General features: G+C 73.2%; 47 protein-coding genes, 1 tRNA gene and 2 pseudogenes (2 of these 50 running past the window's edge). 17 read left to right on the top strand and 33 right to left on the bottom strand.

Annotated features, from left to right (window positions below):
• The 10 genes from ACFYPJ_RS19940 to ACFYPJ_RS19895 all read right to left on the bottom strand — a co-directional run.
• Positions 1-1,280, bottom strand: the 5' portion of a protein-coding gene (locus tag ACFYPJ_RS19940) for an ADP-ribosylglycohydrolase family protein (protein WP_389018555.1). The gene continues 151 nt to the left of window position 1, outside the view; the window shows 1,280 of its 1,431 coding nt (coding positions 1-1,280); its start codon is at positions 1,278-1,280; its stop codon lies off the left edge, out of view.
• Positions 1,277-2,425 (bottom strand): ADP-ribosylglycohydrolase family protein, encoded by a 1,149-nt coding sequence (locus tag ACFYPJ_RS19935; protein WP_389018552.1) that lies wholly within the window; start codon positions 2,423-2,425, stop codon positions 1,277-1,279. The genes ACFYPJ_RS19940 and ACFYPJ_RS19935 overlap by 4 nt, the downstream gene beginning before the upstream one ends.
• Complete coding sequence (locus ACFYPJ_RS19930; protein WP_389018550.1) at positions 2,422-3,747, bottom strand: ADP-ribosylglycohydrolase family protein; 1,326 nt, start codon at positions 3,745-3,747, stop codon at positions 2,422-2,424. Before ACFYPJ_RS19930 ends, ACFYPJ_RS19935 begins: the two co-directional genes overlap by 4 nt.
• Positions 3,744-4,856, bottom strand: a complete 1,113-nt coding sequence (locus ACFYPJ_RS19925; RefSeq protein WP_389018547.1) for an ADP-ribosylglycohydrolase family protein — start codon at positions 4,854-4,856, stop codon at positions 3,744-3,746. Before ACFYPJ_RS19925 ends, ACFYPJ_RS19930 begins: the two co-directional genes overlap by 4 nt.
• Positions 4,857-4,944: 88 nt before the next feature.
• Complete coding sequence (locus tag ACFYPJ_RS19920) at positions 4,945-6,252, bottom strand: ABC transporter substrate-binding protein (RefSeq protein WP_389018544.1); 1,308 nt, start codon at positions 6,250-6,252, stop codon at positions 4,945-4,947.
• Positions 6,252-7,049 (bottom strand): carbohydrate ABC transporter permease, encoded by a 798-nt coding sequence (locus ACFYPJ_RS19915; protein WP_389018721.1) that lies wholly within the window; start codon positions 7,047-7,049, stop codon positions 6,252-6,254. The genes ACFYPJ_RS19920 and ACFYPJ_RS19915 overlap by 1 nt, the downstream gene beginning before the upstream one ends.
• A 113-nt stretch (positions 7,050-7,162) precedes the next feature.
• Positions 7,163-8,038 carry a carbohydrate ABC transporter permease gene (locus ACFYPJ_RS19910; RefSeq protein WP_389018718.1) on the bottom strand — a complete coding sequence of 292 codons (876 nt, stop codon included), beginning with the start codon at positions 8,036-8,038 and terminating at the stop codon, positions 7,163-7,165.
• Positions 8,039-8,109: 71 nt separating this feature from the next.
• On the bottom strand, positions 8,110-9,231 hold the full coding sequence (locus ACFYPJ_RS19905; protein ID WP_389018541.1) for a LacI family DNA-binding transcriptional regulator: 1,122 nt from the start codon (positions 9,229-9,231) through the stop codon (positions 8,110-8,112).
• 437 nt (positions 9,232-9,668) lie between these two features.
• The gene (locus ACFYPJ_RS19900) at positions 9,669-10,175 is read right to left on the bottom strand and encodes a hypothetical protein (RefSeq protein ID WP_389018538.1); all 507 of its coding nucleotides are present in this window, start codon (positions 10,173-10,175) and stop codon (positions 9,669-9,671) included.
• 33 nt (positions 10,176-10,208) lie between these two features.
• A complete protein-coding gene (locus ACFYPJ_RS19895) occupies positions 10,209-13,820 on the bottom strand; it encodes a S8 family serine peptidase (protein ID WP_389018535.1) in 3,612 nt (1,203 codons plus the stop codon).
• Positions 13,821-14,002: 182 nt separating this feature from the next.
• On the opposite strand from ACFYPJ_RS19895, the gene ACFYPJ_RS19890 reads away from it, so the two are divergent.
• A complete protein-coding gene (locus tag ACFYPJ_RS19890; protein ID WP_389018532.1) occupies positions 14,003-14,995 on the top strand; it encodes a helix-turn-helix domain-containing protein in 993 nt (330 codons plus the stop codon).
• An 84-nt stretch (positions 14,996-15,079) separates the two neighbouring features.
• On the opposite strand, the gene ACFYPJ_RS19885 is transcribed toward ACFYPJ_RS19890, so the two are convergent.
• From ACFYPJ_RS19885 to fdh, 4 genes are all read right to left on the bottom strand, one after another.
• Positions 15,080-15,682: a nitroreductase family protein gene (locus ACFYPJ_RS19885; protein WP_389018529.1), complete on the bottom strand. Its 603-nt coding sequence runs from the start codon at positions 15,680-15,682 to the stop codon at positions 15,080-15,082.
• 338 nt (positions 15,683-16,020) lie between these two features.
• Positions 16,021-17,046: an NrfD/PsrC family molybdoenzyme membrane anchor subunit gene (gene nrfD / locus ACFYPJ_RS19880; protein ID WP_389018526.1), complete on the bottom strand. Its 1,026-nt coding sequence runs from the start codon at positions 17,044-17,046 to the stop codon at positions 16,021-16,023.
• Positions 17,043-18,062, bottom strand: a complete 1,020-nt coding sequence (locus tag ACFYPJ_RS19875; protein WP_389018525.1) for a 4Fe-4S dicluster domain-containing protein — start codon at positions 18,060-18,062, stop codon at positions 17,043-17,045. The genes nrfD and ACFYPJ_RS19875 overlap by 4 nt, the downstream gene beginning before the upstream one ends.
• The gene (gene fdh / locus ACFYPJ_RS19870; RefSeq protein ID WP_389018522.1) at positions 18,059-21,358 is read right to left on the bottom strand and encodes a formate dehydrogenase; all 3,300 of its coding nucleotides are present in this window, start codon (positions 21,356-21,358) and stop codon (positions 18,059-18,061) included. The genes ACFYPJ_RS19875 and fdh overlap by 4 nt, the downstream gene beginning before the upstream one ends.
• Before the next feature lie 216 nt (positions 21,359-21,574).
• On the opposite strand from fdh, the gene ACFYPJ_RS19865 reads away from it, so the two are divergent.
• The 8 genes and pseudogenes from ACFYPJ_RS19865 (at position 21,575) to ACFYPJ_RS19830 (ending at position 30,402) form a co-directional block, all read left to right on the top strand.
• Complete coding sequence (locus tag ACFYPJ_RS19865) at positions 21,575-22,144, top strand: TetR family transcriptional regulator C-terminal domain-containing protein (RefSeq protein ID WP_389018519.1); 570 nt, start codon at positions 21,575-21,577, stop codon at positions 22,142-22,144.
• Positions 22,145-22,343: 199 nt separating this feature from the next.
• Complete coding sequence (locus tag ACFYPJ_RS19860; protein ID WP_389018516.1) at positions 22,344-23,438, top strand: LacI family DNA-binding transcriptional regulator; 1,095 nt, start codon at positions 22,344-22,346, stop codon at positions 23,436-23,438.
• 77 nt (positions 23,439-23,515) lie between these two features.
• A complete protein-coding gene (locus ACFYPJ_RS19855) occupies positions 23,516-25,114 on the top strand; it encodes an FAD-dependent oxidoreductase (protein WP_389018513.1) in 1,599 nt (532 codons plus the stop codon).
• A gap of 71 nt (positions 25,115-25,185) precedes the next feature.
• On the top strand, positions 25,186-27,318 hold the full coding sequence (locus ACFYPJ_RS19850) for a hydantoinase/oxoprolinase family protein (RefSeq protein WP_389018510.1): 2,133 nt from the start codon (positions 25,186-25,188) through the stop codon (positions 27,316-27,318).
• Positions 27,315-27,863 carry a hypothetical protein gene (locus ACFYPJ_RS19845; protein WP_389018507.1) on the top strand — a complete coding sequence of 183 codons (549 nt, stop codon included), beginning with the start codon at positions 27,315-27,317 and terminating at the stop codon, positions 27,861-27,863. Before ACFYPJ_RS19850 ends, ACFYPJ_RS19845 begins: the two co-directional genes overlap by 4 nt.
• Before the next feature lie 3 nt (positions 27,864-27,866).
• The gene (locus tag ACFYPJ_RS19840) at positions 27,867-29,153 is read left to right on the top strand and encodes a TRAP transporter large permease subunit (RefSeq protein ID WP_389018506.1); all 1,287 of its coding nucleotides are present in this window, start codon (positions 27,867-27,869) and stop codon (positions 29,151-29,153) included.
• Positions 29,154-29,182: 29 nt separating this feature from the next.
• Positions 29,183-29,683: pseudogene (locus ACFYPJ_RS19835) on the top strand (twin-arginine translocation signal domain-containing protein); the annotation flags it as partial.
• 206 nt (positions 29,684-29,889) lie between these two features.
• Entirely contained in the window at positions 29,890-30,402 is a 513-nt protein-coding gene (locus ACFYPJ_RS19830) for a DUF1707 domain-containing protein (protein ID WP_389018503.1), read from the top strand.
• A gap of 54 nt (positions 30,403-30,456) precedes the next feature.
• Here ACFYPJ_RS19830 and selD read toward each other — a convergent pair whose 3' ends face one another.
• Positions 30,457-31,482, bottom strand: a complete 1,026-nt coding sequence (selD, locus tag ACFYPJ_RS19825; protein ID WP_389018501.1) for a selenide, water dikinase SelD — start codon at positions 31,480-31,482, stop codon at positions 30,457-30,459.
• A gap of 34 nt (positions 31,483-31,516) precedes the next feature.
• Between selD and ACFYPJ_RS19820 the strand changes: the two genes are divergently transcribed.
• Positions 31,517-31,610 (top strand) — tRNA-Sec (locus ACFYPJ_RS19820).
• Positions 31,611-31,644: 34 nt separating this feature from the next.
• On the opposite strand, the pseudogene ACFYPJ_RS19815 reads toward ACFYPJ_RS19820, so the two are convergent.
• The 3 genes and pseudogenes from ACFYPJ_RS19815 to ACFYPJ_RS19805 form a co-directional block, all read right to left on the bottom strand.
• Positions 31,645-33,393: pseudogene (locus ACFYPJ_RS19815) on the bottom strand (SelB C-terminal domain-containing protein); the annotation flags it as partial.
• 4 nt (positions 33,394-33,397) lie between these two features.
• Positions 33,398-34,780, bottom strand: coding sequence for an L-seryl-tRNA(Sec) selenium transferase (gene selA, locus ACFYPJ_RS19810; protein ID WP_389018498.1), 1,383 nt, complete (start codon positions 34,778-34,780; stop codon positions 33,398-33,400).
• 295 nt (positions 34,781-35,075) lie between these two features.
• Positions 35,076-35,372, bottom strand: coding sequence for a hypothetical protein (locus ACFYPJ_RS19805; RefSeq protein WP_389018495.1), 297 nt, complete (start codon positions 35,370-35,372; stop codon positions 35,076-35,078).
• Positions 35,373-35,788: 416 nt separating this feature from the next.
• Between ACFYPJ_RS19805 and ACFYPJ_RS19800 the strand changes: the two genes are divergently transcribed.
• From ACFYPJ_RS19800 to ACFYPJ_RS19790, 3 genes are all read left to right on the top strand, one after another.
• On the top strand, positions 35,789-36,091 hold the full coding sequence (locus ACFYPJ_RS19800; protein WP_389018492.1) for a hypothetical protein: 303 nt from the start codon (positions 35,789-35,791) through the stop codon (positions 36,089-36,091).
• A gap of 354 nt (positions 36,092-36,445) precedes the next feature.
• Positions 36,446-37,066 carry a hypothetical protein gene (locus tag ACFYPJ_RS19795; RefSeq protein WP_389018489.1) on the top strand — a complete coding sequence of 207 codons (621 nt, stop codon included), beginning with the start codon at positions 36,446-36,448 and terminating at the stop codon, positions 37,064-37,066.
• Positions 37,063-37,305 carry a hypothetical protein gene (locus ACFYPJ_RS19790; protein WP_389018486.1) on the top strand — a complete coding sequence of 81 codons (243 nt, stop codon included), beginning with the start codon at positions 37,063-37,065 and terminating at the stop codon, positions 37,303-37,305. Before ACFYPJ_RS19795 ends, ACFYPJ_RS19790 begins: the two co-directional genes overlap by 4 nt.
• Before the next feature lie 252 nt (positions 37,306-37,557).
• On the opposite strand, the gene ACFYPJ_RS19785 is transcribed toward ACFYPJ_RS19790, so the two are convergent.
• The 6 genes from ACFYPJ_RS19785 to ACFYPJ_RS19760 form a co-directional block, all read right to left on the bottom strand.
• On the bottom strand, positions 37,558-38,577 hold the full coding sequence (locus tag ACFYPJ_RS19785; RefSeq protein ID WP_389018483.1) for a sugar kinase: 1,020 nt from the start codon (positions 38,575-38,577) through the stop codon (positions 37,558-37,560).
• Positions 38,574-39,113, bottom strand: a complete 540-nt coding sequence (locus tag ACFYPJ_RS19780; RefSeq protein WP_389018480.1) for an SMP-30/gluconolactonase/LRE family protein — start codon at positions 39,111-39,113, stop codon at positions 38,574-38,576. Before ACFYPJ_RS19780 ends, ACFYPJ_RS19785 begins: the two co-directional genes overlap by 4 nt.
• The gene (locus tag ACFYPJ_RS19775; RefSeq protein ID WP_389018477.1) at positions 39,110-39,742 is read right to left on the bottom strand and encodes a bifunctional 4-hydroxy-2-oxoglutarate aldolase/2-dehydro-3-deoxy-phosphogluconate aldolase; all 633 of its coding nucleotides are present in this window, start codon (positions 39,740-39,742) and stop codon (positions 39,110-39,112) included. The genes ACFYPJ_RS19780 and ACFYPJ_RS19775 overlap by 4 nt, the downstream gene beginning before the upstream one ends.
• Positions 39,743-39,827: 85 nt before the next feature.
• Positions 39,828-40,973 (bottom strand): galactonate dehydratase, encoded by a 1,146-nt coding sequence (gene dgoD / locus ACFYPJ_RS19770; protein ID WP_389018475.1) that lies wholly within the window; start codon positions 40,971-40,973, stop codon positions 39,828-39,830.
• Positions 40,970-41,704, bottom strand: a complete 735-nt coding sequence (locus tag ACFYPJ_RS19765; protein WP_389018472.1) for a FadR/GntR family transcriptional regulator — start codon at positions 41,702-41,704, stop codon at positions 40,970-40,972. The genes dgoD and ACFYPJ_RS19765 overlap by 4 nt, the downstream gene beginning before the upstream one ends.
• 542 nt (positions 41,705-42,246) lie before the next feature.
• Complete coding sequence (locus ACFYPJ_RS19760; RefSeq protein WP_389018470.1) at positions 42,247-42,978, bottom strand: SDR family oxidoreductase; 732 nt, start codon at positions 42,976-42,978, stop codon at positions 42,247-42,249.
• A gap of 277 nt (positions 42,979-43,255) precedes the next feature.
• On the opposite strand from ACFYPJ_RS19760, the gene ACFYPJ_RS19755 reads away from it, so the two are divergent.
• The gene (locus ACFYPJ_RS19755; protein WP_389018467.1) at positions 43,256-44,221 is read left to right on the top strand and encodes an NAD(P)H-dependent flavin oxidoreductase; all 966 of its coding nucleotides are present in this window, start codon (positions 43,256-43,258) and stop codon (positions 44,219-44,221) included.
• Between the two features lie 99 nt (positions 44,222-44,320).
• Here the strand turns inward: ACFYPJ_RS19755 and ACFYPJ_RS19750 are convergent, their stop codons facing one another.
• Complete coding sequence (locus ACFYPJ_RS19750) at positions 44,321-45,454, bottom strand: MFS transporter (RefSeq protein ID WP_389018716.1); 1,134 nt, start codon at positions 45,452-45,454, stop codon at positions 44,321-44,323.
• Positions 45,455-45,492: 38 nt separating this feature from the next.
• On the bottom strand, positions 45,493-46,020 hold the full coding sequence (locus tag ACFYPJ_RS19745) for a Chromate resistance protein ChrB (protein WP_389018713.1): 528 nt from the start codon (positions 46,018-46,020) through the stop codon (positions 45,493-45,495).
• Positions 46,021-46,302: 282 nt separating this feature from the next.
• Between ACFYPJ_RS19745 and ACFYPJ_RS19740 the strand changes: the two genes are divergently transcribed.
• Positions 46,303-47,040, top strand: a complete 738-nt coding sequence (locus ACFYPJ_RS19740) for a DUF1275 family protein (protein ID WP_389018465.1) — start codon at positions 46,303-46,305, stop codon at positions 47,038-47,040.
• A 350-nt stretch (positions 47,041-47,390) separates the two neighbouring features.
• Here the strand turns inward: ACFYPJ_RS19740 and ACFYPJ_RS19735 are convergent, their stop codons facing one another.
• The 3 genes from ACFYPJ_RS19735 to ACFYPJ_RS19725 form a co-directional block, all read right to left on the bottom strand.
• On the bottom strand, positions 47,391-48,197 hold the full coding sequence (locus ACFYPJ_RS19735) for a family 1 encapsulin nanocompartment shell protein (RefSeq protein WP_389018462.1): 807 nt from the start codon (positions 48,195-48,197) through the stop codon (positions 47,391-47,393).
• A 19-nt stretch (positions 48,198-48,216) separates the two neighbouring features.
• A complete protein-coding gene (locus tag ACFYPJ_RS19730; protein WP_389018459.1) occupies positions 48,217-49,362 on the bottom strand; it encodes a Dyp-type peroxidase in 1,146 nt (381 codons plus the stop codon).
• A 372-nt stretch (positions 49,363-49,734) separates the two neighbouring features.
• Positions 49,735-50,649, bottom strand: coding sequence for a DMT family transporter (locus tag ACFYPJ_RS19725; RefSeq protein ID WP_389018456.1), 915 nt, complete (start codon positions 50,647-50,649; stop codon positions 49,735-49,737).
• A 344-nt stretch (positions 50,650-50,993) separates the two neighbouring features.
• On the opposite strand from ACFYPJ_RS19725, the gene ACFYPJ_RS19720 reads away from it, so the two are divergent.
• Positions 50,994-52,112, top strand: a complete 1,119-nt coding sequence (locus ACFYPJ_RS19720; RefSeq protein ID WP_389018454.1) for a galactosyldiacylglycerol synthase — start codon at positions 50,994-50,996, stop codon at positions 52,110-52,112.
• A gap of 136 nt (positions 52,113-52,248) precedes the next feature.
• Here ACFYPJ_RS19720 and ACFYPJ_RS19715 read toward each other — a convergent pair whose 3' ends face one another.
• Positions 52,249-52,365, bottom strand: a complete 117-nt coding sequence (locus ACFYPJ_RS19715; RefSeq protein ID WP_389018451.1) for a helix-turn-helix domain-containing protein — start codon at positions 52,363-52,365, stop codon at positions 52,249-52,251.
• Positions 52,366-52,676: 311 nt separating this feature from the next.
• Between ACFYPJ_RS19715 and ACFYPJ_RS19710 the strand changes: the two genes are divergently transcribed.
• Entirely contained in the window at positions 52,677-53,531 is an 855-nt protein-coding gene (locus ACFYPJ_RS19710; RefSeq protein ID WP_389018448.1) for an alpha/beta fold hydrolase, read from the top strand.
• A 281-nt stretch (positions 53,532-53,812) separates the two neighbouring features.
• On the opposite strand, the gene ACFYPJ_RS19705 is transcribed toward ACFYPJ_RS19710, so the two are convergent.
• From ACFYPJ_RS19705 to ACFYPJ_RS19695, 3 genes are all read right to left on the bottom strand, one after another.
• Positions 53,813-54,592: a polysaccharide deacetylase family protein gene (locus tag ACFYPJ_RS19705; protein WP_389018711.1), complete on the bottom strand. Its 780-nt coding sequence runs from the start codon at positions 54,590-54,592 to the stop codon at positions 53,813-53,815.
• Positions 54,593-54,632: 40 nt separating this feature from the next.
• On the bottom strand, positions 54,633-55,439 hold the full coding sequence (locus tag ACFYPJ_RS19700) for an SDR family NAD(P)-dependent oxidoreductase (RefSeq protein WP_389018444.1): 807 nt from the start codon (positions 55,437-55,439) through the stop codon (positions 54,633-54,635).
• Between the two features lie 300 nt (positions 55,440-55,739).
• Positions 55,740-56,497 carry the 3' portion of a SpoIIE family protein phosphatase gene (locus ACFYPJ_RS19695; RefSeq protein ID WP_389018441.1) on the bottom strand. It continues 1,762 nt past the right edge of the window, so 758 of the gene's 2,520 nt are visible here — the last part of the coding sequence; the start codon falls outside the window, past its right edge; the stop codon is at positions 55,740-55,742.

Raw genomic sequence — 56,497 nt, 5'->3', positions numbered from 1 at the left:
CCGGGCAGCACGCCGGGAGACCCCGTCAGCAGTCCGGCCACCGATCCGGCCGTGGCCCCGTTCGAGTCGGTGTCCCAGCCGCCCGAGACGACCCGGCAGATGGACCCGCTGAAGTCGCCGTCGGCGTGGGTGAGCGCGGCGGCCAGCAGCGCCACGTTGGGCAGGACGTGCACCCAGTGGTGGTCCCCGTAGGCACCGTGCAGGGTGTCGACGACTCCGGCGAACCCCTCGGGGGTGCCGGTGGGTTCGGCGCGGGCGCTGTCGATGCCGAACCGTACGGCGGCGGCGAGCCGGGAGCGCGCGGGCACCACGGACAGGCCGGCGGCGAGGCACTGGTGCACGTCCGCTCCGCCGCCCGCGGCCCGCGCGATGACGGCCGCGGCGAACATCGCGCCGTACACGCCGTTGCCGGTGTGGGTGAGGACGGCGTCCCGCCAGGCCTCGTCGGCGGCGGCCGACGGGTCGCCCGGGTGGGTCCAGCCGAAGACGTCCGCGCGGATCAGCGCGCCGATCCACTCCCGGAACGGATTGCGCGTCGTCGCCGTGCAGGGCGGTTCGATCCCGTCCAGGAGATTGCGGTAGGCGACGCGTTCGGCGGTGAACGTCCGGCCGGCCGGCAGCTCGTCGAGCCACAGCTGGGCGATGTCCGCCGTGGTGAAGCCGTGCCCGAACCGTTCCAGCGCGAGCAGGCCGAGCAAGGGGTAGTTCAGGTCGTCGTCCTCGGGCATCCCGTCGATGTTCTCGGCGAGCGAGGTGGGGCGGCTGCGCCGGTTCCACGGGTAGCGTGCGGCGACGTCAGGGGCGAGGCCCCGTTCGGTGAACCAGGTGCTCAGCGGCCAGTCACCGGTGGAACGGGCAATGGCACGGATGCCGTCGAGCGGCAGCTTCTCCACCGGTTTGCCGAGCAGGCAGCCGGCGGCCCGGCCGAGCCAGCCCGCCTCCAGCCGCAGCGCGACGTCCTCGGCGCCCGCGGCCTGGACGGCCGGAGCCCGGGCCGGCCCCGGTGCGGCGGCATGGATCGCCGCCAGGCCGGTCGGTTCGTCGGCGGCCGACGGGCGCTCCAGCGCGGCGAGTTCGTCCAGCAGGTCACCGGCGAGGGCCCGCAGCGCCGGGTCGCCGGGGCCCGGCGAGGCACCGGCCCGCTCGGGCGCGAGGTGGCCGCCCGCCGCCAGCCACCGCCGCCGTACGTCGAGCGCGTCGCGCCCGTCCTCGGCGGCCTGCCGCAGTTCGTGGCCGACGAGGTCCTCCGGCTGGACCCAGGTGAGGCGCAGCGCGGTCACCGTGCACCGGCCAGTTCGGTGAAGGCGGCCTCGTGGGTACGGCGGCGTTCGGTGTCCTTCGCGAACACCTCGCGGGTGACGGCGGCGAGTTCGGCGGCGGGGCCGTGCAGGTCGAGGCGACTGGCGCGGCTCACCTCGTCGCTCCACCGGGCCGGGACGGCCGTGCCGCCGCCCAGCGCGCCCGCGATGGCGCCGCTCATGGTGGCGATCGAGTCGCAGTCGCGGCCGTAGTTCACCGAGCCGAGCACCGCCGGCTCGAACGCGCCGCCCCCGACGAGCAGCATGCCGAGCGCCACCGGCAGTTCCTCGACGCTGTGCAGCCGCGAGGGGCGCCGGGCGCCGAGGGAGGGCTGCCGGTAGTGGGGGCCGACCGTGTCGAAGGGGGTGACGGCCTCCCGGAGCGGGGTGAGCGCGGCCTCCCAGTCGTCGTAACCGGCGGCCCGTTCGCAGACCGCTTCGATCGCGGCCCGCGTGCCGTCCTTGGCGAGCCGCAGTGCCTCGCCGATCACGCTCGACGGGGTCGCGCCCGGAATGAACGCGGCGGACACGGCCGCGGCGAACACCCCGGCGGCTTCCCGTCCGTAGGAGGACTGGTGCGGTGCGGCCACCTCAAGTGCCTCGCGGTAGGCGGCGTCCGGATGGCCCGCGTTGACGATGCCGACGGGTGCCATGTACATCGCGGCACCGCAGTTGACGATGTTCCCCACCCCCGCCTCGCGCGGGTCGACGTGCCCGTAGTGCAGGCGGGCGACGATCCACTTCTCGGCGAGGAAGATCCGCTGCAGCGGCAGCGCCTCGGCTTCCAGTTCGGGGATCCAGCGGGGGATGCCGATCAGGTCGGGCACCAGGTGGTCCGCCACGCTGTAGGCGTCGAGGTGGTCCCGCACGGTCGAGTAGACCCGTATCAGCGCGTGCGTCATCAGGGTGTCGTCGGTGACGTGCCCGTCGCCCTTGTGGTACGGCGCGATCGGCCGGGCCGTGCGCCAGTCGTCGCCGTGGAACGGGCCCACGATGCCCCGCACCCGGCCGCCGTGCCGCTCCGAGATCTGCTCCGGGGTCCAGCCCTCCACGGGGCCGCCCAGGGCGTCGCCTACCGCCGCTCCGACCAGGCAGCCGGTGACGCGGTCCTCAAGTGTGGGTTTCATCGGGCTTCAGGTCCTTCCGTGGCGGTGGGCGCGGGCTCGCGGGTGGCGAGCCGGGTGGCGAGGTCGGTGAGGTCGCAGCCGGCGAAGCGGGGCAGGGCGCAGCCGACGAGCGTCCCGCAGGTGTCACGCCAGGACGCGGGCAGCGCGGCGCCGCCGCCGATGGCCCCGGCGAGGGCTCCGGCGAGGGCGGGCGCGGAGTCGGCGACCCTGGAGAGGCAGGCGGCTGCCGGCACCGCCTCGTGCACGGCGCCGTCCGAGGCGAGGACGAGAGCGAGTGCGGTGGGCACCGTCTCGGCGGCGGCGATGCCGTAGCTGTAGACGTGGTCGATGATCTGGTGTTCCAGGAGCGGGATCAGGCCGAAGGCCCGGCCGGGCGTGTCCCGGTCGTAGCTGCGCACCAGCGACAGGGCGTGCGCCGCGTTGCGGGCGATCTCCGAGCCTTCCGGGAGTTGCTTGCGGGCGGCTTCGACGCACTCTTCGGCCGGGGCGCCCACGAGGGCGAGCGAGACGGCCGCCGCCATCGCGCGGGCGCCGTGCACGCCGTCGCCGTCCTGCGTGTAGTGGGCGTCGAACTCGGCGAGGTCGGCGGCGGCCGACGGGTCACCGGGGTGGACGACGGCCAGTACGCAGGCGCGGACACAGGCCGCGTCGTCGAAGAAGTGCGGGTTGTCGTGGCCGGTCGCCGGCGGGCGCAGGCCGGTGGCGAGATTGCCGAGACCGGCGCGCACGGAGATACGGGCGCGGAGGGTGATCACCGCGGATTCGACCTCGGGGGCACGGGCGGCGGCCGTGGAGATCTCCGACGCGAGTGCCGTCCACGCCAGGTCGACCGCGGAGCGCACCCGGCGGTCCGGGCTCAGGTCGCTGCGCTGCGTGGCGTGCGCGGCGATCACGGCCTGGGCGGTGAAGGCGGCCCATTCGGCGTCGTCGGACGGGCCGAGCCGCAGCGGCTGGGACGGCTGGTTGAGCGCGATCGGCACCGGCAGCGTGGTGGTGGCGTTCTGCTCGGCGAAGGTGTCGAGTTCACGGGTGAGGCGGCGGGTCCATTCCGGCATCCGGGCGGCCCGGTGGCGGGCAGCGGGCCAGCCGGCCGCGTCGCCCGCGGCGAGTCCGATCAGCATGCCTTCGACGCGGTCGCGTTCGGGCAGCCGGAAGTCGGCGTTCTCGGCCGTGCGGGGCGCGGCACCGGTGCCGGCGGTCCGGCGGGCCGGGTCCTGCGCGGTCGTGGCCGCGGCGGTCCGGGCGCCGCGCGCCTTCTGGCCGCGCGTGTTCTGGCCCCCCGAGCGGGGGTCCGGTACGGGTCGTCGGGCTCCCATGGTCATGACGCCACCCGCTCGGCATGGCCGGACGCCTCGGGGGGCGACAGCAGGTCCGCGATGTCGCGGACGTGGTATCCCGCCATCGGCGGCAGACAGCTGCCGCGCGCGGGACGGATCGCGGACGTCCAGCGCTCGGGGAGCGCCGCGTGGCCGCCGAGCGCGCCCGCGAGGGCGCCGGCGACGGCGGCCGTGGTGTCCGCGTCGCGGCCCATGTTGACCGCGCACAGCACGGCTTCCGTGAAGTCGCCGCAGGCCAGCGTGAACGCGCCGAACGCCAGCCCGACGGCCTCCGGTGCCAGGTCGGTCCAGGGATAACCGCCGATGACCACCGACGATCGCAGGGCGCGCTCCCGGTCCAGACGGGTCAGCGAGGTGTCCTCGCGGGCCAGCCGTGCCGCCGTCACCGCGCGGCGCAGCGAGCGGGCCGTCCAGGAGTCCTCGGGCACCACCGAGAGCGCCGCGTTGATCACGGCCGAGCAGTCCCCGCCGCCCATGGCGGACGCCACGCCCGCCGCGACGGCCTGACCTCCGTAGATGCCCTCGCCCTCGTGGCTGACGGTGCCGTCGACGGCGACGAGCAGTGCGGCTTCGGCGGGCCGGCCGGCCGCGAACACCCCGAACGGGGCCGCGCGCATGGCGAGGCCGTCGCTCCAGGCGTGCCGGTGCTGCGCCGTGATGGGGGCGGCGAGGCCCCTGCGCAGGTTCTCCAGCGTGCCGCGCTCGCTGAAGCCCGCTCCGCGGAACGGCCCCTCGTTGCGGTCGGCGATCCAGAAGTGCCAGGCGGCCTCGACGTCGGCGACGGTGAGCGCGGAGCCGTAGCGGGCGAGCAGCAGCCCGGACAGGATCGCGTACTCCGTGTCGTCCGTGCCCGCGGGGTCGGCCGTGACGAAGTCCTCGATACGGCCCCAGCGCTCCCTGATCTGGGAGGGCTTCATGTTCTCCGCGGGTGCTCCGAGGGCGTCGCCGATGGCGAGCCCGGTGAGCGCACCGCGGGCGCGGTCCCGCACGCTGCCCGGTTCCGGCGCCGGCAGCGGTGTGCCGCCGGGCGGCGGTGCCAGGGGCGGTCCGAGGCGGGATCCGGGCCGCGTGGGGGACGTGGGGGGTGCGCTCATGTCGTGCCGTTCTCGTTCGGTGGTGCTGTGCGGTGCGTGCGGTGTCGGTGGGTCCGGGCGGCCGGGTGCCGGGCCGGCCGCCCGTGGCTCACTCCCGGTAGCGGTCGAAGATGCGGTTGCCGTGGCGGACGAGCTGGTTGCGCAGGTCGTCGAGGCTGGAGCCGCCCTTGTAGTACTCCTGGAGCGCCGGCGTGGCGATCTTGTCCTTCCACTCGGGGTAGCCGCGGGACCCGAGCATGGGCGAGGCGGTCAGGTTGCGGGCCACGGCGACGCCGGTCGACCAGCCGTCCTTGGCGACGGTGATGGACGGGTCGGCGAGTGCGGCCTCGCCGGTGGGTACCATCCAGTCGCCGCGCGCCAGTTGGACGAGGTGCGCGTTCTGTGTCATGAAGGCGATGAACGCGACGGCGGTGTCGGGGTGCTTGCACGCCTTCGACACGGACAGGGTCTGCGGGCTGACGCCCTGGGCGTTGCTGCGCGGGCCGACGGGCATCGGCAGGGTCACCCAGTCGAAGCCGTCGGGGGCCTGCTGCGCCACCTGCTGCCGGTAGGAGAAGCCCAGCGGGAGCAGGGCGTAGCGGCCGGCGAAGAAGCCGGGCAGGGTGTCGCCGCCGCCCATGCCGAGCGCGGTCGGTGACGCCGTGCGGTCGATGTTGGCCTGGCGGTGGATGAGTTCGGGGAAGGCCGAGTCGGCGGCGTCGAAGCGGACTTCGGGCGTGCCGTCGTCGCGCCGGTAGAGGATCTTGCCGCCGTTGGACACCGACTGGTTCACCGTGGCGTTGACGGGCGCGTTCATCGCCCATGCCGTGCCGTACCGGGCGGCCGTGCCCTTGCCCGCGGTGGTGAGTTCCTTGGCGACGTCCTCGAACTCGGTCCAGGTCCAGGGCTTGTCGGCCGCCGGCAGGGTGATTCCGGCCCGGTCGAGGATGGTCCGGTTGGCGAGCAGCACCCAGGGTTCCTGGAGGAACGGCACGCCGTACAGTCCGCCGCCGAACTGTGTGGTGGACCAGGACGAGGCGGGGATGCGGGCCTTCAGGTCGGCGGGGACGAGGTCCGTCAGATCGGTGAGGTATCCGCCGTAGCCGAAGTCGGTGAGGTCGACGGCCTCGTCGTGGATGATGTCCGGGGCCGCGCCGCCCTCGAAGGAGGTCAGCAGCTGGTCGTGCACAGTGTCCCAGCTGCCCTGCACGTACCGGACCCGGGTGTCGGGATGGCTCTTGTTCCACTGGGCCACGAGCGCCTTGTTGGCGGCCACCGACTCGGCCTGCCAGGCGAGCGAGAGGAAGTCCAGCGTGCCGGATCCGTCGCCGGAGCTGCCGCAGCCGGTGAGCAGGGGTGAGGCGACGGCCGCCGCGGCGGTGGCGGCGGCGCCGCTCAGGAACGTACGACGGCGCATCAGCCCTTCACCGCCCCGGCCAGTACGCCGCCCACCAGACGCTTCTGGAGGAAGGCGAAGAACACCAGGCTCGGCAGGGTCGCGAGCACCGAGGCCGCGGCGAGCGGGCCGAGGTCGGCCGCGCCCTCCGCGCCGAGGAAGTGGGTGAGGATCACGGACATCGTCTGCTTCTCTGGGGACTTGAGCAGGACCAGGGCGAAGAAGAACTCGTTCCACGCGGTCACGAAGGAGAACATCAAGGTGGCCACCAGGCCGGGGGCCAGCAGCGGGAAGACCACGCTGCGCAGGATGCGCCACCGCCCGCCGCCGTCGATCGCCGCGGCCTCCTCCAGCGAGAGGGGGACCGCCTTGACGTACCCCTGGAGCATCCAGAGGGCGAACGGCAGGTTCCACACCACGTAGACGATGATGAGGCCGGGCAGCGAGTCGACCAGGTGCAGGTTCTTCAGCACCAGGAACAGCGGGATGATGACGAGCACGAACGGGAACATCTGGCTGACCAGCACCCAACCCGTGCCGAGGCGGCTGACCGTCGACCGGAACCGCACCAGCGCGTACGCGGCGGGTACCGCGATCGCCACCGAGATCACCGCGGTGACCACCGACACCAGCAGGCTGTTGAGCGCGGAGCGCAGCAGCGGCTGTTCGTCGATCGCCGAGCGGAAGTTGTCGAGCGTCGGGTGCCGGGGCAGCCAGCTGGGGTCGACAGAGCCGAGTTCCTGCGGGGACTTGAAGGCCGTCGACAGCAGCCACAGCAGGGGGAAGGCCAGGAAGATCACATAGCACAGCAGGGCCAGGTACTGCGCGGTGCGGCCGGCCGCACGCGCGCCGCCGCGCCGGGCGGAACGCCGCGGACGGGATGGTCCGGCCGGCTTCGCGGAGTCCGACCGCGTCGGGGCAACGGTGCCGCTCACTGGTCTGCCTCCTTGAGACGGTTGCGCAGGAAAACGGTCAGCAGGACGGCGATCACGGCGATCATCACGAGTCCCATCGCGGCGGCGTAGCCGAACTGCCCGTACTGGAACGCCTCCTGATAGGCGAACAGGGTCGGCAGCCGGGTCTTGCCGCCGGGGCCGCCGTTCGTGAGCACGTAGACCAGGCCGAAGGAGTTGAAGTTCCAGATGAAGTCGAGTGCGGTGATGGACAGCACCACCGGTTTCATCGCGGGCCAGGTCACGGCGGTGAACCTGCGCCAGAGGCCGGCTCCGTCGAGGGCGGCCGCCTCGTGCAGTTCGCCGGGCACGTTCTGCAGGCCCGCCAGCAGGACGACGGTGGTCTGCGGCATCTTGGCCCAGACGCCCACCACGATCACCGCGGGCAGCGCGAGGGTCAGGCTGGAGAGCCAGTCGGTGGTGCCGGAGGTCAGGTGGAGGTGGCGCAGGGTGCTGTTCAGGATGCCCGCGTCGGGGTTGTAGACGAGCCGCCACATGATGCCCACGACGACCTCGGGCATGGCCCACGGAACGAGCGCCAGGGTCCGGGTCAACCAGCGGAATCGCAGGTTCTGGTTGAGCAGCATGGCGAGGCCCAGCGAGAACAGGAACTGCAACGCCGTCACGCAGACCGCCCAGATCAGCCCGATCTTGAAGGAGTCCCAGAACAGCGAGTCGAGCCGGAGGTCCGCGAGGTTGCGCAGTCCGGTGAAGGACGTCGCACGGGTCACTCCGGACTGCGCGTCGGTGAACGCGAGCGCGATGCCGTACAGCAGCGGGCCGACGCTCAGCACGAGCACCGGGATCAGCGCGGGCAGCAGCAGGAACCAGGCGTCCCTGTCCAGGCCGAGCATCTTGCGCCGCGCGGCGGACCCCCGCGGGGGCACCCGGGTGCCGCGGGCGGGGCGGGTGGCGACCGGGGCGCTCACGGGCGGTTCCCCACGGGCACGCCGGGCAGGTGGGCGTCCTGTTCGCCGAGCGGTTCCCGGTCCGGCGACGCGGCGGCCGCTTGACCGGCCGCGCCGGCCCCGGTGGAAGAGGCGCGGACGACGAGCCGCGGGGCGACCGTCGTACAGCCGACGTCGGAACCCGCTGCCGGGGCACCGGCTTCGAGCCGGGCGACCAGCATCTCGGCGGCGAGCCTGCCGCGTTCGGCGGAACCGAGGTCGACGCTGGTCAGCGGCGGGTAGCCGGCCCGGGCCAGGTCGCTGTCGTCCATTCCGACGACGGCGAGGTCCGCGGGTATGGACAGGCCCCTGCTGTGTGCGGCGTGCACCACGCCGAGCGCCAGTTGGTCGTTGGCGCAGAAGACGCTGTCGATGCCGGCGCCCGCGTCGAGCAGCCGGTGCGCGGCCGCGGCGCCGGCCTCGACGGAGAAGTCGGTGGTGACCGTGAGGGCCGGGTCGGCCGCGAGGCCCGCCTGTGCGAGTGCCGTCCGGTAGCCCTGGGCGCGGTTGGCGCCCGGCACGGTGTCGGCGGGGCCGTTGACGAAGGCGATCCTGCGCCGGCCGAGCCCGATCAGGTGGCGCACCGCCAGCATCGCGCCGTGGACCGAATCGGCGCGCACGCTGTCCACAGTGGCCTCGGGCGGCACGGAGCCGATGACGACGACCGGTCCCGACGCCGACCGCAGCGCGTCGAGATGGGCGTCGGTGACCCGGATCGGGCAGATCAGGAGTCCGTCGCTGGTCCGGTCGGCGAGGCTGCGGATCACGTCGAGTTCGTCCTTGGCGACGGCGTCGGTCGAGTGCAGCAGCAGCCGGTATCCCAGCGGCTTCGTCACCTTCTGTATCTGCCGGACCATCGAGACGTAGGTGGGGTTGCCGATGTCCGGCATCGCGAACGTGAGCTGCCGCGACTTGCCTCCCTTGAGGGACCGGGCCACCCGGTTCGGCACGTACCCCAGTTCGGCCGCCGCCTTCTCGACCCGGCGTACGGTGTCGGGCCGACCGCCGAGACCGTTGAGCACGCGGGAGACGGAGGCTATTGACACCCCCGCCGCCAGCGCGATGGTCTCCACCGTCGGTGGTCCGCCCGAACTCGTCATGATCGCCCCTTTGCAGATCGACTGGCCACTCCGGCTGTAAACGTTTACGGCCCGGTCGGTTTTCTGGAAACGTTTACAGAGCGGTCTGCACAACCGCCGGGGAGTGGAAGGTGTTGTCACATCCTGCGGACGGCTCAACCCTGCGTCAATGAGATGTGAGATCTGCCGCATCTACTGACACGACCCTTGACGGAACACCGTTCGGCATGATTGCAGCCGACGGTGCCGTGGCGTCCGGACGGGCCGTATCCGCCTCGCCGTTCGCCGATCCGGGCGCTCCGCCGCCCGGTGCCGAGCCGCACGCCGGACGCCCCCGCGGCGGCCGTCCGGCCGGCGCGGGGGCGGTGGTGGCTCCTGCCGGGCGCCACGGGTGGCGGACGCCCGGCCGGAGGTTCGGGGCCGAGGCGGCGCCTCGGCAGGAGGGAGGCGGCGGTGCCTCAGTAGGAGAACTGCCGGATCTGCTCGTCGTAGGGTCCGTAGGTCCAGCCGGTGCGGGTCGCCGGGTCCAGTTGCAGGGACGCCGCCTGGCCGCCGTACAGGAGCGGACCTCCGTGGGTCGTCACGGTGTACCCGCTTTGGACGGCGCTCGTCTTCCTGGTGGCCAGATCGACGATCTGCAGCTGGCCCGTGGCGTTGTTGTCGGCCACGAATCCCGTCTGCGAGCCGAAGTACACGGTCCCTTCGGGCCGCGTGAACGAGACCACGGCGAGCTTGTTGGGCCCGTCGACCGCAAGTGCGCTCGGGGTGGCCCTGCGCAGCGTCACCGAGTCGCCCGAACTGCCGTCCGCCTGGTTCACGGTGCTGATCACGCCGGTGGGGGCGATCTTGGTGCTGAGCGCGGTGGCGGTGGCGTCGTACAGCGTGCCCGTCCCGTCCGTGGCCAGGCCGTGACCGCACGCGGGCAGCGGCCCGCCGGCGGAGACCGTCCCGTGGTCGAGGTCCACCCGTGCGACCGTCACCCCACCCAGGCACAGGAGCTACGTGGCCTGCTTGGCGAGGAACACCTCCCCGCTGGACCGGTCGATCGTCATCAGGGAGTACGAGCCGGGCCGCACTCCGTCCGGGTCGGCCTCAAGGAGCGTTCCGGCGCTGCCGTCGGACAGGTCGACGCTCTGCACGAGGTCGCTGTCGTCGGCGGCCGACCGCAGCAGCAGCGCGGCCCGGCCGTGTCCGGCGTCGACCTGCCCGGTGACGAACGTGTGGTCCGCCGCGCGCAGCGTGAACCGGCCGGCCGGGGAGTCGGTCGCCGTGTTCCAGGTTTCCACCTGCACATCGCCGTCCGAGGTGCTGCGGTGCGCGAGCAGGACGCGGCGGGAGCCCGGGGCGACGCCCAGGACCTCGTAGTCGGATCCGGTGCCGGTGTCCGAGGCGAGCACCGCCCCGTAGCCGCCGGTCTTCGTCGAGTAGTGCCGTACCTCGGTACCGCCGGCCGCCGTGCGCAGCGCCGCGATCGAGTCGTCGCCCGCGGCGGCGAAGCTCAGCACGGTGCTGCCGTCCGGGGCGAGCCCGTCGTCGACCTGGAGGGTCGAGAGCGGTGACGCCTGGCCGACGACATGGCCCAAGCCGTCGAGGGCGAGGATCCGCACCCCGTACGAGGCCGACGTGGCGGGGCCGAGGGCGAGGGCGTCGAGCCGCTCGGTGCCCTTCTTGCCGGACAGCGTGACCCGGGCGGTGGACGGGGTGTTCACACCGTCGCCGTCATAGGCCGTACCGTTGGCGTTCGTGAACGTGTTGAGCGAGTTGTAGAGGGTCGGCCCGGGCGCCGAGAACTCCGCGACCGCCGACTTCGCCCCCCGGATGCCGGTGACGTCGTGTGTCAGGCCGAACGAGGGTGCGCTGCGGGTCACTTCGGCGAAGTGACCGGCGACCCGGTCGCTGCCGGTCAGGACGGGCGCGGCGGGCCGGACGGCGGCCGAGCCGCCGTCGATGCGGATCGGGGCGAACTCCCCGTAGACCACCTTGGTCGGGTCGCCGCCGTAGCCCGACTGTGCGATGCCGATGCCGTAGAGTCCACCGCCGCCGGAAAAGGCGTCGGCCGGGGCGGTGATCGTGCCCTGCTGCGCGGTCAGCGCCTGGTGCCAGCCCGCGGTGAAGATCTGTCCGAGGACGGGGTTCCAGTGGCCGACGGTGGACACCACCAGCTGCGGGGCATCCGTCCGGGAGACGCCCGAGATGTCGTAGGAGACGGTGACGGCCTTGCCGGTCCGGGCCACGGCCGGGGCGTTCGGTGCGGTGGCCTCGACGTACGTACCGTCGCTGGGCCCCACGGTGATCGTGCGCTGGGCGTCGGCCCGTACCCGGCCGTCCGTCAGCACCCGGTAGGTGGCCTTGAGGGTGCGGTCGGTGGCGGAGACCTCCGGCAGGCCGGCCGCGTCGAGCAGTTGCTTCGGCGTGACCCGGATCGCGGGGGTGCCGGAGCGGAAGACGGTGGCTCCGACAGTGAGGGTGTACTGGGCCTTCGCGTCCTTGGGCAGGCCGGTGACGTCGCCGGCGAAGGTGACGGGTCCGACCAGGCCCTCCCCGGTGCCGCCCGAGGCGCTGTCGGCGAGGTCGATGCGGCCGGGGTCGGTGGTCTCCAGGAACGAGCCGCCGAGTGCCCCGCGGGTGACGCGGTGCGCCATCGACAGACGGACGAGGGAGGGTCCTGCGGTGTCGCCGAGCGCGGCCTCGGCAGCGGCGGTGACGTCGATCTGCGGACCGACGTGCAGCGGGCGGTCGATCTGCGGTGGCGTCGGCACAGCCCTGCCGGTCCGCTCCAGCAGCGAGCGCACCTGCGCGGGCGTCAGGTCGTGACCCGCGAGTCGCCCGGCCTGCAGGACGACCGCGGCGGCCGCGGCCACCTCCGGGGCGGACGCCGAGGTACCCCCGTTGAGCACGGGGGTGACGGCCTGCGGGCCCTGGCCCGTGGTGTGCTGGAAGGCGACGATGCCGTCGCTGGGCGCCGACAGGTCGATGCGGCTGCCGAAGCCCGACGAGAAGGTGCCGGATCCGCTGATCCGGGTCTCCGCGACGGTGGCCCCGGCGGACTGGGCGGAACCGGCGGGCGCGGCGAGGGTGTCGTCGAGGGTGGTGCCGCCCACCGCTATCGCGCCGGAGTCCGGCACCACGGTCGGGACGGTCGACTCGGCGTCGTCGTCGATGGACGTCGCGGCCGAGCCGTTCCCGGTGACCTCGGTGGGCGTGCTGCCGCCGTCGGGGCCGACGGAGGCCGGGGTGTAGAGGCGGGTGCCGTCGTTGGAGGAGATCGACACGACGACGTGGTACGTGTGCACGATCGCCGAGATGATCGACCGGATGTACGGGTCGTCCTCCAGGTAGCGGCCCGGGAAGCCGATCGAGTCGGTGCCGTAGCCGAGGCTGGCGGTGATGACGTCGGGCCGTGGCTTCTGCTGCGCGGCGGCCAGCAGGGCGACGGCGATCTGGTCCATCGTCGGCGTCTGCGGGACCACGAGCCGGTAGTCCGCGCCGGGCGCGATGCCCAGCAGGTCGGTGTAGCCGCTGCCGGTGCGGTCCGGGCGCTGCTGGTCGTGCGGCAGCGGCGCCATCACGCTGAAGTCCAGGAGGACTTCGTCGAGCAAGGGGTCCTGCTGCTTCGTGGAGGCGCTGCCGGACAGCGAGCCGTCCGCGGCCGCCACATAGGTCGGTATCAGCGGCATGGACGGCAGGTCCAGATAGCGCCGGCCGTTGCGCAGCACCGTGGTGGGGCCGAACGACGCGACGTAGGAGTCACCGGCGTCGGCCATCGACTGGTCGGTCAGGTCGCCGACGGAGACGTTGGTGATCACCTCGCCCTGGCCGGGTGTCTGCCCGTACTCCTTCTTCAGCAGCGAGAACGCCCCGGTCGCGTCGACGCCACCGGCGTTGAGCATGCCCTGCGCGGAGTCGGTCAGGGCGTAGTTGGCGGGCACCCCGTCCAGGTCGGCCGGTGCGGTGGAGCCGGACTCCGAGGAGGGACCTGACCGCGTGGCCCGGGAGGTGGCGGCTGCCGCGGCCTTGAGGTCGGCCGACGGCACCGGTTCGGCTACGGTGCTCATCGTGTTGACGTAGCGGTTGGGCTCGGCGTCGGCGACTCCCGGCGCGGCGGCGAGGCTGCGGGCGACGGCGGCGGAGTCCTTCTGCCGTGTCCGGACCACATAGGTGTGCGGCAGGTCGGCGGCCGACGCACCGGGTTCCACGCGGGCTGCGGACGTCAGCTGGTCCGTGGTGGCGCTGCCGGCCGAGGGGAGCAGCGGGTGCAGGGACGTGGCGCCCACCGCCCTGAGCTCGGCGTTCAGTCCCGGGTCGCTGGTCTGCGCGGCACGGGCGGCGACGCTGCTGCCGGACACCGGGTGCCCGGTCACGGATGTGCCCTCGTCCAGGGTGAGCAGTACCTGGCCGGGTACGACGCCCTGTTTCTGGGCCGGTGGCTCGGTCAGGGTGCTGCCGCCCACCGCGGCCTTGCCCGACGCGGATGGTGGTTCGCCGGTCCGCGGCGCGGACGGGACCGGGGACGCGGCGGTCGCCGGCACGGTGAGCGCGCCGGCGGTCAGGGCGGCTATGGCTGCGGCCGCCGCGGCGAGACGCCGGCCTCTGGGACGGGCATGGGACATGGCACCCCTTCGAAGGGAGACAAGTGCGTACAGGTCAGGGACGTTGTTCGGCCTGGCCCTGCCAAACCGCGCCCCTTCCAAGAAGGGGAAGATGTCAATCGGAACAGCAGTGGCACAAGGTGACAGTGGTGGCTGACTTCCGCCAGCTGGCGGTTGTCTGCCATGGACGGCGGTGGGAAGACGTGGCATTTGACGTGCTGGGACTGGCAGAGGAAACAGAGCGTGTCTACACCGCGCTGGTCGGCCTTCCGGGGTCCACGGCAGCGCAGTTGGCGGCCGCCTGCGAGCTGTCCGTCCCGGCCGCCGCGCGGCAGCTCGCCGGACTGGTCAGGGACGGCCTGGCGACCCGGGCGACCGGCCGTCCGCCGCGGTTCACCGTGGTGCCGCCCGATGTCGCCGTGACCGGGATGATCCGCCGGCGTGAGGAGCAGCTCGACGAAGCCCGGTCACAGGTGCACCGGCTGATGGAGGCGCACCGCGAGGCGTCCCGGATCAGCCGTCCCGACCTCGGGGTGGAACTCCTCACCGACCGCACGGACGTCAGCGACGCGGTGCAGCGGCTGACCACTCAGGCACAGCGGCAGGTGCGCGCGTTCGACCGGCCCCCGTACGTCGACCGGCCCGGGAGCAACCTCGCCGACCAGCTTCAGCAGCAGCGGCAGGGCATCTCCCACCGGGTGGTCTACGACCGGGCCGCGATCACCTGGCCGGGCCGCCTCGCCGGGGACATCCTGGCCAGCGTCCGGGCCGGGGAACAGGGCCGCGTGCGCAGCGAGTTGCCGCTGAAGATGGTGATCTGCGACAGCCGGGCCGCGATCGTCCCGTTCAGTTCCGCGCCGGGCGGCCAGTCCGCCGCGTATCTCGTGCAGCGCTCCCCCACGCTGACCGCCCTGGAGACACTGTTCGAGGTGGAGTGGGAGCGCGGTGTCCCGCTGCCCCTGGCGGACGGCGCCGCCGTTGCGGAGAGCCACGACGACGGCGCCGACGAACCCGACCAGGTGACCCGGTCGCTGCTGTCGCTGCTCGCGGCCGGCCTCACGGACGCCGCCATCGCCCGTGCCCAGGGCTGGAGCGAGCGCACCGCCCAGCGGCGTATCCACCGCCTGATGAGCCAGTTGGGCGCGGACACCCGGTTCCAGGCCGGTCTGACCGCGGCCCGCCGCGGCTGGCTGTGACACCCGGGTGAGCGTGCCGGGCCGGCCGCGGCGGCAACGGGTGCGGCCCTGGCGTTTGCCGGTCCCCCGCCCGCCGGAGCGGGTTCAGGTGTGCCGGCCCCAGTGCCCGCGGTGGACGACCTCGGCCGCGCCGCGGCGGCGTTCCTTCACCTGAGGAGCCTGTGCGGGGAGGTCGTCGGCGCGGTAGCCGACGGTGATCCCGCCGATGGGGTCGTACGCGTCGGGGATCCCGAACTCGGTGCGGAAGGGCTGCAGGTGCTCCGGCATGATGCCGAAGAAGCAGGCGCCGAGGCCCTCGTCGACCGCGGTCAGCAGCATGAGGAGCGCGGCCATGCCGGTGTCGATGTGCCAGTACGGCGCGGGCCAGCGGGATTCGGCGCGGTCCTGCCAGCCCTTGTCGGGCTCGGCGTAGCGTTCGAGATAGGCCGCCTTGTGGGCCAGGGGCACCACCACCAGCGGAGCGTCCTGCATGGTCGGGGTCCGTTCGACACGGGTGGGCACGAACGGCCAGAAGCGGGCGCGGTCGGCGGGATCGGTCAGGGCGAGGAACGCCCAGCCCTGCGAGAAACCGGCCGAGGGCGCTCGCAGCGCGGCGGCGAGGACCCGTTCGACGACCTCGGGGTCGAGCGGCCTGTCGGAATAGTGGCGGACCATGCGACGGCGTCGGATCACCTCGGAGAATTCCATGGGGGCAGATCCTGCCACGAACGCCCGGTGGGGCCACGGGGACCGGGGCGCTCCGTGTGCAGCCGGACCGTACGTCGGTGCGCGCGGCGTCGCAGCTCCGATCACGCTGAACACGCGGTCGCTGCTCATGGCCGTACGCCCGGGCGCGCGACGCCCCGGCGATCCCGTTGAACACGCGGTCGTCGAGGGGCGAGGCCCCGGCGTGCGGCCGGTGCAACGCGCTCACGGAGGTACGGTGCGCGGTCCCAGCGCCATGGCGGCAAGGCAGGCGGAGGCCGGCGCACCGTACGTCCCGGACGTTCCCGCAGGCGCCCGCGGTCGGGCGTGGACCAGCGAGGTCACGTGGCTCCCTGGTCCCGGCGCCGGGCGTCGAGGCGTTCACGTTGCGGCTTCACCACGTAGGCGGGGTCCTTCGCCGACGTCACACCCGCCTCGAAGGTGCCGAACCGCTGCAGGACGCTGCCCGCCATCAGCGCCAGTCCGCCCACGGCGGCGGCCGCACGGCTGCGGCGGGCCAGGGTGAGCGCGGTGACCGCCCCCGCCAGGGTCAGGCACTCGGAGGCTCTGCGCAGGCGGTGCGGCCGGCCGGTGGTGTACGCCTGGGTCACGAAGCCCGGGCGCCGGTCGATGAGCCGGGACGCGACGATCTCGGCCGCCGCGCCCGCCGCGCCGAGCCGCCGCGCCGGGCCCGCCTCCGCCACCGGAGCCAGCACCATGCCGAGGCCGGCCGCGCTGGCCGCCGCGGAGCCGGTGAACACGAACGGCAGCTCGCGGTGGGCCTCGTGCCAGGCGGGCACCGCGGTCTGCGAGAGCAGGGCCGCCGTGTACGAGGCGACTCCGGGGGCGAACAGGGCCGCGGAGAGACCGGCCGGGCGGGCGGCTCCTTGCAGCAGCCGGCCGGGCAGCGTGCCGCGCAGGGCGGCGGGGAGCAGCTCGGCCGTGGCCGCCAGCCCGCTGCCGGGACCGTAGGCGACGAGGATCCAGGTGCCGACGGACATGGGTGAACTGGGTTTGGCGACCCTCAGCATGTGGTGGAACCGCTCGGGCCGGCCGAGGTCGGCCACCAGCAGGTACATGCTGACCATCAGCGTGGCGAATCCGCCCACGCGGCCCGCCCGCCGCAGTTCCGGACGCCCCGTCAGGTCCGCACCGGCCGCAAGCAGCGCGGCACCGGCCGACAGGCCGCCGGTGAAGAGGTACGCGGGGATCTTCCACTCCCACACCGTCGGCTTGAGCACCGGACGCCCGTAGTACGAGCGGAACTCCGCCCGCGGCACCATGGACCGCTCGCGGCTCCCGTCGTCGTCCCGGCCCCGGCCGGTGCGATGCTGCCCGTCGCGCCGGATCTCCTCGTCCCCGCTCATCGCCGCCCCCCGCGCAGGAAGGCCGCGGCCGAGGCGGCCAGCAGCGCCGTCGCCGCCGCCCCCACGTGCTTCCACATCGACATCAGGTCGCGGGTCGGCACGATCGGGTCCGGTGGCAGCCCGTACACCTCGGGTTCGTCCAGCAGCAGGAAGAACGCGCCGTCGCCGCCGACTCCGTCGTCGGGGTCCCGTCCGTAGAGCTGGGCTTCGGGGACCCCGGCCTCGTGCAGGGCGGCCAGTCGCCGGTCGGCACGCTCGCGCAGTTCGTCGAGCGGACCGAACTGGATGGAGTCGGTCGGGCACGCCTGGGCGCACGCCGGTTCCAGGCCGCCGCGCAGCCGGTCGTAGCACAGGGTGCACTTCCAGGCCCGGCCGTCATCCGGCCGCCGGTCGATGACGCCGTAGGGGCAGCCGGACACGCAGTAGCCGCAGCCGTTGCAGATGTCGGGCTGAACCACCACGGAGCCGAACTCCGTGCGGAACAGGGCACCGGTGGGGCACACGTCGAGGCATCCGGCGTGGGTGCAGTGCTTGCACACGTCGGAGGACATCAGCCAGCGGAACTCGGTGCGGGCCTCCGCGCCCGTCCCGGTGCCGGGCAGGTCGAACGAGGGGAAGCCCAGGTCCACCGGGGCGGTGCCGAGGTCGGCGCCGCCGCGCTCGGTGTCTTGAAGGGCATCGGCCACGACCTCGGCCGTGCCCTCGGTGCTGGACGGGCCGACGGGCAGGTCGGCGAGGCCCGCGTCCTGCTCGCCGAGCGGGCGCTCCTGCTCGATGAAGGCGACGTGCCGCCACGAACTGGCGCCCAGCATCCCGGTGTTGTCGAAGGACATGCCCAGCAGGTCGATGCCGTCCTCCGGGACGCCGTTCCACTCCTTGCAGGCCACCTCGCACGCCTTGCAGCCGATGCACACGGAGGTGTCGGTGAAGAAGCCCATCCGCGGCGGGTGGTCGGGGTGCCCGGCGTTCCCGGCGGGGTCCGCGAGCGGCCCGTAGAAGCTGTTCTGAGACGTCATGACGGCTCCTGCGGCAGATCGAGATCGTCCGTTTCGGTGTGGGCGCGCTCGGCGCGGCCGCCGGCCGTCGCTATGCGAGTGCCGGTCGCCACGGTGATGCCCGCGCGTCTGCGGTAGTCCTCGACGTAGGCCAGCAGAGCCTGACCCCGCGGACGCCGCCCGGGCCGCACGTCGCAGGTCAGCACCTTGCTCTCCTGGATGAACACATTGGGGTCGGTCACCACGCCGATCAGGTCGTTGACCACGTCACCCTTGGTGAGGCCCGCCGTGCCCCAGTGGTACGGCATCCAGACCTGGTGGACGACCCGGCCGTCGACGCGCAGCGGCGCCATGCGGTCGGTGACGACGACGCGTGCGTCGACGGCCGTCCGGCTGGTGACGACATGGGCCCAGTCGAGGTGGCGCAGGCCGCGCTCCCGCGCCAGTTCGGGCGACACCTCGACGAACAGTTCGGGCTGGAGTTCCGCCAGGTACGGCAGTTGCCGGCTCATGGCGCCCGCCGTGTGGTGCTCGGTCAGCCGGGCCGTGGTGAACACATAGGGGAACACCTGGCCGTGCGCCTCCGGCGGCGCCGGGTTGGACGGGTTGTCGGGACGGCCGTAGACCTTGCGCACCGGGTTGCCCTGCTGTCCGTAGAGAAGGTTGCGCATGGGCGACTCGTGCGGCTCGTAGTGGGTGGGCAGCGGCCCGTCGGCGAGTCCGGCCGGGGCGTACAGCCATGCCTTGCCGTCGCGCATCATGATGAACGCGTCGCTGCCGCCCAGCGCGTCCGGGCCCGTCGCCCCGGCCGGCGGCCGGTAGTGCGGCGGTTTGGTCCGCTGGAAGTCCGGGGTGTCATGGCCGGTCCACTCGCCGGCCTCCTCGTCCCACCAGACCAGTTTCTTCCGCTCGCTCCAGGGCCGGCCGTCCGGGTCGGCGGAGGCCCGGTTGTACAGGACGCGGCGGTTGAGCGGCCAGGTCCAGCCCCACTCCGCGTCGTAGGGTCCGGTCTCGAAGCGGGAGGCGCGGCGGCGGGCCTGGTTGGTCTCGCCGGCGTAGACCCCGCTGTAGATCCAGCAGCCGCAGGCCGTACTGCCGTCGGCCTTGAGGTCGAGGTAGCTGTCGACGGTGCGGCCGGTGCGCAGGTCGATGCCGTTGACGTGGCGCAGCACGTCCGACGAGGAGGGCTCGTCGCCCTCGGTCTCGTAGTCCCAGGCCAGGTCGAGGACCGGACGGTCGCGTTCGTCGGTGGAGCCCGCGAGCCGCTCCTTCAGCCGCACACCGAGCCGGTGGAAGAACCACAGCTCGGACCTCTGGTCGCCGGAGGGTTGTACGGCCTGGTCCCGCCACTGGAGCATGCGCTGCGTCTGGGTGAAGGTGCCGGACTTCTCCACGTGCGACGCGGCAGGGAAGAAGAACACCTCCGTGCGGCAGCGCTCGGTGACGATCTCGCCGGTCTCGATCTCCGGCGCGTCCTTCCAGAAGGTCGCGCTCTCGATCATGGCGAGGTCGCGGACGACCAGCCAGTCGAGGTTGGCCATGCCCAGGCGCTGCAGACGGCCGTGGGCGGAGCCGACCGCGGGGTTCTGGCCGAGCAGGAAGTAGCCGAAGACCTTCCCGTCGTTCATGTCCATCACGGTGCGGTAGGTGCCGTGGTCGCCGTTGATCCGGGGCAGGTAGCCGAAGCAGTAGTCGTTCTCCGCCGTCGCGGCGTCGCCGAAGTATTCCTTGAGCAGGGAGACCATGTACGCCTCGGCGTCGCCCCAGAAGCCCTTCTCCTGCGGCCCGCGGACGGTGTCCAGGTAACCTGCCAGGTTCTCGTGCTCGACGGCCGGCATGGGCAGGTAGCCCGGCAGCAGGTTGAACAGGGTGGGGATGTCGGTGGAGCCCTGGATGCTGGCGTGGCCGCGCAGCGCGAAGATCCCGCCGCCCGGACGGCCGATGTTGCCCAGCAGGAGCTGGATGATCGACCCGGTCCGGATGTACTGGGCGCCCACGGAGTGCTGGGTCCAGCCGACGCTGTACACCAGCGCGGTGGTCCGCTCCCGGCCGGAGTGCTCCGTCCACGCCCGGCACACGTCCAGGAACAGTTCCTGCGGCACACCGCAGATCCGCTCCACCATCTCCGGCGTGTAGCGCGAGAAGTGGCGTTTGAGCACCTGGTACACGCACCGTGGATGCTGCAGGGTGGGGTCGGCCTCGATCTCGCCGCCGGCGGCCTCGACGTAGGGGCCCTTGGCTCCGTGCTGGTACGGCGCGGAGGTCTCCTTGGCATGCCGGCCAGGCCGCTGCCGTGCGGCGACGCTCGCGTACGACCAGCTCGACGCGTCGTAGGCGGCGGTGTGCGGGTCGTAGCCGCTGAACAGCCCGTCCAGGTCCTCGGTGTCCTGGAACCGCTCGTTCACCAGGAAGGGCGCGTTGGTGTACGCCTGCACGTACTCACGGAAGTCCAGGTCATGGGTGAGGATGTGGTTGATCACGCCGCCCAGGAACGCGATGTCGGTCCCGGCCCTGATGGTGACGTGCTGGTCGGCGTGGGCACTGGTGCGGGTGAAGCGCGGGTCGATGTGGAACACCTTGGCGCCGCGCGCCTTGGCCTCCATGACCCACTGGAACCCGACCGGATGGGCTTCGGCCATGTTCGAGCCCATGATGATGATGCAGTCGGAGTTGATCAGGTCCTGCTGGTAGTCCGTGGCACCGCCACGTCCGAACGAGGCTCCCAGACCGGGAACCGTGGCGGAGTGTCAAATACGGGCCTGGTTCTCGATCTGCAACGCACCGAGGGCGGTGAACAACTTCTTGATGAGGTAGTTCTCCTCGTTGTCCAGCGTGGCCCCGCCGAGACCGGCGAAGCCCATGGTGCGCCGCAGCTTCCTGCCGTCCGCGTCGGTGTCCTGCCAGCCCTTGCGGCGGGCGTCGAGCATCCGGTCGACGACCATGTCCAGGGCGGTCTCCAGGTCGAGCCGCTGCCACTGGGTGCCGTAGGGGGGCCGGTAGAGGACGTGCTGCTCGCGCTGCGGTCCCGTGACGAGTTGCTTGCTGGCGGAGCCTTTGGGACACAGACGGCCGCGGGAGATCGGGCTGTCGGGGTTGCCCTCGATCTGGACGACCTTCTCGTCCTTCACGTAGACGCGTTGGGCGCAGCCCACGGCGCAGTACGGGCACACGGAGTGCACTATCCGGTCCGCGGTCTCGGTACGGCCGACGAGGCCGGCGGAGCGGGACGACTCGGCCGCCTTGCCCCGGCCCAGTGGGTCCGTGCCGGTGAGCTGCCGGTACACCGGCCAGGAGTCGATCCACCGTTTCACGCCCATGCGCCAGCTCCTTCGCACGAGGATCTCCCTCACGACGCTACAAGCCGGAGAACCGACCGCAAGTCCTGGAGACGGGCGCGCCGAGCACGGGCAGCCACTGCCGTCGGCCCAGGTCCCGCGGAACCGTCTGACGTGGAACAACGTACCGGCGGTCGACTTGACAGAGTCAAGCCGACCGACCATATTGGCGGGTACGACAAGGAGGGGGTGTGGTATATGCCCAGGCCCAGCATGCGCAAGCATCTGATCGACGCCGCTTCTGATCGCTTCCACGAACACGGGTTCAACGGAACCGGCATCAAGGACATCGCCGACGCCGCCGGCACGCCGAAGGGTTCTTTCTACAACCACTTCGACAGCAAGGAATCCATGGCCATCGAGGTGATGCGCCGCTACGCCGACACCCGCGAGATGGCGATGCTCGCCGACACGTCGGTCCCGCCCGTCGAGCGCATGCGCGGGCACTTCGCCTACCTGGCGAGCGACCTGGCACAGTTCGGCTACACCCGGGGCTGCATGTTCGGGAACTTCGGATTGGAACTGTCCACACACAGCACGGCGATCCGGGAAGAAGTGGGGGGCCGGTTCGACCACTGGGAGTCACTTCTCGCCTCGGTGCTGGACGAAGCCCGAGCCGCCGGGACGCTGGCGAGCGAGGTGGACAGCGCCGTGCTGGCGCGTTTCCTGGTGAACGCCTGGGAAGGGGCTGCGATGCAGGCGAAGGTCGCTCGCAGCAGCGCACCGCTGGACGGCTTCTTCGTCGTACTGGATTCGCTGACCTCCTGACCGTCTGACCCCCTGACCGCCTGAACCGACCTCGGAGTTCCGTACTGCCCGCCTCTCCACCAGGAGGCGGGCAGTGCGCGGTTCCGGGCGCACATCTGCCTCGGCACGAGTCTTGACACGACGCCCGCGTCACCTCCACAGTGCAGTAATGCGTATTAGTAATGCGCATTACCAAGCGGTGAGTGAGGGAGCGCAAGGCGTGGAGCAACCGAGGAAGCGGGCCAAACCGGGACGGAACCCGGCGCCCGCGGGCCGTACGTCACGGCCACGGCAGGCAGAGGTGGCCCGGCTCGCCGGGGTGTCCCAGGCGACGGTGTCGCTGGTCCTGTCGGAGCGTGTCGACGGCAAGGCGGCCACGATCTCCGAAGAGACCCGCAAACGCGTCCTCGACGCGGCGCGCAGTCTCGGTTACGTGCCCGACCCGGCGGCCCGGCGGCTCGCCGCGGCCCGCAACAACCTGCTCGGTGTCTTCAGCTTCACCGCGACGTTCCCGACCGACGTGCAGCACTCCTACTACCCGTTCCTGGTGGGCGTGGAGCAGGAGGCGGCCGCCCGGGGCTACGACCTGGTGCTGTTCACGGGTTCGAGTCGCGGAGGCGCGGGCGCCGCGGGGCCGGACGCGCTGAGCCGGGTGCGGCTGGCCGACGGCTGTCTCTTCCTCGGACGGCATGTCCCGCGTGCCGAGCTGAAGCGGCTGGTCGCCGACGGATTCCCGGTGGTGCACCTGGGCCGTCGCGAGGAGTTGGAGGGACTGGCCTGGGTCGGCGCCGACTACGTCAGCGCCAGCCGCGACGTCGTGGCGCATCTCGCCGCACTGGGGCACCGGCGGATCGTGCTGGTGCGCGAGGACGACGACGCACCGGCCTCCGCGGACCGGCAGCAGGGTTTCCTGTCCGGGCTCGCGGCGGCGGGCACCGCGGCCGGTCCGGACGCGGTGCTGCGCTGTGCCGATCCGGAGCGCGAGATGACGGCGGAGCGGGTGCGCGCCCTGGTCGCCGACGGGGTGACCGCGTTCGTGGCCGAGGAGACGGACACCGGGGCGGCGTGGCGGGGGCTGAGCACGGCTGTGCGGGATGCCGGGCTCGCCTGCCCGGCCGACGTCTCGCTCGGGCTGCTCGGCAGCCCGCCCGCGGACCTCGCCGCCGAGCCCGTGCCGATGGGATTCGACATCCCCCGGCACCGGCTCGGCGCCGCGGCCGTACGGCTGCTTTCCGCGCTGGTCGCCGGTGAGGAGGCCAGAGAGCCCCTGGTGCCTTGCGAGTTCCGCACCGGCGAGACGGCGGGCCCCGTATGAACGCCGGACCCGGCAGCCGCGCCACGCCGGCCCGCCGCACGAGCAAGGCAGTTCACGTCACGAGTACAAGGAACAGTGTGATGGGCGAACCGGACATCCTGATCGTCGGTGGCGGCCTCGGCGGAGTCGCCGCCGCGCTCGCCGCCTGCCGGGCGGGCCGGCGGGTCGTACTGACCGAGCAGACCGACTGGATCGGTGGCCAGCTCACGGCGCAGGCCGTGCCGCCGGACGAGCACCCCTGGGTGGAGCAGTTCGGCACGACGGCGACCTACCGGGCCCTGCGCGAGGGCATCCGGGCGTACTACCGCCAGTGGTATCCGCTGCGCTCCGAAGCGCTCGGCATCCCGGATCTCAACCCGGGGGCGGGACGGGTGAGCAAGCTGTGCCACGAACCGCGCGTCGCGCTCGCCGTGCTGGAGGGAATGCTCGCCCCGCACCGGGCGTCCGGTCTGCTGACCGTCCTGACCGAGCACCGGGCCGTCCGGGCAGAGGCGGACGGCGACGCCGTCGGCGCCGTCACGGTACGGGACCTGCGCGACGGCACCCTGAGCACCGTCTCCGCCCGGTACGTCATCGACGCCACCGAGACCGGTGAGCTGCTCGCGCTCGCCGGTGCGGAGCACGCGAGCGGGGCCGAGGCGCAGGACGAGTTCGGGGAGCCGCACGCACCGGCCGAGGCGCAGCCGGACAACCAGCAGGGCATCACGGTGTGCTTCGCGCTCTCGCACCACGAGGGCAAAGACCACACCGTCGACCGGCCCGAGGACTACGACTTCTGGCGGAGCTACCGGCCCGGTTTCTGGCCCGGTCCGCTGCTCGGGTTCGAGGCGCCCGACCCGCGCACGCTCGAACCGGTCCCCCGCACCTTCGTCCCCAACCCGGACCTCGACCCGCTGGCGGTCAGCGCCGACCAGAGCGCGGACGCCGGGGACAAGGAGCTGTGGGGGTTCCGGCGGATCCTGGCACGCAGGCTGCACCGGCCGGGCGCCTTCGACTCGGACATCACTCTCGTCAACTGGCCGCTCAACGACTACTGGCTCAAGCCGTACATCGGCCAGGAGGCGGACGCGCTGCGCGAGGCACGGCAGTTGTCCCTCTCGGTCCTGTACTGGCTGCAGACGGAGGCGCCGCGCGCCGACGGCGGCACGGGTTTCCCGGGGCTGCGGATCCGGCCGGACGTCACCGGCACCGCGGACGGGCTCGCCAAGGCAGCCTATGTGCGCGAGTCGCGGCGGATCAAGGCGGTGACGACGGTCGTCGAGCAGGACGTCGCCATCGACGTGGTCGGGCCGTACGGCACGACCCACTACCGCGACTCGGTCGGTGTCGGCGGCTACCGGATCGATCTGCACCCCTCCACGGGAGGCGACACGTACGTCGACATCGGCTCGGTGCCGTTCGAGATCCCGCTCGGGGCGCTGGTGCCGCGCCGGGTGCGCAATCTGCTGCCGGCCGGCAAGAACATCGGCACCACCCACATCACCAACGGCTGCTACCGGCTGCACCCCGTCGAGTGGAACGTCGGTGAGGTGGCGGGCGCGCTCGCCGCCCACTGTCTCGCCGAGGGCGTCGAGCCGCAGCAGGTGCAGGCCGAGGACAAACGGTTCGAGGAGTTCGGGCGGGTCCTGGAGCGGGCGGGCGTGCAGCGGCACTGGCCCGACGTCCGCGGCTACTGACGCCGTCGTCCCGCGCTTCCCCCCGCTCAGTCAGCAACGTACGCACGTCAAGCACAAGGAGGTGCCCTGACATGACCGCTGACCGTCGCATCCGCGTCGGCATCGATGTGGGCGGCACGTTCACCGACGCCGTGGCGGTCGACGCCGCGACGCTCACTCTGGTGGGCCAGGTGAAGGTGCCCACCAGCCATCACCATGAGAACGGTGTCGCGCACGGCATCGTCCAGGCGCTCGAACAGCTCCTGGCGCAGGTGGACCGTGCCCCGTCCGATGTCGGTTTCCTGGCCCATGGCACGACACAGGCCACGAACGCCCTGCTGGAGGGCGATGTGGCGAAGGTCGGGCTGATCGGGATCGGCAGCGGGCCGGGTGCGGTCGTCACCCGCCGGCTCGCCGCGTTCGGCAAGCTCGAACTCGCCCCGGGCAAGCGGCTTCCGCTGGCGTACGAGCATGTGGCCGATCCGTTCGACGCCGACGCGGTGCGCGCGGCCGTGGACCGTGTGCGCGACCGGGGAGGCCAGGTCCTGGTCGCCACCGAGCCGTTCGGGGTCGACCGGCCGGAGGGCGAGCGGGCCGTCCTCGACGTGGCACGCTCCTCGGGGCTGCCGCTCGCGGCGGCCCACGAGATCACCTCGCTGTACGGGCTGCACAAGCGGACCCGGACGGCGGTGGTGAACGCGGCGATCCTGCCCCGGATGCTCGCCACCGCCGATCTGGTCGACGCGTCCATCACCAAGGCGGGTGTGACGGCGCCGCTGATGGTGATGCGCTGTGACGGCGGCGTCATGTCGCTCGACGAGATGCGGCGCCGCCCGCTGCTGACGGTGCTCTCCGGCCCGGCGGCCGGGGTCGCGGGCGCGCTCATGCAGGAACGGATCAGCGAGGGCGTGTTCCTGGAGACGGGCGGCACGTCGACGGACATCAGCGTGGTGCGGCGCGGCAAGGTGGCGGTGCGGCACGCGACGATCCTCGGCAGGACGTCGTATCTGAACGCGCTGGATGTACGGACCGTCGGTGTCGGCGGCGGGTCCATGGTGCGGATCTCGGGGAACCGGGTGGTCGGTGTCGGGCCGCGCAGCGCGCACATCGCGGGGCTGCCGTACGCCTGTTTCGCCTCCCTGGACGAGCTGCGCGACGCGCGGATCGCCACGGTGCGGCCGATGGACGGTGACCCGGACGACTATCTGGTCCTCGACGCGGCGGGTGGCCGTTTCGCCGTGACGATGACGTGCGCGGCGAACGCGCTCGGCCGGGTCCCGGAGGGCGACTTCGCGCGCTGCGACCAGGAGGTGGCACGGGCCGCGCTGGCTCCGCTGGCCGCGGCGTTGGGCACGGACGTGGCGGGCGCGGCGCGAGCCGTGCTCGACGCGGGGACCGCGCAGGTCAAGTCGGTGGTGGACACGATGATCCGGGACTACCGGCTGGACCGGGAGACGGCCGTCCTGGTCGGCGGGGGCGGCGGCGCGGCGGCGGTGACCCCGCATCTGGCCGCGGCCGCCGGGCTCGAAGGGCGCATCGCCCGGCACAGCGAGGTGATCAGTCCGATCGGGGTGGCCCTCGCGCTCGTCCGGGAACAGGTCGAGCGGATCATTCCCGGTGCCTCCCAGGAGCAGATCCTCGCGGTGCGCGCCGAGGCCGAGCGGGCGGTCGTCGCGCAGGGTGCGGCCGCCGACGGCGTCGAGGTGGAGGTGACGGTCGACCCGCAGACCAACACGGTGCGCGCGGTCGCCACCGGCGCGACCGAGCTGCGCACCCAGGACCGGGCACATCGCGCGGACGGCACGGAACGGCTGCGCGCTGCCGCCACCAGCCTGAAGGCGCGGCAGGAGCGGGTGAAGGTGCTGGCGGGCACGGACGCCTACACGGTGTACGGCACCGAGGTGCACCGCAGGTTCCGTGCGGACCGGCAGCCGGTGCGGGTGGTCGACGCGGACGGCTTGGTACGGCTCGGGGTGTCCGACGCGCGGGTGGCGACCACGACGGTGGGCGGCGCCGGTGACGCGCTGGCGTCGCTGGTGCGGGACGCGACCTCGTACGGCGACGGCGGGGTGCGGGCACCGGCCGTGCGGCTCCTCGTGGGCGGCCGGATCGCGGACCTGTCCGGCGTCCTCGAACCGGACGCCCTGCTGGCGCTCGCCCGCAGCGAGTTGCGCTCGCGCGCGGCGGACGAACCGGTGGTCGCGGTCGTGGAGTCCCGCACATGAGCGGCGGCCACGACCTGGACCTGGCGGTGCGGCTGCTCGCGGGCACCCCCACCCACGAGGGCCGTGATCCGCTGCTGCTGCGTCAATGGGCGCTGGCGGCTGAGGAGTTCGGGCGGCGCCTGACCCCCGATCCGGTGCCGGTGCGGGTGGTCGAGCGGACCGGTGGGCTGGCCGCCGGGCTGCTGGCCCGGTACCGGTCGCGGCCGCCGGTGGTCGAGGTGTACGTCGACACGGTCGAGTGCGCCGAACGGCTCGTCGCCGAGCGCGGCTGGCGGAACTGGTTCCCCGAGGGGTCGGTACGGGCCGCCGCCCTCGCCCATGAGCAGGCACATGCCTGGCTCCACCACGCCGAGGTGCGGACCGAGTTCAAGCGGGCGCTCGGGCACACGGCGCTGCGGCTGGGGCGGCGCCGCCTGTACGCGCATGTCGCGGGCGCGGACGAACTCGCCGCGCACGCCTACGCCCGTGCCGCCTGCGGCCTGGGCCGCAGCCCTTTGCTGCTCACGGAGGCGCTGGCCGCCGCGTACTGCGAAAGAGAGAACTGATCGATGGGTGTCGTCATTCTGCTCGTCATGGTGGCCGGAGTGGCCGCCATGCTCAGCCGCAAACTGCCCACCGCGTTCGCACTGGTCCTGCTCGGCGTGGTGATCGCCTTCCTCGCGGGCGCACCGCTGACCGGCAAGAACAGCGTGCTGGACACGGTGCTCCAGGAGGGGGCGCCCGCGCTCGCCGCCACGATGATCGCGATCCTGCTGGGTTCGTGGCTGGGCAAGCTCCTGGCGGAGACCGGCATCGCGGGCACCCTGGTCCGCAAGATCGTCGAATTCGGCGGTGACCGGCCGGTGATCGTCGCGCTCGGTGTGCTCGCGGTGTCCGCTCTGGTCGGCACCGTGTCCGGGTCGGCGCCCGCGGCGATGCTCGCCGGGCTGATCGGCATTCCGGCGATGGTCGCGGTGGGCATTCCGAAGGTGACCGCCGCGGGCACGATCCTGATGGGCATCGCCGCGGGCATGCCGTTCGAACTGCCCGTGTGGCAGTTCTTCTCCACGGCGCTGGAACTGCCGGTGGACACGGTACGCGGCTTCATGCTGAAGCTGTTCCCGTTCGCGCTGGCGGCGGCGGTCGCCTACGTGCTGGTCGAGTCGCGGCGGCGCGGCGTGGAGCACACCTGGTCGCTCAGGTCGGTGCAGGAGAAGCCGGCTTCGCGCGGCCACCGCCACATGCTCGGGGACGCCCCGTGGTACGCGCTGCTGACCCCGGTGGTGCCGCTGGTCCTCGCCCTGGGCTTCGACCTGGCCATCGTCCCCTCGCTGTTGGCGGGCGTGCTGTACGCGCTGGTGACGACGACCCGGCCGCGCGAGATGAACCGGCGTCTGCTGCGCACTCTGTACGGCGGTTTCGAGGTGGCGGCGCCGCCGATCACCCTCTTCGTGGCGATCGGCATCCTGCTCGCCGCGGTGAAACTGCCCGGCGCGGTCGACGCGCTGCAACCGCTGGTCAAGGCGGTCAGTCCGCACAACGCCGTGTGGTTCGTGCTGGTCTTCACGGTCCTGGTGCCGCTGTGCCTGTACCGCGGCCCGCTGAACGTGTACGGCCTCGGCGCCGGCATCGCGGGCGTCCTCGTCGCCACCGGCATCTATCCGGCCGTCGCCGTCCTCGGCATGGCCACCTCGTACAACCAGGTCTTCGGCGTCGCCGACCCGACCAGTACCCAGACGGTGTGGAGCGCGCAGTACGCGGGCGTCTCACCGCAGCAGGTGATGGTCAGGACGTTGCCCTATGTGTGGGCCGTGGCGTTCGGCGGCCTGTGCGTCACCGCCGCCACCTCTCTGTGATCCGACACCGTCCGACTCCAGGAGCCGTCATGCACGAATCGCAGTCCGGCCTCGACCGTCGTATGTTCCTGCGCACCACCGCCGTCACCGGCGCCGCGCTCGCCCTGGGCGGTGTGCCGGCGCAGTCGGCGTCCGCCGCGCCCGGCGGGTTTCCCGACTACGCCTACGTCCGAACCCTGCTCTCGCCCGCGCAGCTGAAGTACAACCCGACGGGCGAGATCATCTTCCCGACCGTGCGCGGCGTGTACGACAAGCTGGCGTCGCCGCTGGGCCGTTACTACCTGTACTACGCGCCGCACGACGCGCCGGGCGGTATCTGCCTGGCGTACGGGGACTCGATGGAGGGCCCGTTCACGGAGTACCCGGCAAACCCGATCGTCTCCAACAGGTGGGACCCGCACTACTCGGTCAGCCATGTGTCGTCGCCGCATGTGCTGTGGAACGCGGACGCGAAGGAGTTCTGGCTGTACTTCCACGGCGAGAACACGACGACGCGGCTGGCCCGTTCGAAGGACGGCGTCCACTTCACCCGCCCACGACGCGGAGCCGGCCGCCTCAATCTCCGACGGCCGTGGTCGGCCGGAATCCGACGGCGGGTTCCGGCCGGCCGCGGCACCTGGTCACCCCCCGGGCGACGCCGGTGCGCAGACCGTGCAGGATCGCACCGGCCTCGCCGGGCACGCAGGACGCCGAACTAGACTGGGGCGCTGACCCTCTGGCGAAAGGCCCGCCGCCCATGATCAGCGAAGACGACCGCAATACGGCCGTGCAGCGTGTGCAGGAGGCGTACGCCGACGGGCACCTCTCACACGAGGAGATGGACGAACGCCTGCACCGGACGCTCGCCGCCACCACGCACGGCGACCTGGTGTCGGCTCTGGACTCGCTGCCGGAGCAGCGAGCGGAGCGCACGTCCACGATCGCCGCCCACAGCGGACGCATCCACCGGCGCGGCGCATGGCAGGTGCCGCGGACCCTCAAGGTCGAGTCCGCGTACGGAAACGTGCGCCTGGACCTTTCCCGGGCGGTCTTCGAGCATCCGGTGGTCGACCTCGAACTGCAGCTCGGCACGGGCCGGGCAAGAATCACGGTGCCCCGCGACGCGGTCGTCGAGGTCGAGGACCTGCACACCGGGTGGAAGGACCTGCGCTACAAGCCCCGGCAGCCTGCCCGCCCCGGCGGGCCGAGGATACGGATCTCCGGAACCATGGGTTTCGGACGGCTGAAGATCCGCCACGCACGGCGTTGAGACCCGCCAGGTCCGGCCGCGCGGGCCGGGCCCGACCGGCGGGCGTCCCCGGGTTCACCGCAGCACGAGGGTGCAGGGCCCGCGGGAGACGAGTTCGCCGATCACCGGTGCCCCCGGCACCTCACCGGCGACCAGAAGCCCGCCGGAGGTCTGGGCGTCGGCCAGCAGCAGGCGCGTGTCGCTGTCCGTCGCACCGAAGTCGGTGAACGGCGCCACCCAGTCCAGGTTGCGCCGGGTGCCGCCACTGACGTACCCCTCCCGTACGGCCTCCCGTGCCCCGTCGAGGTAGGGCACGGCGGCTGTGTCGATCACCGCGGTCACCTGCGAGGCCCGGGCCAGCTTGTGCACGTGGCCCAGCAGGCCGAATCCGGTGATGTCGGTGGCGCAGGTCGCGCCGGCCGCCAGGGCCGCGGCGCAGGCGTCCCGGTTGAGGGCCGTCATCGTGGCGATGGCCTGCTCGAACCGTTCACCGGTGGCCTTGTGCCGGTTGTTGAGCACGCCGAGGCCGAGGGGTTTGGTCAGCGACAGCGGCATGCCGGGACGGCCGGTGTCATTGCGCAGCAGCCGGGCGGGGTCGGCAAGACCGGTGACGGCCATGCCGTACTTGGGTTCGGGATCGTCGACGCTGTGGCCGCCGCCCACGTGGCAGCCGGCCTCGGCGGCGACGTGCAGTCCACCGCGCAGTACCTCGCGTGCCAGCTCGAACGGCAGCACGTCGCGCGGCCAGGCCAGGAGGTTCACGGCGACGACGGGCCGGCCGCCCATCGCGTACACGTCGGACAGGGCGTTGGCCGCGGCGATGCGTCCCCAGTCGAAGGGGTCGTCGACGACCGGGGTGAAGAAGTCGGCGGTGGACACCACGGCCTGCGCGGGGGTGTCGCCCCGCGCGGGCAGCGCGACGACGGCGGCGTCGTCGCCGGTGTCCAGCCCGACCAGGAGGGGCAGCCCGGCCGGGGCGGGCCGAGGGGTGGTGAGGCCGCCGAGCACGGCCTCCAGTTCGCCGGGCGGGATCTTGCAGGCGCAGCCGCCGCCATGGGCGAACTGTGTGAGGCGTACGGGGGCTTGGCGCGTCGTGGTCATGTCGGTCTCCTGCGCGAGTAGCCTGACGACGGATGGAGGCGTGTGGGTGCCTGGTGGCCCTCCCGGTCTTCAAAACCGAGGTGCCCGAGGATCTCGGGCAGGCGGGTTCGATTCCCGTCCGCCTCCGCTTTCGGTGCCGCCGCGGCAGCGCCGCCGCTGGTCGTCCACACGTTCCGTGTATCCCCGGACGTCCAGGTGCTCCAGCAGCGGCACGGCGACCCGGCGGGTGGTTCCCAGCGCCTGCCGGGCCTCGCTCAGCGTGAACGGCTGGGGCAGCCGGGCGAGCACGGCGGCGGCCCGTTCGTCCGTGCCGGGCAGCAGCACGATCCCGTCGGCGACCCGCAGCAGCGCGCCTGCCGCGACCGCGGCGGCCACCGTCCTGCGGGTGAGGCCCAGTGCGGTGAGGCGGTCGGCCTCCGGCGCGCAAAACGGCGCCGCCGCGAGTTCCCGGGCCACGGCGTCAACGGCTGCCCGGAGCCCGGGCGGCAGGGTGGGCCGGGGGTCCTCGGAGCCGTACAGCCTGCCCTGCCGGAAGGTGAGCCGAGGGTCACCGGGTGCTTCGGCCAGGGCGTCCACCAGCGGCCGGTCGGGCAGGCCGAGCAAGTGCCGGGCCGCCTCCGTGGGCAGGCCCGGTTCCAGCGGGTGCCGCTGCGCATACCGGGCCACCTCGGCGACCAGGCGTGCCCGCAGTCCGGCCCAGTGCGCCGGGTCGGCGAGCCAGTCACCGGCGACCGGGGGGACCGGGGCGGGTACTCCCATGGCGAGCAGTTCCCCGCGGCGGATCAGCCTGCGGCGCCGCAGTTCCGCCGGACCGTCCGGCCGGCCGGTCATGGCGGCCAGTTCCCGGGCCCGGTCCCGGCCCGCGCCCCGCCGGGTCAGCGGCGGTGGACGGACGTCCAGTACGGTCACCCCGCTCGGTGCCCGACGGCCTCCGGGTTCGCGCAGCACCGCGCGGTCGCCGACGCGCAGCGGCAGTCCGCGGTCCAGGGTCAGCCGGGCGGTGTCCGGGCCGAGGGGACGGACGGTGACCGGGACGGCCGCGGTGCCGATGTGCAGGGTGACCGTCCGGGGCAGGTCGCCGACCGGTTCGCCGGCCACCCGGACGTCGGCGGCGGTGGTGAGCAGCCAGCGTCCCGGTGCCAGCAGGACCTGGCCGCGCCGCAGCCGCCCGGCCGCGGAGCCGTGCAGGTTGACCGCGACCCGCGCCACCCCGCTGACGGCGGGGTGCTCCTCCTGGAGGGTCTGCAGGCCGCGGACACGGAGCGCGGCCGTGCCCTCGCCCGTCTCCAGGCGGTCACCCACCCGGAGGGTGCCGGCGCCGAGCGTGCCGGTCACCACCGTGCCGTGCCCGCGCACCGTGAAGGCGCGGTCCAGCCACAGCCGCACGTCGGCGTCGGCGGACGGGACCGGCAGCGCGGCGGCCAGCCGGGCCAGTGCCCCGCGCAGTTCCGGCAGCCCGGCCCCGGTCACCGAGCTGACCGCGACGGACGGTACGGCCCCCAGCGAGGTGGCCGCCATGCGCTCCAGGGCGGCTGCCCGGACCGGTTCAGGGTCGGCGAGGTCGCTGCGGGTCACGGCGAGGACGGCGTGCCGGACCCCGAGCGCGTCGAGGATCGTCAGGTGCTCCTCGGACTGCGGCTGCCAGCCCTGGTCGGCGGCGACGACGAACAGCACCGCGGGCACCGGTCCGGCCCCGGCCAGCATGGTCGGCACGAACCTCTCGTGACCGGGCACGTCCACGAAGGCGATCGGCTCCCCGCCCACGCCGAGCCGGGTCCACACGAACCCGAGGTCGAGGGTCAGTCCCCTGCGCCGCTCCTCCTCGAAGCGGTCGGGTTCCATGCCGGTCAGCGCCCGCACCAGGGCGGACTTGCCGTGGTCGACGTGGCCGGCGGTGGCCAGGACCCGCATGCCGCTACCCTCCCGCCGCCGAGCGGACCGCCTCGGCGAGCCGTTCGTCGTCCGCGGGCGGCACCGCCCGCAGATCCAGCAGACAGCGCCCCGCCTCCAGCCGTCCGACGACCGGCACGCGCCCGGTGCGCAGCGCGGCGGCGAACGGCTCCGGCAGCGACAGTGCGGCGCTGGGCAGGGTCACCCCGGGGGCTCCACCGCCGCCGACCCGGGCGGCGCTCGCCACGGACCGGGCGTCGATGCCGTGCGCGCTCAGGGCGGCGGCGAGCCGGTCGGCGCGCGACCGGAGGACTTCGGGATCCGCGGACAGTGCCTCGGCGGTCGGGGTGGGCGGTCCGGTGAGGGTGGCCTCCAGGGCGGCCAGCGTCAGCTTGTCCACACGCAGGGCGCGGGCCAGCGGGTGCCGGGCCAGCGTACGGACGAGCTTCTCCGCACCGAGGAGGAGACCGCACTGCGGTCCGCCGAGGAGTTTGTCCCCGCTGGCGGTCACCAGCGAGGCACCGGCCCGCAACTGCGTCTCGGCGTCGGGTTCCGCGGGCAGCACGGGATGGGGGGCGGGCAGCCCGGAGCCGATGTCGACGACCACCGGGACGCCGAGCCCGGCCAGTTCCCCGGCATCGGCGCCGCGGGTGAAGCCGGTGATACGGAAGTTGGAGGGGTGCACCTTCAGCACGAATCCGGTGCCGGGCCCGACCGCCGCGGCGTAGTCGGCGGCGGTGGTGCGGTTGGTCGTGCCGACCTCGTGCAGCCGGGCTCCGGTGGACACGAGGAGGTCGGGCAGCCGGAAGCCGTCCCCGATCTCCACCATCTCCCCCCGGCTGATGACGATCTCCTTGCCGGCGGCGAGTGCGGTGGCGGCGAGGACCAGGGCGGCGGCGCCGTTGTTGACGACGTGCGCGGCCTCGGCGGACGGCACCCGGTCGCACAGTGCGCGCAGCGCCGTACGCCCGCGCCGGGCCCGTACGCCGGTGGCCAGGTCCAGTTCGACGTCGGTGGGGCCCGCGGCGTCCTGCACGGCTTGCCGGGCCGCCGCGGACAGCGCCGCCCGGCCGAGATTCGTGTGCAGCACGACCCCGGTGGCGTTGATCACCGCGTGCAGTCCGCCCGCCGTCCGGGGCAGGAGCGCGACGGCCTCGTCGCCGATCCGCTCCGGCGGGATGCGTCCGGCGCGCGCACGCTCCTGCGCCTGGCGGACGGCGGCCTTCACGACCGAGGCCCCCAGCCGGCCCGCCGCCTCGCTCAGCCGCGGCTCCCGCAGCAGGACGTCGGTACGGGGAATCCGCCGCCGTACGTCCCTGTCGGGACCGTCGTGCGCACCTCCGGGTACGGGCGCGGCCGCCCCGGTCCGTCCCGCGCCGATCTGCTCCGATGCGACCTGCGGCTCCACCCGGCCCTGCCTCTCCGCCCGTCTTCGGATATCCGGCATATCCGTGATATCCATCGTCGCCCCACGCCCCGGACAAGCCACTCGACACGCCGGGCCGGTCTTCGCGGCGGCGGCCTTCGGCGCCTGCTGGACAGCCGTCCGCAGCCGGAGTGCTCTCCTGGGCGGCGGTCCACCGGTGACACGCGCCGCCGTCTTCGCGGCCGGTCCACGCCCTGCCGGCCGCTCCTGGACCTCCTGATCGTGATCCGACGGCTCCGCCGCGAGCGGGCGCCGGTTCCTGAAGAGACGTCCGGGCTCAGGCCCGTGCGTCGGGTCCCGGCATCGTCGGGCCGACCCTGGTGTGTCGTGCCCTGTGCGGACGTGTGGTCCTGCGACGGTGGTGCGAGGCCCCGCTGATCACGGTGGCGAGCAGCGCGCAGAACAGCAGCGCCAGTGCGAGACCGGAACAGAAGAGGCCGACCGGGCCGAGGGTGGCGATGTGGTGGCCGAGCACCGACACGGCGTAGTCCGGACCACCCGACAGGTTGCCTGCGATGGCCAGGACGGTGAAGGCGCCCGTCGCCACGAGGAGCAGCAGTGCGAGCAACAGCATCCGATTCATCTCCTCAGGAGGTTGTCCAGTGCCGTCAATGGCGCCCCCCGAGTTCCCGCTGCGCGCGGACGCATGCGGCGGCGCGCAGCGGCATGCGGGCAGCGGGCACGGTCCGACGTACGGGCTCCGGTTGCGAGAGTGCCGAGGAGTCGTTGGACTGTGTCCGTGATGCCGGCGCCATCACCGACAACCGCACAGAGATCCACGATGCGGGCCCGCGCGGCGAAGCTCCCGCGTGGCTGAGCACTCGGTCGCCACCGTCGGCACGGGCCTGCGGCGCGGGAGCCCCGGCAGACCGAGGACACGTCCCGGCGACACCTCGCAGGACCGCCTCGACCCGCACGTCGCGGCCCGGTCCACCCGACCACACGACAAGACCCCCGGTACCGGCCGGGAACCAGCGCGAAGGAAACTCCATGACCAGCACCATCGCCCGCCGTACCTCCCTCGCGCTCGCCTCCGTGGCCGTCGCGGCGACCGCGGTCCTCACCTCCGGAAGTGTCGCCTCGGCGACGACGACGGCGTCCGGTGGCGGCTCCGGAGCCGCCACCGATTCCGACCACTCCACGGTGTCCCGGCATCTGGCGGAGATCTGCCGGCAGGTGGACCGGGACGGCGGGGTCGCGATCGTCTCCCTGGCCGATCGCCACGGACGCGTGGACAAAGTGCACAGCCGTTGGATCGCGGACCAGATCACGTGGATCTGCTCGCACTACTGACACCGACGGGCAGCGGGGTCGTGGCCGGGCCCGTGGGAGTGAAGCGCGACGTACTGGCCTGCGGCGATTCCGAACTCACGATCGGGGTCCGCGCCGCAGCGGCCGGCAGCGCGGACGAGGCCGGGCCCCGGCTCGCCCTTGCCGGCCTTGCCGGCCAAGGCGACAGCGTGCCACGCCTGCCCGCTGAACCGCACACCCGAGGGCACGCCCGCGCACGGTGACCGTGTGCCCCGGCCCTCGTCCGTCGGCCAATGCGCAGGCGCCCCCACCTTGACGCGTCGGGCCGCGCCGTCGTCAACCCATCAAGAGGCGACACATTGCTCCGAAGACTCCGGCGACCCACAGCATGGACATATGGCGTCGCGTCACTTGTCGCCACCACTTTGGCCGTTGCTTCCGCCACCGAGGGCCACGCGGCCGTCACGACCAGCGCAGGCGCCGGGCGATCCGGCACCGACTGCCGCTTCCCTGGAGACCGAGGCTTCGGGCTACGCGCTCGTCGAACTCAAGAACACCGGCGACGCAGTGACCCTGCGGAACAGCACGGGCCAGGATGCCAACACCCTCGTGGTACGCGCCTCGATCCCGGACCCGCCGCAGGGCGGCGGCATCACAGCGTCCCTGAACCTGTACGTGAACGGCACGTTCCGTCAGGCGATCCCGCTGAGCTGCCGGCAGGAGTGGAACTACCGCGGCGCCACCACCGACCCGGACGACCCCGACGCAGGCCGGGCGCCCTACCACTTCTACAACGAGTTCCCGTCTGGGTCACGGGGAGCCCCATCACCCCGGGCAGCACGATCACGCTCAAGAAGGACTCCACCAACACGGCCGCCGTCTACGACGTCGACTCCGTCGACCTGGACAAGGTGCGGCCCCCGCGGACCCAGCCGGCCGGTTCCCTCTCCGTCGTCGGCCACGGGACTGATCCGGCCTTCGCGAAGGATTCGACCGTCGCCGTCCAGAGCCAGGTGAGCGGCGCGAAGATCCTCAACAACACCGCGGTCGCACCGTGGTGGGCCAACGGCCTGCGCATCGCCGGCGGGAAGGACGTCGAGATGAAGGACAACCTGGTGAACAGCGTGTCGTCCAACAGTGCCCTGCACATCGGTGTGTTCGGCGACACGGCGAAGCAGCCGGTCTCGACCGGCACGGGGGCGGCGGAGCAGGTTGGCGACGGCAAAGTTCTGGACGCCGGTGTCCACGATGGGTGACTTCACAGGTACGGCGGTGGGAGGAATGCGGCGGTGTCTTCGGACACCGGATCGTCGGACCGCCGAGTGCAGAGCGAACGGCTCAGTGCCCGTGGCGGCCGCCGGAGCGTGCCGGGATCATTGGCTTCAGTCCTTCGTTCGCTGTGCGCCGGTACAGGCGGGAGGGCCGCCGAAGACTCTCAAACGGCGAGGACGGCGCAAGCGGTAATCGCTGTGCTGTGGCCGGGAGTTCGGCCGGACGCCGAAAGCACCTCACCGGACGGCGTCCGGCAGCCGCGACGGGGGCGGGGCGGCCCCGTCCTCGTACCGCTCCCAGTCCTCGGGGCTGAGGCCGAGAAGCCGCTCGATGTGTCCGCCGTCCGGCAGCGGGCCGTGGTCCCCCGTCACCTTGAGCGCGGAGACCGCGGTGATGTGGCCCAGCCGGAGGGCGCGCGTCATCGATCCGCCGCGGAGCAGGCACGCCAGGAAACCCGCCGCGAAGGCGTCGCCCGCGCCGACGGGCTCCACCACGGTGGTGCGCAGCGCCGCGACCGTGCAGGTGCCGCTGCGGCTGACGGCCGTCGCGGCACGGGCGCCGTCCCTGACAACGAGGATCCGCGGACCGGGCAGCAGGCGGCGCAGGTCCGGGAGGGTCAGCCCGGGGCCCCAGATCTCCTGTGCCTCGTCGAGACCCACGAAGACGATGTCCGCCCGGTCGGCGAGTGTGCGCAGCACGTCCGGGGCGGTGCCGTCCGGCCACAGGGCGGCACGGTGGTTGACGTCGAAGCTGACCGCGTAGGGCCGCGCGGCACCGGCTCCGGCCAGTGCCCGGGCCACCAGGTCGCGGCAGGACGGGGAGAGGGCGGGGGTGATGCCGGTGAGGTGCAGGAGGGCGGCGCCGCGCACGGGTTCGCGGTCGAGCAGGTCGGGCCCCAGGGCCGAGGCCGCCGAACCGGACCGGTAGTAGTGCACACGGGTGCCGGTGGGAGCGGGGTTCTTGACGAGGAGGCCGGTGGGGCGGTGCGGGTCGGTGCGTACGTGGGTGACGTCCACCCCGGCCGCGGCCACCGCGGCGCGGACCTTGTCCCCGAGGGGATCGGCACCGAGCGCCGACAGCCAGCTGACCGGGATGCCGTGGTCCGCGAGATACATGGCCACGTTCGACTCCGCTCCCGCGACCGACAGGCGCAGCCGGTCGGCGTCCGCGAGCGGGCGGGCCGGGTCCGGGGACAGGGCCGCCATGGTCTCGCCGACGCAGACGACCCGTCCCGCGGCCGGGCGCCAGGCCGTCATGGGCTCTCCCCCGCGGTCGGCGCCGCCGGCCACACCGCGACATCGAACCGGCAGGAGGGCGTCGGCGTGCCCGGCACTTCGTCCGGCATCTCGACCGGCACCGAGAACATCGCGCCGTCGTAGGGGCCGGGCGAGGCCGGTCCGGTGCGGGCCGTGGTGACGTGGAGGACGCCGTCCGCCGGGCACGCCCCGGCGGGCTGGGCGGCCGGCAGCCGCCGCACCCGGAGGAGGGTGCCGTCCGGGAGGTGGCGGCGCAGGGTTCCGGTGCCCCGGACTGCGCACCACGAGGCGCCTTCGGTGTCGACCGCCGTGCCGTCGGCGCTGCCGTCCTGGGGCGTGGCGATGACTTCGGGTGTGCCGAGCCGTGCGGTCGCGGCGCCGACGGGGTAGCGGCGGACGACCCCGCGGGCGCTGTGGGCCGGGTACATGCCGCGGCCGGTGAGGATGTCCACGAGCACCATGTGACCGTCGGCCCAGCGGATGCCCTCGCCGGGTTCCAGGCGGTCGGGTCGGGCGGGAACGAGTTCCCCGGTCATCGGGTGGTCTCCGGTACGGCGGCCCGGAAGGCGCGGGCGCGCTCGCGCAGCGCGATGAGGCTGCCGCCGTCGGCGGCGTCGCCGACCAGGGGTGAGCCGACTCCGACGGCGGTCGCCCCGGCGGCCAGGTAGGCGCGGGCGGAGACGGCGTCGACACCGCCCACCGGGACGAACGGCGTACGGGGGAACGGTCCGCGCAGCGCCTTCAGATACCCCGCTCCCCCGCTCTCCCCGGCCGGGAACAGCTTGAGGGCGACCGCACCGCGGGCCTGGGCGGCGATGATCTCGGTCGGGGTCAGTACTCCGGCCAGGACCGGCAGCCCCAGCCGGTGCGCCGTGTCGACGCCGTCACCGAGACCGGGGGTGACCACGAACGTGGCGCCCGCCCGGTGCGCGGCCTGCGCGTCGGCGCCGGTCAGCACGGTGCCGGCGCCCAGCGGCCGGTCGGGTCCGAGTTCCTGCCGGGCCCGGGCGATGACGGCGAGCGCGTCGGCGCCGCTCAGCGATATCTCGATGAGGTCGATGCCCTCCTCGGCCAGAGCGAGCACGGTGCGCAGGGCGGCGTCCGGGTTGCCTCCGCGCACGATGGCGAGCAGGCGACGGGCGGTCAGGGCGGCCAGTAGGTCCACGGACTGAGGTTCCTTCCATGTCGGTGCCGCGGCGATGTCCAGTGGTCGCCGTGGGCGGGTTCGGTGACGGCGTCCAGCGGCACCGTCACCACTCCGCGAAGGATCCGTCGGCGTGCCGCCACACCGGGTTGCGCCAGGTGTGGCCCCGGCGGTCGGCGGCGCGTACGGCGGCCTCATCGACGGTGATGCCGAGTCCGGGTGCGTCTCCGCGTCGGGCGTGTCCGGCGACGAAGCGGAACGGTTCCGGGTCCAGCAGGTAGGACAGCAGGTCGGCGTCCTTGTTGTAGTGGATGCCGCGGCTCTGCTCCTGGATCAGGAAGTTCGGTGTGGCGAAGGCGATCTGGAGGCTGGCGGCCAGGGCGATCGGGCCGAGCGGGCAGTGCGGGGCGAGCAGTGCGCCGTAGGTCTCGGCGAGCGAGGCGATGCGCTGCACCTCGGAGATGCCGCCCGCGTGCGACAGGTCCGGCTGGACGACCGCGACGCCGGCGGTCAGGGCGGGCAGGAACTCGCTGCGGGAGTAGAGGCGTTCACCGGTGGCGAGGGGTACGGGGCAGGACGCGACCAGTCCGGGCAGCAGATGGGTCTGCTCGGGGACGACGGGTTCTTCCACGAACAGCGGGTGCAGCGGGGCGAGTTCGGCCAGGACGCGGCGGGAGCCGGCGGCGGTGAACCGGCCGTGGAAGTCGACGGCCACGTCCCGGTCGGGGCCGAGGACCTCGCGGGCGGCGGCCACCCGGCCGATGACGGCCGCGGTCTCCGCGGCCGTGGCCACGGGCGAGGTGGCTCCGGCGCCGTTCATCTTCACCGCGGTGAAGCCCGCCTCCACCTGGGCGCTGATCTGCTCGGTGAGCTGGGCGGGTTCGTCGCCGCCGACCCAGGCGTAGACCCGGACCCGGTCGCGGACGGGGCCGCCCAGCAGGGCGTGCACCGGCGCTCCGTAGGTCTTGCCCGCGATGTCCCACAGGGCCTGGTCGAGTCCGGCGACGGCGCTGGACAGGACGGGGCCGCCCCGGTAGAAGCCGCCCTTGGTGAGCACCTGCCAGTGGTCCTGGATGCGCAACGGGTCCTGGCCCACGAGGTATTCGGCGAGGACGTCGACGGCGGCGCGCACGATCTCGGCGCGGCCCTCGACGACGGGTTCCCCCCAGCCCACGGTTGCGTCGTCGGTCTCCACGCGGCAGAACAGCCAGCGCGGCGGGACGAGGAAGGTTTCTATGCGAGCGATCTTCACTTGGCGCCGCTGCCTTTCCTGTCGTCGGGGCCGTCGATCCGGTCGAGGTCGCGGCCGGCCTGGGCGAGCAGCGCGCGCATGGCCGCCTCGGCGGCCTGCGGGTCGCCGTCGCGTACGGCGTCCAGGACCGCACGGTGGGCAGGGACGGGGTCCTCGCTGTGCGGGGAGCTGTGCACGATGCGGTCGCGGTACGCAAGACCGGACTCCAGCACCATTTCCATGCGTTCGAGCAGTTCGTTGTGGGTGGCGGCCAGCAGGGCGCGGTGGAAGGCGAGGTCGGCCTGCACCGCGTGCGAGAGGTCCGCGTCGTGCCGTCCCATGGCGTCCAGGGCGCCGTCCAGGGCCGCGAGGTCGGCGTCGCTGCGGCGTTGCGCGGCGAGCCGTACGGCGGCCGGTTCGACGATGGCGCGGACCTCGGCGAGGTTGCGCAGCAGCGACCGGTCGGTCCCGGTGCGGTGGCTCTCGAACTGCCAGCGCAGGACGTCGGCGTCGAGCAGGTTCCAGTCCGCGCGGGCCCGGACGAACGTACCGCGCTTCTGGCGGGCGTCGACCATGCCCTTGGCGGCCAGCACCTTCAGGGACTCACGCAACGCGGTGAGACTGACGTCGAGTTCGCTCTGCAGCGCCACCAGGTCGAGGGTGGCTCCTTCGGGGATCTCGCCGCCCAGGATGCGGTGCGCGAGGGCCTCGACGGTCTGGCCGTGCACGCCACGGCGGGCGTAGGACGTCATGTCGTAGGGCTTCCCAGCCCGTAGTGGGTGTTCCGGCTGGGCGGGTGCGAAGTCACGTGCCTCTCCAGGTCGGAAGCAGGAGGAAGAGACGCGGGCCGCACCGGGACAGGGGGCCTGTGCGTCACGGCGAAGACTGTGGTCCGAGGCCGAAACCCTGTCAATATTTATTACCAATTTTAGGAGAAGGGGGCGCGGAGCCGGCTGCATGTCTTGACGCACTCCGGGCCATGGCCGCACTGTCCGGCCGGGTCCGCGGAGCCAGGCACCTTCGCGGCCGCCCCGCCTGATCCGGGTCGTCGCGGCGGCGCCGGCCGCCAGGTGAATTCGCCACCCGCCGACCAGTGTCGGCGCCGTCAGGCCCGGGCGCGCTCCGCGCCCACGGGCCGGGCAGACGTCAGCGGGCGGCGTGCCCGTGCCGTGACGGTACGGGCGTTGCCCTTGCCGCGGGGCCCGCCCGGACGGTTTCGGGTGCGGGTGTCCGGCCGCTGTCCCGTCCTGGGGCGAGGGCCGCGCCGGGGACGGGCTCCGCAACCGTCCAGGGGTCAGGAGAGCCAGTCGCGGTAGTGGGTGGGTGCGAGGCGGGCGTCGCCCTTGGCGGTGAGGGCGTCACCGCGGACGGAGGCGAAGAATCCGGCGGTCTCGTCGGTGACGACCGTGCGCCCGTCCGGGTGGGCGTCCAGGGTGATGCGGCCGAGGTCGTCGAGGGGGAAGACCTCCGGTCCGGCGATGTCGAGGGCACCGTTCAACGGGGTGCCCGCGGCCACTTCGGCGACGGCGTCGGAGACGTCCGCGGCGGCGATCGGCTGCAGCGGAGTGGTGGGCAGCCGGACGGTGTCGCCCTCGGTGGTCCACGACATGACCGCGTCGACGAACTCCATGAACTGGGTGGCACGGACGATCGAGTACGGGATCGGCCCGGCCTTGAGGATGTTCTCCTGGAGGACCTTGGCCCGGTAGTAGGCGGCGTCGGGCACCCGTTCCGCACCGACGATCGACAGGACGACGATGTGCCCGGCCTCGCCCTTCTGCGCTGCGGCCAGAAGGTTGTCCATCGAGGTCTGGAAGAACGGCAGGGAGGCGTCGTCGAAGGTCGGGGAGTTCGTCAGATTGACGACCGTGTCGGCTCCCGCCACCGCCTCCGCCAGGCCCTGGCCCGAGATCACGTCGACACCCGTGGACATGGAGTACGGCTCGGCTTCATGTCCGGCCGCGGCCAGTTTCCGCACGACCTGCGATCCGATCAGGCCGGTACCACCGATCACTGCCAGCTTCATGAGGTATCTCCTGTCGCACACCGACGGGTCATACGGTCATGCGTCCAGACTGCGCCGTCGCCGTACGGAGCGCACGCCAGCGCGCCCCGGGCAACGACGGCGGCGCAGCGTGCCGGTGGCGGCCCGCATCCGGTGGGCGTTCGCGCCGCTCCCGGACGCCCCCGGGCGTGCTCGGCTTCGGTGACCTGGGCGCCGGCGATCCGGCAGTTGATCGCGCGGGCGTGTGGGTACGGCTGTGCGGAGGGGGCCGTACGATTCTGCACGGAGGTTTGTGATCATGGGCTTGTCGACGTCGTTCACTGAACTGTTCGGGGTGGAGCATCCGATCGCCCTGGCCCCGATGGGCGGGTCGGCCGGCGGCGCGCTGACGGCGGCGGTCTCGCGCGGCGGCGGTCTCGGACTGCTGGGCAGCGGGAACGGGGACCGGGACTGGCTGGCCCGCGAACTGCCCGTCCTGGCCGAGGAGGGCGCCGGAAAGCCCTGGGGCATCGGCTTCCAGGCCTGGGCCATCGACGCCGACGCGATTGACCGGGCGCTGGAGCACGAACCGGCGGCGGTGATGCTGTCCTTCGGCGACCCCGGTCCGTTCGCGAAGCGCGTCCGGGACGCGGGCCCGGCGCTGATCGTTCAGGTCACCGACCTGGAGGAGGCCCGGCGGGCGGTGGACCTGGGCGCCGATGTGATCGTGGCGCAGGGCACCGAGGGAGGCGGGCACGGCGCCCGGCACGGGCGGTCCACGCTGCCGTTCGTGCCCGTCGTGGCGGACCTCGCGGCGCCGGTGCCGGTGCTGGCCGCCGGCGGGATCACCGACGGCCGCGGAGTGGCGGCCGCCCTGGCGCTCGGGGCTGCCGGAGCGTTGCTCGGCACCCGCTTCCAGGCCACGGCCGAAGCTCTGGTCGACCCCGCCACCGCCCGGGCGCTCGTCGAGGGCCGCGGGGAGGACACCGAACGCAACAGGGTGCTGGACCTCGCCCGTGGCTCACGCTGGCCGGCCCGGTACACCGCCCGTACCCTGGGCCACCCCTTCCTCGACGCATGGCGGGGCCAGGAGGACGAACTCGCCGCGGACCCGCATGCCCGGCACGCCTATCAGGACGCCGTGGCAGAAGGCCGGATCCCGGCCCTGCCTCGGTGGGCCGGTGAAGGCATCGACCTCATCGACGACCTGCCCTCCGCGGCCGATCTGGTCGGCACCCTGGCCGCCCACGCCGAGGAGGCGTTGGCCCGGGCCGGCCGGCGCTGACCGCCGTCGCCCGGGTCCCGGCCCGAGGTGACAGCGGAAGGGCGTGGCATGTGCGTCGTTCAAGAGCGAGGCGGGAGGCGCCTGGGCGCCCCCGCGTCCTCACTTGCCGAGGCGGCGACGCAGGAGTGCGAGGGCCGGGCCTGCGGCGAGCAGGACGGCCAGCGCCGCGTAGCCGAACGTGAGGGTGGTGAGCGCGGCGACGCCCGCGACGAGCAACGGGCCGCCTGCGTCGCCGAGTTCACGGCCGAGTTCGGCGGCGCCCATGGTCCGGCCGAGGCGTTCGGGGGGCGTCGAGGAGGCCAGGGCGGCGAAGCCGAGCGGGGTGATCAGACCGGTGCCGGCCCCGATCAGCACGGCGCCCGCCAGTACGCCGGTCAGCCCGGGCAGCATGGCGCAGGCCAGCCCGGCAGCGGTGAGCAGCAGGCCCGCGGCGAGGCCGGCCCGGGTGGTGAGCCGCCCTTCGTCCAGCGCACGGCCGGCCTTCGGCTGGACGATCGCGGCGCAGGCGGCGAGCACGGAGACGACGGCGCCGGTGGCGACCGCGCCCAGCCCGGCGGCCCGGCCGGAGACCGGCAGGAAGCCCACGCCGACCGAGAGCGCGGCGGTCGCGGCGGCCAGCGCGGAGGTCGGGACGAGGAAGGCCGGCTCGGCGAGGCGGCGGGCCAGGTCGAGCACGGTCTGCCGGCTCTTGGGCAGCGGCGGTACGACGGGCACGACCGCGGCGGTCCACAGGGCGACGGCCGCGCCGAGCACGGCGAGGACGACGAACACGAGCCGCAGACCGCCGGCCAGGACGAGCAGGCCGCCGAGCAACGGACCCAGGGTGTATCCGACGGACTTGTAGAAGCCGTAGCTGCCGAACGCGCGGCCGTGTCGGGCGGCGGGGTTGAGCCGGGCGACGAGTGCGGACGCGGACGGCGAGAAGGCGGCGGCCGCGGCGCCCTGGCCCAGGCGCGCGGCCCACAGCCAGCCGGGGCTGTCCGCCAGGGCGTAGACGGCGGAGGCCCCGGCGAACGCCACGAGCCCGCCGAGCAGCACCGGACGGGCGCCGACCCGGTCGGCGAGGCTGCCGAAGACCGGTTTGAGGACGACTTCGGCGCCGTCGTACAGGGCGAGCAGTCCCCCCAGGACCAGCAGCGAGGTGACCGTGTCCGACGAGAAGGCACCCAGGTTCGCGGCGATGCCGTGGGCTCCGAACGCCGTGGTGAACCCGGCCGCGTGCAGCGGCCGCATCTGGCGGGCCGGTGCCGAGGGTGCCGCCGCGATCCGGGTCACCGGTCGTCCTCGGGCGCCAGGTGCAGTGCACGGAACACGCGTTCCGCGTAGTCCTCGCAGGCGGCGGTGCATTCCTTGAGCCGTTCCGAGGCGGCGGCCGCTTCGGGTGCCCCGAACACGTCACGGGCCATCAGATCCCGATGCCAGCGCCGCAGCCGCTCCAGCGACTGCTCCTCCTCTTCCAGTTCGGCGAGGGTGAACTTGGCGATACGGATCTCCTTCGCCAGTTCCTCCTCGAACTTGCCGCAGTCGGCCAGGAACTCGCTCCAGTCCTCGGAGCGGGCCGCGGTGAACATTGCCCGGAACCGGGCGGCGTCCTGCGGTGACCGTCCTGAGGCGTTGAGGGTCAGCGTCTGGCCGCCGGCCTGTTCGGTCAGCGTGAGCGCACGGGCGATGCCGGCGGCGAAGACCGGCACGTCCGGTACCGCCCACACGCCCTGGCCGAGCGACAACGCGCCGAGCCTGCGCAGTTCACGCCAGACCGCCACGCGGTGCCGGGAGGGCTCCGCGGGCACTTTGACCATGAGGACGAGCCATCGACCCGCCGGTTCGTCATCCGCCACACGGGTGAATGTAGCACCTGTTACATTCACGCCCGTAGCGTGCCGGCGGAGCGGGGTTGCCGCAGCTGCCGGCCGGGGAGCCGCATGCGTCAACGAGGAAGCCGTATGGGCGGGGCAGGAAGCCGCATGCGCCGGCCAGGAGCCGGCACCTTTCGCGATCGCACGCGTGCTCCGGCGAGGATCGGCCCCGGCACCGTCCGGCCTCGGATGTCGTGATCACTCCTGGCACTACCATCCAGCACCGTGAGTGACGAACGTCGAGGAAGAGTTCCACCGGGCCCGACACATCCGGCCGATCCGGGCCTGGTTCTGCGGCTCGCGGTGGTTCTGCTGGTGGCGGCCTCCGGGGCGGTGGAGACCATCTCCTTCACCGCCCTGGACCATGTCTTCGCCGGGGTGATGACGAGCAATCTCGCCCTGCTCGGCATGGCGGCCGGCCGGGGGCAGGACACGGGTGTGACCGCGGCGGTGCTGGCCCTGGCGGGTTTCGGCGCGGGCGCGGCGGCGGTCGCCTGGCCCACCAGACGGTCCACAGGCGTGGTCACGCACTGGTCGGCGCGAGTGATGCTCTGCCTGGTCGCGGAGGCCGTCGTGCTGGCCGCGATCGCGGGGGTCTGGGCCGCGGTCGGCGGCACGCCGGACGGCACGACGCGGCACGTCCTGCAGTTCGGTGCCGCGCTGGCGATAGGAGTCCAGTCGGCGGCGATGGTGGCGGCCGGACGGGCGGCGGCGCCCACCACGTATCTGACCGGCACCCTGGCCACGTACATCGTCAAAGGGCTGGGCTCGACCCGTTCGCAGCGGTGGGTGCCAGCCCGGCTCGGCGCCCTCGTCGCGGGCGCGGCCGCGTGCATGGCGCTCCTGCGGGCGGCTCGGACGTGGGCGCCCGTGCTGCCCGTCGCGCTGGTCGTGTGCGCCCTTCTGATGGCCTGTCTGCCGCTGGTCCGGATGGGTCCCGACGGCGTACGGCCGACGGCGTGAGCGCCGAGCACCCGCCCGCCTGTGGCCCGCCTGCCGTCCGGTCCGGTCCGGAGCGGGGCGGGGCTGGGCACGGACGGTCAGGTCGTCCGACGACGCGAAGCCTGTCACCGAGGATTCCGTCCACGACACACGTCGTCGCGTCGTCGCGTCGTCGCGTCGTCAGGTTTTTCCGGGTCTCAGGCGGCGCCGCCGGCGCTTCGGGGGCTGCTCCTCGGGCGCCGGCGCGTGCGTGACCCGGTTTCAGGCGGCCCCGACGGCGAGAGCCCGTTCAGTGGCTTCACATCGAACGTGGACGCCCCCGTCCAGGGACTCGCGCTCCTGCGGCGTCATGGGGCCGATGGTTCGCCGGATCAGGATGTCTCCACCTGCACGGGCACGACGGCTTCGCTGGTGTACGCGAGGAACGTCAGCGTCTCCTGGAAGTACAGGCGGACACTCGTGTCGTCGTGCGAGAGGTAGCCGACGGACACGTCCTGTCCGATGCGCAGTTCGAAGTCCCCGCCACGCCTGGACACCAGGAAGGCGCCGTCGGTGGCGGGCGCCCACACGATGTCGCCGTCCAGCACCCGGGCGATGTGCTTGATGATCGGGTAGCCGTGGTCGGAGGTCTCGCTGACAGCGGTGTACGCCTCGGCGCTCAACGCCAGCGCGTAGGGGCCGCCGACGCCCGCGAGCCGCAGCACGGTCACCGCCTTGCTGACCACGTCCGGGTACGCGCGCACGTCGGCCGGCCATGTCAGGGCGGAGTTGGACGAACTCTTGCGCAGGCCGACGATGTCCGCCGCGGCGTATCCCTCGAAGACCGCGCGGTCCTCGGCGAAGGCGATCTGCCGGGCGGCGTCCTTGACCGGCTGCCAGTCCGCGTCCTTGGCGCCACGTGCGACGTCGTCGACCTGCTGCCGGTCGACGGTGAAGGGCACCCGCAACTCCACCAGGGGCTGGAAGCGGCGGATGCGGGCCGTCACCCCTTCGGCCGGCGCCGCGGCGTCCTGCAGATGGCCGCTGCCCACGCCCGCCAGTTCGGTGCCACCCGGCTCCGGCACGTCGACGATCCGACGGGCCGCGATGTGCCGTTTGAAGGTACGCCGTGCCTCTTCCTCCAGATCGGCCCACGCGGCGGCGGAGAGGGGTGCCAGTTCACGGTGCAGATTGTCCATCGTGGGTGCTCGCCTCCTGTCACGGACTCAGATCGCCGATGCCGAGGGAACCGTCCGCGTCCGCCGACGAGGCCACCGCCGGTACGACCGGGGCCGGGCTCGGGGCCGGGGTCAAGGCCGGGGCCGGGGTCCCGGACTCGGTTCCGGTCCCCGGCCCGGTCCTGGTCTCCGTCTCGTCGGCGTCGGCGTCGGCGGACTCCTCGTGTGCCCCCGCGGCCGGCGGATCGGGGAGGTTGTCGAGAAAGTCGCTGGTGGGAACGTGAAAGAGCGATCCGGTGACCGCGGTGGAGAAGTCCAGAATCCGGTCGTGGGAGGCCGGCGGTGCGCCCAGGAACATGCGCTCCAGCATCCGCTCCGTCACGGTCGGGGTGCGGGCGTAGCCGATGAAGTAGGTACCGAACTCGCCCTCCCCCACCATGCCGAAGGGCATGTTGTCGCGCAGGATCTCGTGCTGCGTCCCGTCCGGGTCCTCGATCGTGTTCAACGCCACGTGCGAGTCGGCCGGTTTGACGGCGTCGTCCAGTTCGACGTCGGACAGCTTCCTGCGTCCGATCACCAGTTCCTGGGCCTCGACCGGCAGGGCGTTCCAGGCCGAAAGGTCGTGCAGGTACTTCTGCACGATCACATAGCTGCCGCCGCGGAACCGCGGATCCTCGTCCTCGATCAGGACGGCCGCCTCGGCCGCGGTGCCCGTCGGGTTCTCCGTGCCGTCCACGAACCCGAGCAGGTCACGCACGTCGAAGTACTTGAACCCGTGCACCTCGTCCCGTGTGGTGACGGCACCGCGAAGCCGGTCCATGATCTCGGAGGCCAGCGCGAAGCACAGATCGAGCCGGGACGCGCGGACGTGGAACAACAGGTCGCCAGGTGTCGACACCGCGCGGTGCCGGGGACCGGCCAGCTCGCGGAAGGCGTGGAGTTCGGCCGGCCGCGGACCGGCGAACAGGCGGTCCCACGCGTTTGAGCCGATGCCCACGACCACGCTCAGCCTGCCCTGCTGCGCGGCCCGGAAGCCGACCGCCCGCTGCAGCCCGTTCACGTCCGACAGGGTCTCCCGTACGACCGGCTCGCCGCCTTCGTCGACGGTCACCACCAGGAAGATCGCCGCGCTCGTCAGAGGGGAGAGCACGGGCTGGGGCACGGGGTCCCGGGAGTATGCGCACATCGACGCCCCCTTTTTTCCTGACGGTCACGGACGGACGGGTGAGGAGACGGTGATCGCAAGCGGAAACATGTGTGCGCCGACGACGGCGCCCGGTCCGGGTGGCCCACGTCCTGCGGCCCTGCCCTGCGGTGAACGCCTGCCCTGCGGCGGGCCCTTCACCCTGCGCGGGCCCGCGTTCGCACGCAGTCACCCGCCGAACGGGTGACTGCCGGACACTTCCTCCTTCACCGTATGGCGCAACCCGGCCACTCGCCACCGCGCCCCGGAGACACCGGTCGTCCGGGCTCCCCGGGGGACATCGGTCGACCTGGCCATGGCGCACCCGGTCGGCCGGTGCACGGCCCGGGCACGGCACCTCGGCCTGACCGGGGGTCAGGTGTCTCCGCGGACCTCGGAGGATTCGGGCGGTGCCACCTCGTCCCAGCTTCTGGCACCGCCCACCTCCGGCGACCGGGTAAGGCCGACGATGCCGGTCGCCATCAGTGCGATGCCCACGGCTTCGGGCAGCAGCCGCCAGCCCAGCGCGATGGTCTCCCCGAACAGCAGGCCGCCGAGGGCGACGCTGATCAGGGCGTCCCCCAGGGTCATGGCCGGCTGCGAGACGGCCAGCGTGCCGGCCCGCAATGTCCATTGGAGGAGCAGGACGCTCAACAGCCCGGTGGCGGCGCCTGCGTAGGTGTGCCAGGTGGTGAGGACCGCGCCGGGCCCGTACGGGAAGCGCCCGGTCACCTCCTTGATGAGCGCGGCCGTGACGGCGAAGCAGGCGGCGGTCGCGATGCCGAGCGTGGCGGCCTGCAGCGGGCCGCGCACCCGCACGGCAGCCGCCAGCAGGGCGGCGACACAGCAGGCCAGCCCGCCGCCGACGACCAGCCAGCGCCAGTCGCCCGCCTGGTCCCCGCCGTGTGACGGGGACGCGCTGAGCAGGAAGAGGGCCAGCCCGCCGGCGAGCATCAGGAAGGGCCGCCAGGTCCTGGCACCGGGCCAGTGCCGGAACACCACCGCGCCGATGAGCAGGGTGAACAGCAGCTCACTGGTCAGCAGGGGCTGCACCAGCGCCAATTGTCCCGAGTCCAGGGCGATGACCTGGAAGACCGCGGAGAGCACCATGGCGCTCGCCCCGGCCCACCAGTACGGCTGGCTCAGGAGTCTGCCGAGCCGGGCCAGCGCCGCTCTGGGCCCGCGGCCGGGGATGCCGGACGGCTGGACCGCGGCCCTGCGCTGCAGGACGGACGTCGCCGCGTTGAACAGCGCGGAGAGCAGGGCCATGACGACCGTGAGCACGTTCATGCGGAAAGTCTGTCGTTCGCGGGACGGCCCGGCGAGCGGCCACCGGACAGCCGGGGGCGGGCAGAGGCCGGCGGAACGAAAAAAGTGGCAACCGCCGTACACATGGCTAAACCTTCCCGATCCGGCTACGCACGACGGGTGGATACCGGCCGACGCCCGTTTGGCGGCCGGTGTGGCGGATACCTCTTGCTCACTGTGCGATACGAGGTGACCATGCCGCAAACACGTCCGTGCCCGCATACGTGTCCGTGTCCGTGCCTGCGTCCGTGTCTCCATGACCTCGACCGGATCCCGCGCGCCGCCGGCCTGGGGCGCGGCGGCGCCGGACAAGTGCGGCGCCGGCGATGAGCCGCCTGCTGGTGGTCAGCGCGAGCATGGGGGCGGGACACGACGCGGTGGCCGTCGAGCTGGCCCGGCGGCTGCACGTGGCCGGGCACGAGACCGTCCACGCGGACGTGCTGGGCCTGCTGCCCACCGGTGTCGGAGCCGGGTTGCGCGGCTTCTACCGCTCGGCGATCCGGCATGCCCCGGTGGTGTACGCGGGTATCTACGCCGCCTTCTTCCGCGCCGGCGGCGGCCCGCGACCGGGCAGTGCGCCGCTCGCGGCGCTCGCCGAGGAACGGCTGAACGAGGAGGTGGCGGGCGGGCGGGCCGACGCGGTCGTCGGGGTCTTCCATCTCGCCGCGCAGCTGACGGGCCGGATGCGGGACCGTGGGCGGCTCGCGGTCCCCAGCGCGGTGCTGATCACCGACTTCGCCGTTCACCGCCAATGGCTGCACCGCGGGAACGACCTCCATCTCTGTCTCACCGAGGAGATCGCCGAGGACGTGCGGCGGCGCCTGGGGCGGCCCGCCGTCGCGTGCGGTCCGCTGCTGCCGGACGGCTTTCGTCCGGGTCCGCCGGGCGAGCCGTCCTGGCGGCGCCGGCTCATGGACGGCGACCGGCGGCGGCCCGTGCTGCTGTCGGCGGGTGCGTGGGGGGTCGGCAGCCGGCTCGACGCGACGGCCCGGCTGCTGTGCGGCGCGGGGTACCGGCCGCTTGTCCTGTGCGGGCGGAACGAGCGGTTGCGCCGTGCGCTGTCGAAGGTGCCGGGCACGGCCGCCCTGGGCTGGGTGGACGACATGCCGGGCCTGATCGCGGCCTGCGCCGCCGTGGTCGACAACGCCGCGGGGCAGACGGCGCTCGAAGCGCTCGCGGTCGGCGTCCCGGTCATCGGGTACCGGCCGATCCCGGGCCATGGCGCGGAAGGTGTACGGCGGATGGCGGCGCTCGGTCTGACCGAGTACGCGGGCGACTCAGGGCAGTTGGTGGCATCGCTGGACCGCGTCACCTCGGGAGGTCCGGCGGCCGACCGCCTGCTCCGTGCCGGCCGCGGCCTCGCCCGCGGTGATGTCGTCAACCCGCTGGAGCGACTGGCTGCCGGACGGGGAACGGAACCGTCCGGGGGTGGCAGCCGGCGGTAGGGGCCAGCCGCCCGACGGTCGTGCCCTGGGCGCGGACGTGCACCGGATCCACCGGCCCGTCATGGGTGCCGCTGACGATCGCGACGCCCGCCCCGAACGGGCCCGTTCGGCCTGACCGGAGCGGCGAGTGTGAGTCTCACACGTTGTCGCGGGCTCGTTCGAGGACCCGGTAGACGGTGGCGCGGCTGACGGAGTAGATCTCGGCGAGGTCGGCGATCGGGAGTCCGCCCGCAGAAGGCGGGTGCCGGTGCACCCGGCCTTCGCGGCGGCGGCCAGAGCTTCACTGGCGGACTTCGGGGCGCCGCGGAAATCGGCTGCCTTGCCGCGACGCATCCGCACCCCGGCGATCACCGGCCGGGACTGTGGAGTGCAGACCGTGGCCGGCAGTGGGTGGCGGGAGTGGAGGCCTTAACGCCCGGCACTTTCCTGGGCGCTTTCACCCACGGCCATGCCCGTCAACTCCACGTCTTGCACAGGAGGTTCCCGGGTGGACGTACGGGCATCAGCCGTGGCTCACGGTTAGTCTCGGTGGAATTGATGTTCTCAGCTTCGAGAGGGTCCCCTATGGCCGTGCACGTGACCGTGTGGGATGACCGCGATCGGGTCGGAGGAGACCGGGCCCCGACGGCTTCGACGGTCCCGGTGACCCCGGCGGCCGCTGCGGCCCCCGCCCTCTTCATCCACAACATCTTCGCCTGGGGCAGCGACTCCGCGTACGGGTTTGCCGGGCAGCGGCCCCTCGCGGACAGCCGGCCGCTCCTCCTGATGGATCGCCGGGGTTACGGCGACAGCCCGGACACCGCGCGCAGCGACTTCGACGTCGACGCCGAGGACGTCGTGGAGGTTCTCGGCGACGGGGCCTTGGCCGTGGGGCCCGGCGGCGCCCACCTCGTGGGGCACGGGAACGGCGCCGTCGCCGCGCTCATCGCCGCCGCGCGCCGACCCGACCTCGTCCGCTCCCTTGCCCTCGTCCAGCCCGCCGCCTTCACCGCCGCCGCGCACCATCCAGTCGTCGCCGACCTCCTCGACCGGGTGCGCGACGGCGCCCCGGGCATCCCGGACGGCGTCACGCCGGAGCAGTATCTGCGTGCGTCCACCGAGGGGTTGGGGATGGCCATGCCCGAGCCCACGTCGCGCCGGCTCCGTGCCGTGGCCACCTCCATGAGAGAGCGGCCCATCTGGGAGGCGGACATCCCGCTGGAGGTGATCCGGGGCGCCGCCCTGCCGGTTCTGGTGATCTGCGGAACCTGGGAGCGCGCGCCGGCCGCGTACCGCGAACACGTGGGGCTCCCCCTCATGGCCGTGGCCGATTCCCTCACCGATGCCCTCGGGGGCCGCCTCCTGCGGGTGCCCGGGTACTACCCCCACACCCAGGAGCCCGCCGCCGTCAACGCCGCCCTGCGGGAGTTCTGGGGCTGACCCAGTTCCGCATCGGCTGCCAGTCCCGCGCGGCCGACCTTTGCCCGGCGGTCCGTCTCATCAGGTGCACACCGCAGGTGGGGCATGGACTATTCGATGCCCGGTCGCATTGTCCCGGTGAGAGGCCGGGGTGCGGACGCCGCGCAGGTTTCCGCCGGTGCGGCTGCTCTGCGCGATGCAGCTGCCCGCCCAGTCGCAGAGCTCCCCCTACGCGGAGGGGTGGGAGGCGGACGCCACCGCCGACGACCTCCCACCGGCGATCCCAGCCGGACAGGGTGGTGTCATCGGCGAGGCTGCCGAACGTGGGAGCTGCCTGCCCGGCCCGTCAGGCCGTGCTCGCCGAGCGGCCCGACCGTCAGGCCGGCCGCCCGGCACGCAGCCACCACGCCGGGCAACGCGGCAAGTGCCGCCCGCCAGCATCCCGCTGCCGCGTGCCGGTCGGAGTCGTGCAGCAGCACCGTGCCACCGCCCCGCAGGTCGGTCAGTACGGTCGTTACCACGGACTCCGCGGTGGCGTGCGCCGTCCAGTCCCGGCCCCAGGCCGTCCACAGCACCGGGCGCAGTCCGGTGCGGCGCGCGGCCAGCAGCCGGTCGCCGGTCAGGATGCCGTACGGGGGCCGGTACCACGTGGGCCGGGTTCCGGACACCTCCGCCACCGCGTGCGCGGCTCGTGCCAGTTGCCGGGCCTCGCGGCGCGGAGCGGGCCACCAGGGGCGCTCGTGCGTCCAGCCGTGGACCGCGAGTTCATGGCCGCGCCGGACGATGTCCTGGCCCAGCCTCCGGTGGGACAGCAGGTGCTCGCCCACCACGAAGAACGTGGCGCGGAGGGCCAGTTCGTCGAGTGCGGCCAAGAAGGCAGGGGTGGAATTGGGGTCGGGTCCGTCGTCGAAGGTGAGCGCCACGTGGTGCGGGGTGCCGATGCCCGCCAGGGCCGGCAGCAGGGCACGTCGCGGGCCGGCGAGCCAGGTTCCGGCGGGCCCGGCGTGGGCGGCGGCGACGAGCGCGGGGACGGCGGCGACCGCCGCGGTGAGCAGCCGGCCTGCGTTGGCATCGCGGCGCAGCACGTCGTCTCCTTTCCCGTCCCGGTGGCGGTCGCCCCGTTCAGCCGAACCGGGCCGCCAGCCGTCGGTACGTGGTGGGCGCCAGGGCGCGCACCACGGCGGGGACGCGGAGCCAGCCGGGGACGAACACCTCGTGCTGGTCGTGGTGGATGGCGTCGACGACCGCGGCGGCCACCCGTTCGGGCGGGACGGGGCGCGGCCGGGTGCGTACGTAGGGCACACCTCTGCGGGTGAAGAAGGGGGTGTCCACCACGCCCGGAACGACGTAGGTCGAGCGCACGCCGGTGCCGTGCAACTCGTACCGCAGCGCCTCGACGAAGGCGCCGAGGCCCGCTTTGGCCGCGGAGTACACCGCTTCCTCCCGTACCCCGACGCACCCCGCGACGGAGCCGATCAGCACCAGCCGGCCCTGACCGCGCGCCACCATGTGGGGCAGGATCAGCCGGACCAGGTGGACCACCGACGCCAGGTCCACCGTGAGCACCCGGTCCACCTCGGCGGCGGGCATGGAGGTGAACGGACCGGCCCAGCCCACCCCCGCGGCCGCGACGAGGAGATCGATGCCCTGTGCCTGTCCGAGGGCCCGGTGGGCCAGGTGGCGGACGCCGTCGGCCGCGGCGAGATCGCTGGGGATGGCGACGGCGGACGTCTCACGCGCCACCCTGTCCAGCCGGTCGCGGTCGCGTCCGGAGACCAGCAGCTCCCACTGCTCGGCGGCCAGTGCGCGTGCGACGGCCGCGCCGATCCCGGATGAGGCGCCCGTCACGAGCGCTACGCCCGTCGTGGGTAAGGTGCCCGGCGCGAGGGTGGTCGGGGCCGGGTACGGATCCGCCGTCGCGCGTCCCAAGCTGACCTCCTTTTGAGTGGTGGGTCTCGGCGTGGCACCGGAGTCCGCAGCCTCCCGCGGGTGTGCCTTCCGCGGCCCGCCGAGCCTCGCGCATCCGTGTCGTCGATGAAGGCAGCGACGTTCGAGGGGTAGCCGGAGCCCGCGATTTTCAAACCCCGCCGGGTGAGCGCGACGCGGCCGCACCGGGCGGGGCCCGGTGCGGGCTGCCCGCCCTGGCACCATGGGTGAGCAGGACCCCGGCAGTCCGCCGACGGCCCCGGCGGTGCGCGCCTCCGGCCCGCTCCACCGGGAACCGGCACGTCACCCCGTCGGCCGTCCCGCAGGGCCCGGCACCGGCCCGGGTTCCTGGAACGCCGGGCTCAGTTCCTGCTCGGCCCAGACGATCTTGCCGCCGGTCGTGTAGCGGGTGCCTCGTCGGTGGGACAGCTGCGAGACGAGGAACAGGCCACGGCCGCCCTCGTCGGTGGCCCGCGCGTGGCGCAGTCGTGGGACGGAGTCGTTGGCGTCGGAGACCTCGCAGACCAGCACGTGGTGCCGGATCAGGCGCAGGGTGATGGGGCCCGTACCGTACCGGATCGCATTGGTCACCAGTTCGCTGACGATCAGTTCGGTGGTGGGCGCCAGATGGCCGAGCCCCCACTCGGTCAACCGGCCGACGGCCAGCGCCCGGGCACGGCCGACCACGGCCGGGTCGCCCGACAGCTCCCAGGAGGCGACCTGGTCCGTGCTGAGTGCATGGGTCCGCGCCAGGAGCAGCGTCGCGTCGTCGGACGGCGCCCGGGGCGACAGGGTGCCGACCACGGCCGTGGAGAGCTCCTCGAGCGGGAGGCCCGGCTGTGCCAGGACGGCACCCAGGCGGTGCATCCCGGCGTCGATGTCGGTGTCCCGTCGCTCGATCAGCCCGTCGGTGTAGAAGGCGAGCACACAGCCCTCGGGCAGTTCCAGTTCCACGGCCTCGAAGTAGGCCCGGTCGACGCCGAGCGGCAGGCCGGGCGGGATGTCGGGGAAGGTGACCTCGCCCTGGGGCGAGATGATCGCGGGCGGTGGGTGCCCGGCCC

Origin of the sequence: Streptomyces sp. NPDC006012 (assembly GCF_042871185.1) — a bacterium.
Lineage (GTDB): Bacteria > Actinomycetota > Actinomycetes > Streptomycetales > Streptomycetaceae > Streptomyces.
Note: the sequence above shows the minus strand (reverse complement) of the source record. Positions and strands in the feature narration are given on the sequence as shown.

Excerpts from the sequence above, each read along its gene's own strand:
- ACFYPJ_RS19765 (WP_389018472.1), bottom strand. The coding sequence starts at position 41,704 with ATGACGTCCTACGCCCGCCGTGGCGTGCACGGCCAGACCGTCGAGGCC.
- nrfD (WP_389018526.1), bottom strand. The coding sequence starts at position 17,046 with ATGAGCGGGGACGAGGAGATCCGGCGCGACGGGCAGCATCGCACCGGC.
- ACFYPJ_RS19805 (WP_389018495.1), bottom strand. The coding sequence starts at position 35,372 with ATGCTGTTGCTCGCACTGCTGCTCCTCGTGGCGACGGGCGCCTTCACC.
- ACFYPJ_RS19845 (WP_389018507.1), top strand. The coding sequence starts at position 27,315 with ATGAGCGGCGGCCACGACCTGGACCTGGCGGTGCGGCTGCTCGCGGGC.
- ACFYPJ_RS19905 (WP_389018541.1), bottom strand. The coding sequence starts at position 9,231 with ATGACGAGTTCGGGCGGACCACCGACGGTGGAGACCATCGCGCTGGCG.
- ACFYPJ_RS19785 (WP_389018483.1), bottom strand. The coding sequence starts at position 38,577 with ATGACGGCCTGGCGCCCGGCCGCGGGACGGGTCGTCTGCGTCGGCGAG.
- ACFYPJ_RS19840 (WP_389018506.1), top strand. The coding sequence starts at position 27,867 with ATGGGTGTCGTCATTCTGCTCGTCATGGTGGCCGGAGTGGCCGCCATG.
- ACFYPJ_RS19800 (WP_389018492.1), top strand. The coding sequence starts at position 35,789 with ATGACCAGCACCATCGCCCGCCGTACCTCCCTCGCGCTCGCCTCCGTG.
- ACFYPJ_RS19760 (WP_389018470.1), bottom strand. The coding sequence starts at position 42,978 with ATGAAGCTGGCAGTGATCGGTGGTACCGGCCTGATCGGATCGCAGGTC.
- ACFYPJ_RS19725 (WP_389018456.1), bottom strand. The coding sequence starts at position 50,649 with ATGAACGTGCTCACGGTCGTCATGGCCCTGCTCTCCGCGCTGTTCAAC.
- ACFYPJ_RS19895 (WP_389018535.1), bottom strand. The coding sequence starts at position 13,820 with ATGTCCCATGCCCGTCCCAGAGGCCGGCGTCTCGCCGCGGCGGCCGCA.
- ACFYPJ_RS19920 (WP_389018544.1), bottom strand. The coding sequence starts at position 6,252 with ATGCGCCGTCGTACGTTCCTGAGCGGCGCCGCCGCCACCGCCGCGGCG.
- ACFYPJ_RS19710 (WP_389018448.1), top strand. The coding sequence starts at position 52,677 with ATGGCCGTGCACGTGACCGTGTGGGATGACCGCGATCGGGTCGGAGGA.
- ACFYPJ_RS19925 (WP_389018547.1), bottom strand. The coding sequence starts at position 4,856 with ATGAGCGCACCCCCCACGTCCCCCACGCGGCCCGGATCCCGCCTCGGA.
- ACFYPJ_RS19875 (WP_389018525.1), bottom strand. The coding sequence starts at position 18,062 with ATGACGTCTCAGAACAGCTTCTACGGGCCGCTCGCGGACCCCGCCGGG.
- ACFYPJ_RS19865 (WP_389018519.1), top strand. The coding sequence starts at position 21,575 with ATGCCCAGGCCCAGCATGCGCAAGCATCTGATCGACGCCGCTTCTGAT.
- ACFYPJ_RS19850 (WP_389018510.1), top strand. The coding sequence starts at position 25,186 with ATGACCGCTGACCGTCGCATCCGCGTCGGCATCGATGTGGGCGGCACG.
- ACFYPJ_RS19780 (WP_389018480.1), bottom strand. The coding sequence starts at position 39,113 with ATGACCGGGGAACTCGTTCCCGCCCGACCCGACCGCCTGGAACCCGGC.
- ACFYPJ_RS19910 (WP_389018718.1), bottom strand. The coding sequence starts at position 8,038 with ATGCTCGGCCTGGACAGGGACGCCTGGTTCCTGCTGCTGCCCGCGCTG.
- ACFYPJ_RS19830 (WP_389018503.1), top strand. The coding sequence starts at position 29,890 with ATGATCAGCGAAGACGACCGCAATACGGCCGTGCAGCGTGTGCAGGAG.
- ACFYPJ_RS19730 (WP_389018459.1), bottom strand. The coding sequence starts at position 49,362 with ATGTGCGCATACTCCCGGGACCCCGTGCCCCAGCCCGTGCTCTCCCCT.
- ACFYPJ_RS19735 (WP_389018462.1), bottom strand. The coding sequence starts at position 48,197 with ATGGACAATCTGCACCGTGAACTGGCACCCCTCTCCGCCGCCGCGTGG.
- ACFYPJ_RS19885 (WP_389018529.1), bottom strand. The coding sequence starts at position 15,682 with ATGGAATTCTCCGAGGTGATCCGACGCCGTCGCATGGTCCGCCACTAT.
- ACFYPJ_RS19935 (WP_389018552.1), bottom strand. The coding sequence starts at position 2,425 with ATGAAACCCACACTTGAGGACCGCGTCACCGGCTGCCTGGTCGGAGCG.
- selD (WP_389018501.1), bottom strand. The coding sequence starts at position 31,482 with ATGACCACGACGCGCCAAGCCCCCGTACGCCTCACACAGTTCGCCCAT.
- ACFYPJ_RS19720 (WP_389018454.1), top strand. The coding sequence starts at position 50,994 with ATGAGCCGCCTGCTGGTGGTCAGCGCGAGCATGGGGGCGGGACACGAC.
- ACFYPJ_RS19930 (WP_389018550.1), bottom strand. The coding sequence starts at position 3,747 with ATGACCATGGGAGCCCGACGACCCGTACCGGACCCCCGCTCGGGGGGC.
- ACFYPJ_RS19795 (WP_389018489.1), top strand. The coding sequence starts at position 36,446 with ATGGCGTCGCGTCACTTGTCGCCACCACTTTGGCCGTTGCTTCCGCCA.
- ACFYPJ_RS19750 (WP_389018716.1), bottom strand. The coding sequence starts at position 45,454 with ATGCGGCCGCTGCACGCGGCCGGGTTCACCACGGCGTTCGGAGCCCAC.
- ACFYPJ_RS19755 (WP_389018467.1), top strand. The coding sequence starts at position 43,256 with ATGGGCTTGTCGACGTCGTTCACTGAACTGTTCGGGGTGGAGCATCCG.
- ACFYPJ_RS19745 (WP_389018713.1), bottom strand. The coding sequence starts at position 46,020 with ATGGTCAAAGTGCCCGCGGAGCCCTCCCGGCACCGCGTGGCGGTCTGG.